This is a genomic window from Halalkalibacter sp. APA_J-10(15) (assembly GCF_023017105.1).
Classification (GTDB): Bacteria; Bacillota; Bacilli; order Bacillales; family Bacillaceae_D; genus Halalkalibacter.
Map to the genome: position 1 here is coordinate 57672 of NZ_JALKEV010000009.1, position 57671 is coordinate 115342.

Below are 57671 nucleotides of genomic sequence, written 5' to 3' on the forward strand. Positions count from 1 at the left end.
TTCTGTATGAGAAGCTATTTTTTGGATAAACTATGGAACGATTTCAATGAAAAGGAGGTCTTTAGATGACAAAGAACAATAAAGAAACGAAACAACAGGAAAAGCAACGTAAGGAATTAAACAAAGGCGATAAAAAGCTAGGTGGACCAAACCGTCCGGCAGAATAATTAAACAATACTTTGTAAGTTTTGATATGTAAAACTAACAGAAAGAGGCTGGGACATAACTAAAGTGTCTATCTGGAAACCCGAACAAAAGATGAACGTAGCGGATGAAATATACGTAGACTCCTGCGGGATGAAAAGCCAAGGGTGAGACCCCGCAGTGCGAAGCACGAGGAGGCTCACCGGCTTCCCGCGGAAAGCGAAGTATATTTCAGGAGCGGTTTACGTCCACCATCTATCATTGTTCGGCTTTTCTTTTAGTTAAACCACTTTTGTCCCAGCCTCTTTCTATGTAGGGACTTAGGATAAACATTCTTTATCCATACTAGTAATGATCTGTTCAAATCTTATCTATTTTTGGGACAACTTCTTATCCTTTCACTTTATAACCACTTACGAGTAAAGAAGCCTTTACTACTAGCCCTAATTCTAGCTCTTTTCTCTGTACCCACTTATTAATTTCTTTAGGTACAGCTATCTTTCCTTTTTTCATAAATCGGTGTCCATTCATTTGCAAGCTCCAATCTTTTTTGCATTTCCAATGATGATGAACGATCGGAAATGCTACTCGTAAATAAGGACTAGTATTCGATGTAGACCAATTTAAATGACTCCTATATTCTTTTCGAGATCCGGTTGGTTCAATAGTAGAAGCAAAATGATAAAAGTCGCCTCTCAGTTCAGGATGAAAAAGAAGGTTCATTAAATGTTTGCCTAATGTAATTCGTTTCTCTATTTTTGTAAACTTTCTTATATAATAACCGTACAGGCGCCCATCAGTAGTAGGAAATAACACATAGCTGAAATGACCATGTTCTTCTATCCAATATAAAGCCGTTGAGAAGACCTTTTTTCGGTATAGCTCTTGTTCAATAACAGTTTGTTGAAGAATGAATTGTTCATTAATAATGAGGGCGATACATAACTGTTCTTCATCACGTTTTTCTAAGAAATACAACCATTCTTTTTGCATAAATTGGGATACGTTTAAATTTTTCAAAATAGCTAGATCGGATTTCTTCGTTTTTTTTATATATTCATACCAGAGAAGTTGAGGATACGCATCAGCAAAGATTGTCCAATTCGCTCTTTCATAAGTTTTAAACAAAATTGCGCGATGCTCTTTAGAAATGAGTTGTTGAAACCATTTGCTTGATAAGTCCGTTATATTCCAGCCGGCGTTTCTTGAAACCATACTTGCTAGTAATGCCCACCTTATTTCAGGATGTTTTTTATAAAAATTGAAATAAAATCTAGTGCGTGAAATATTATCTACGTTCCCTTTATGAGTTTCGTTTAAAATAGATTGAACTACATGATTTTTCATCATTTTTCACCTGATCTCCTTGAAAGTTCTACAACATTGCTTTGCAACTTATGGTAATATAATGTGATGAAGATTATTCATCCATTTTAGTTCTGTCTACTTTCAAGAATGCATATCAGTTTGGAAGGGCTGTGATTTCGCGTGGCAATTCATTATCCAAACGGGAAAAGATTCAATCAAGGAAATGTCGTAAATAACGCTTCAAAAAAAAGAAGTAAACCCACTACTTTGTATAGTAATCGAGGAATGACACTTGAAGACGATTTAAACATGGCGAATCAATATTATTTAGCGGATGGACGTGCTATTATTCATAAAAAGCCAACTCCAGTTCAAATTGTTCATGTTGATTACCCAAAGCGAAGTGCTGCGGTTATTAAAGAAGCTTATTTTAAACAAGCGTCGACCACAGATTATAATGGCGTATATCGTGGACGTTATATCGATTTCGAGGCTAAAGAAACAAAAAATAAATCCTCCTTTCCGTTAAGTAATTTTCATGAACATCAAGTCGATCATATGGAACAAGTTATTCAACATGACGGCATTGCATTTGTTATACTTCGCTTCTCTTTTGCTGAGGAAATTTATTTGCTAGAAGCTAAGCATCTTATTACGTTTTATCGAAAAAAAGAAACCGATCGTAAATCTATTCGTAAAAAAGATATTGAAATTTATGGTCATTTGATTAAAATAGGATATCATCCACGTATTGATTATTTAGAGGTGATTGATTCGATCTACTTCATGGACGAGTCATAATGAATGAATAAGAAAGGGAGAATGAACGATGTCAGATCAACTGAACACAAGGCAAGCGCGTCGTCAAGCCCAAAAGAAAAAACAAAATAGTAATAATAATAAGGGGAAATCAAAAAAACAGCTTATAAAGAAAATTGCTATCGCTACTGCAATTGCCATCGCAGTAGCAATCATTGCAACGGGAATTACTGTTTTTGCAATCATTAGTAATGCGCCTGAATTGGATGAAGAAAAAATAATGCTAACTCAAGGGGCTCTCATGTACGACCAAAATGATGAATTTATCTCTCAGCTTGAATCGTCTGAGAGACGGATGAATGTATCAATAAGTGACGTCCCTCCTGTCGTCCAAGATGCATTTATCGCTGTAGAAGATATCCGTTTTAGAGATCATTTTGGTATCGATATTCGCCGTCTGTTTGGTGCTGTTGCAGCAAATATTACAGATGGATTTGGAGCGGAAGGTGCGAGCACGATTACACAGCAGCTCGTCAAAAATTTATTTTTAGAAAATGACAAATTAATGACTCGAAAAATTCAAGAGCAGTATTTAGCGATTAAATTAGAACAGCAATTTTCAAAAGACCAAATACTTGAAATGTATTTAAATCAAATTTACTTAGGATCAGGTGTTTATGGAATTGAGCTAGCATCACAACGATATTTCAACAAGACCGTTGAAGAGCTTTCTTTGGCTGATGCTGCGCTACTAGCAGGAATTCCAAGACGTCCAAGCTTCTACGATCCAACTGTAAATCCAGAGGCTGCTGAGAGTAGACGTAATTTAGTCTTATCATTAATGGTCCAGCACGGTAAGATTACGGAGGAAGAAGCTGCTGAGGCTGAGGCGATTTCAATTGAAGACCAACTAGATGTAACAGAACGCGAGGCATACGCCTACGAAGCATTTTATAATCTTGTTTTGAATGAATTAGAAGAAATTGATGGCATTACAAGCAGTGATATTTACAATTCTGGCTTGAAGGTGTACACAACGTTAGATACACATGCACAGGAGCATGTTGAAGAGGTATTACAAACGAGTGATTATATTCAAAATTATCCTGATAACGAAGATTTCCAAGCTGCTATTACACTGTTAGATACTGAAACTGGTCAAATTAAAGCAGTTGGAAGTGGTCGTGAGGATTCCGGTCAGCAAAGAGGGTTTAATTATGCGACTGAAGCAAAACGTCAAATTGGTTCAACTGCTAAACCACTACTTGACTATGGACCAGCCATTGAATATTTACAATGGTCCACTGGTCATATGATTACAGATGAACCACATTCGTATTCGGATGGTACTGAAATTAATAACTTTGACGGTACATTCCAAGGTCGAATGTCTATGAGAAGAGCTTTAGCCGCTTCGCGAAATGTTCCCGCCGTTAAAGCATTACAAGAGGTTGGAACGGATAGAGCAAAAGAATTTGGGGAGCAACTCGGGATGTCTATTGACACGATGCATGAATCGTACGGGTTAGGTGCTATTCCGCTTTCAACGAAAGATTTAGCAGGTGCTTATGCGGCCTTTGGAAATAATGGAACATATACACAACCATACTCTGTTAGAAAAGTCGAATTTCCAGATGGTCGCGTGTTAGAATTTGAACCGGAATCGCAAATGGCAATGAGTGATTATACGGCTTATATGGTTACTGACATGTTGAAAACAGCCGTTACAGATGGAACTGGTGGGACGGCTAATATTTCAGGTTTACCTATGGCTGGTAAGACAGGTACAACAAACTTTGATCAAGACACTCGGGATCAATATAATATTCCAGCAAATGCTGCTCCAGATATTTGGTTTGCTGGTTATACGACTAGATATACAGCAGCTGTTTGGACAGGATTTAACCAGCATTCGGAGGACAATTACTTCCCTAGTCAAGATTCATCTAGACAAATTGCTCAGCAAATATTTAAGGCAGTTGTTGAGGAAGTATCATCTAATATTGAAACACCAGATTTCACAATGCCGAACTCCGTTGTCCGTGTTGGCGTAGAACGTTCCACAGGTTTACTACCAAGTGATTTCACGCCAAGCAGTGAAATTGTTTATGAATTATTTGTACGTGGTAATGAGCCGACTAGAGTATCTGAAGAATTTATCGACATTGAATCACCAAGTGATCTTATGGCGAACTATGAAGAAAGCTCGAATCAAATTATAATGAGCTGGAATTATCCAGATGAATTTAGAGAGCAAGTCACATTTGAAATTCAAGTTTCTGTTGATGGTGGTGACCTACAAACATTAGACCGAAAGAAAGATATGCAATATATTTACGGTTCTCCTGATGAAGGTGCTACGTATCAATTTTATGTTACTGCCCTTTCCGATGACCATTCGAACTTAAAAAGTGATCCTGTGTCCGTTACGATAGAAATTCCAGAAGCAGTGATTGATGATCCAGATGATGATGAACCTGATGTACCGGATAATGAAGATCCTGTAGGAGATCCTGATGTTGAAGACCCTAACGATGATATACCTGATCCTACTAATAATGTTGGCAATGGTAATGGATCGAATGGGGACGGAGATGATGATACGAATAATGATGATTCCCCTCCTTCTAGTGATGGCGACGACGGCGATAATGATAATGATACGAACGAAGAAGAAGACACAACTGAATAATATAGCAGTAACTAAATGTAAATAAAAGCAGTCCTAAAGGATACAGTATGTAACCTTTAGGACTGCTTTACAATTTTTATTCAATCATTTTCAAGTTGTGAGACACCATCTTTAATGAATTGATTTACTTTCTTTTTTTCCATAAACAATATATCCAATTGTGTATCATTCATTAATGAATAGAATCGGTCAGACTGACGTTGTAATTTATCATAAAATTGTTCTTTTATATTTGCTACATATTGATCAATAAATGAATGCAAATGGATAATGGTTTCATCTTCACAAGCTTTTAATTGCTCCTGAACATGCTCTGTCCCTTTAGTAACCAACTCTTCCTTCCAACGTCTATTTTCACCCTCTTCAAGAAATCGACGTAGTGAATGAAATTGTTGGATATATCGATCTATTTCAATTTGTAAAAAACGTCTTGACCTAATGTCTATTTGAAAATGGTGCATGTCTTCGACCGGACGGTTCAATGATTGAAAATCTTTTTGTATTCTCGCCATTAGCAAGTCTACCCACTCATTTACAGAAAGCTGAACCTTCGCATCAATACGAACAAATGTCGCCTGTAGCTCTTGTTTAATAAAATGATCTCCTTCATTTAGCCATTCTACTAAAGCAGAACGTAACGTTAGTTTTTGTGTTCGTTTGTTATCACCTGTAACCGTTGTTACATTGACGATATCTTGATAGTTATCATTAAGTTGAAAACGGATCCGTTCTCTTAAATAAACGAATAACTGTTGTAGTTCTTGCTTACTAAGCTGTGAAATGACATCATAGGAGGTATTCGATACCTCTTCTTTCCAAAGCTTTAGCTTTGCATGTAACTCTTTTTCTTTCTCTTCCTTCTTATCATTTTCAGATTGAATTAAGTCAATACTTTCTATTAATATTTCTTTGTATTTCTTTATTTCATCAACGATTAACATATAACTAAGCTTAAGAATATCATTAATGGTTGAAGCATAGAATGTACGTTCAAAGTTTTGAAAAGCATCATCAGGTTCATTTGATTGTTTTCCACTTAATCCTTTTTTACTCGATAAAGCAAATAAACGCGGCTCAGATATGCCATTATTTTTTAACTGCTGTATAACATGATTTCTTACGCCATTTAATTCTGATTCACTACTAGCCAAATCAGACGCGTTTAATATGAAGTATAGCTTATCTTCTCTAAAACCATCATTGACCTTAGCCATTTGTTGTAGAAACAATTGATCAGCTTTTGAGAACGAATGATTGTAATAACTCACATAGAAAATGGCATCTGATTGTTGTACTTGTTTAAATGCTACTTGAGTATGTCGACCATGTATTGAATTGACTCCAGGAGTATCTACTAAGACAACACCATTTTTTGTCAACTCACAATCATAAAAAATTGTCACCTTCTGCACAAGACATGCGCGTTCTTCTTTTGCAATAAATGGACTCACATCATTTAACGGGACAGAATACGATTCATCTAACAAAAAGTCCTCTTGCTCATTCAAGCCTGTTTTCACCATTGCTAAATAAGCATGATACGTTTTTTGCCATTTTGACGTTGCTGTATATTTAGTGTGATCCCACTTCTGAATCGTCTCATACGACACGTCTACTTCCAATTGCTTAGAAACTAATTCTATTTCTTTCCTAATCGTTTGTTCGGATTTCATTTCAATAAGAGCTGTACCACTTTCATGCTCGTGATTCGATTGTTTTACGACATTGACCGTTGCCGTTGTTGGGTTCGGTGAAACAGGTAACACATGGTCGCCAAGTAATGCATTAGCAAAGCTAGATTTTCCTGCACTGAACGCACCGAACAAAGAAATCGTAAACGTACGATTTTCAAATCGCTTAATTCGTTTCAAAATTTCTTTTCTTTCCTCAGTGACTGCAGGGTGTCCAGCATTTTGAAAATGACTTTTTAGTTCTTTTAGCCACTTCACCGCTTCTTTCTCATCAAAGTGATCGTTTAATTCATCGTTTCCTTCTTGTTCGACGACTCCGATCACACTCTCATTTGGAAGAGTCATTTCGCCCCACTCATGTTGGTCGAAAGTAGGAAGTGATCGTTCCATAGTTCTTGTCAACGTCGACTCATATTTATTCTCATCTTTGTATTGCGAAGCTTCGTGAGCATATTCTGCAATGACATCATCATACCGTTTCTTTCGTTCATTCATTTCGTCTACATATTGTTCGACAACACGGAGTTCATTCATTCTTTCTGACACTCTATTTCTTTCATGATCCCAATAATTCACCATTCCAATTTGGATGAGTTCTAATACATGAATAGCCTGGCGTTTTATTCTAGATACAATTTCTTTCGCTCTTTCCTTTGTGTACGTAAAAACATAATCACGATTTTTCGGACCTTGTTGTACTGAATGAGTAAAAAAGTCAAAATCTAAAGAAATGGTTAGCTTTTCAATCGCAGTCTCAACTTCTTGACGGTTCGTCAAATGATTAAGATCATACGAACGAAAAAGAGCCTGAAGATGAAAGACGATTAAACTTTGAATTTTATCTTCTAGTTCATTTTTTAATCGTTGCAACCGTTCCTGTCGAGCTTGGTTGGTTTTTTTCTTTGAAAATAACCAACCAACTCGATAGCTTGGCTCCATAGCTTCAAGCCACTGTCTTGTTAATTCCGTTGTCGTATAAGGGAAAAGGGTAACATTCTTAACTAAATCATTCCACTGTTTTGTGAAACTTTGTTCAAGACGTGCTTTTGCCTCATCCAAATCAGAAAGCTTATTCAATAGTTCTTCTCGTTCACGTATATCATTAGGATTCAATCCTGAATCAAGCATTTTATCCTTTATCTCTTGAATGGCTTCATTCCGATCATCCTCTAATCGTAGCATGAGACGTAAATAAAAGGCTTGTAATAAACGTTTATTCGCTAATGGTACTAAATCCTTAGAGAAATATAACAACGTTTTTATATCCTTGTCTACTTCTGACCACTCATTTAATGGGTGGTCATGCGCTTTCATACTTGTATACGCTAACTTTAAATAATGAATCCCCCAGTTTTTTAACGTTTCTCGCGCTGAATGATCAAAATGTTTAAACGATAATTCATGCTCATCATGCTTATCAATTTGATTAATGATGATATAAATAGGTTTATTTTCTTCTGTTAATTGCTTCAAGAAATTTAAGTTTGTTTCAGATTGTACATGATTATATTCCATTACATAAACGATAAGATCAGTTTCTTGAAGAGCCTCCATTGTTACTTCTTGGTGGGTCGGATCAGTCGAATCAACACCAGGGGTGTCGAATATCATGCTTCTTTCGTTCAAAAATGGCAATGGTGCAGAAATGGTAATCGAATGAATATCTATTCCATTCATTCCGAAATTCCTCACCTGTTCCCATGGAATTTCACCATCCCATTTTTGTTCAACCCCCTCTTTATTTTGAACGGTTAGTCCTAATGAGCTATTTTGAATACGAATAATATTCGCGCTTGTTGGAATGGGGCTAGTTGGGAGTAATTCATTTTCCATTAATTGGTTAAGCACAGTCGATTTTCCAGCAGAAAAATGTCCACAAAAGGCAACCTGAAACGATTGTTCTTGAACTTTATTTTGAATTTTCACTTTTTTTAATTTTTCTTGTTCGGTTTCTCGAATAACACGTTCTAACGTTTCAATCATCCACTCCACCTACTTTTTTCTAGTACTTTCTTTTACTATTTTCATTTTAGCATTTTTCTTACGCTGTTCGGAAAATAAATGTTCTAATTGTACAATCGCTTGAAAATGAATGATATTTTCTAGAACAAACGTTAAGCGTTCGCCACAGTTATACGGTTTATAAGTGAGCTGTCCGACATCAGTGAACAATCCATTCCCTAGTTGGCAAACCTTCTGTCCATTCGCCCAAAACATGAAATCAATGTATAAAGCAATGAGAAGAGTCATTTTAAGGTGTAGCTGAGCTTGATCATTTCTTTTTCTTAATAGTTTGACTTCTTCTAATTGTAATTCTGATAAACGAATTAAGTCGTTTTCAACTATTTCAAATTGAAGCCAAGGTGCTTGATATTCTGTTAAATCAAAATAAAAAGGGAATGAGCTTATCACTGTAGATAGCTCCCCTTTTTCTAATTTCCACGTATATGTCCCAAAAAAGGGTTCATAGTTAAATTCTTTGGTAATCATGATACGTTTCTCTTTATTCGTTTCGTTCCTTCTCGACACATATCCACTAACGGGCATTGAATACATTTAGGAGATTGCGCTTTACAATGATACCGTCCGAAAAAAATTAATTGATGGTGTGAATCTGACCAACGTTCTTGAGGGATTTTCTTCATTAATGTTTCTTCTACTTCTCGAACAGAATCTTTCCAGCGGCAAATTCCTAAACGTTTTGATACTCGTTCAACATGTGTATCAACAGCTATTGCAGGGACACCGAAAGCAACCGACGTGACAACATTGGCTGTTTTACGACCGACTCCTGCTAATTTAATGAGTTCATCGCGAGCTTTAGGAACTTCACCGTTATATGATTCTAACAAAGATTGTGATAGTTTTTTTATATGTTTTGCCTTGCTTCGAAATAAACCGATAGAACGAATATCTTGTTCAAGCTCTTCTAATGGAACTTGAATATAATCTTCGGGTTTTTGATATTTTTTAAATAATTGAGGGGTTACTTTATTGACTAAGGCATCCGTACATTGCGCTGACAGTACGACAGCAATGAGAAGCTCAAATGGATTTGAATGGACTAGTTCACATTCAGCTTCTGGAAATAATTCAGCAATAACATCTATTGCCTCCATCGTCTTCTTTTTAGACTTTAAACTCATCGTTAACTCCTTTATGATTGCTCTAGCCATTGAAAACCAGGGGCAGAATCTAATTGAGTTCTTACCTGCTCCTGCTTTAATGGTTGTTTATATTTTCTGAATTTCTCACCTTGTTCTTTAGCTTGTTCGATTGTCTTTATTCCATTTTTCTTCCATTCGAATAAAATACGGTCAATATATCGAAAATTTAATTTTCCTGAAACAACTGCTTCTCTAAGTGCTGCAACAATCATTTTCGGTGAATGACCATCTTGGTCGATCCACATTGATAAAGTTTCCACTTCAATAGGCGAAAGCGGACGCGAAAATTCTTCTTCAAATCGCTTAAATAATTGTCCTTCTTCCTGTTGCTTGGACATTTCTGAATGTTGGATTTGTTCGCCTTTTAATACATCAATTAACTTTATCCATAAAGGCTCCAAAGTTAGCATCTCATAAATAATGCCATTGTCATCACATTGCTTCTCAATGGATACGAATTGATATTTTAATAACCTTCCTACCATATTTGAACACAATGACGACGATATATTCATTCGTTCACTAATTAAATCTGCAGTTGGAAATAGTTCCCCTTCATCAAGAAACGACTGAATATGCAGCAAAATGACTAATTCATCTTCTTTTAAATGAAGGTCTTTATAATGCTTTAATAATAGACTAGGCATTGTTATATAACGTTGAGTCGTCCACTTTTGTAATACTTTTTCGTTCATTAGCAAAACACCTCTTCACGTTATTATAACATGAGATTGAAGATCATTGACCCCCGAACTTTTTCAAGGTTATAAAAGAACTTTGAAAAAGGCTGACACTCTTTTGTTCAAGCCTCGAAAAACGCAGAAATGATTAAGGGTAAAGTCGATTTAGTAAACGTGGGAAAGGGATAGTTTCGCGCACGTGCTCTACACCAGCAATCCAAGCAACCGTTCTCTCCAGCCCTAATCCAAAACCAGAATGCGGAACAGAACCATACTGCCGTAGTTGTAAATACCAATGATAAGCCTCATTTGATAATTGATGTTTCTCGATATTTTTTCTTAATAATTCATATTGATGAATACGTTCAGACCCACCAATAATTTCCCCATATCCTTCTGGAGCAATTAAATCCGCACATAGTACAACCTCTTCACGGTTTGCGTCTGGCTGCATATAAAAAGGTTTTAATTGTGTTGGGTAATGTGTAATGAAAACAGGTTGATCATAATGTTTGGCAATGGCTGTTTCATGAGGAGCACCAAAGTCATCTCCCCATTTAATATCATTAAATCCGTTATCCGTTAAAAATAAAATGGCTTCATCGTACGTTATACGAGGAAAAGGTGCTTGGACTTTGGCAAGCTTATCTAAATCACGACCTAATACATGTAACTCTAACTGGCAATTCGCTAAAACAGATTTAACAATTATCGATACAAACTGTTCTTGTATTTCTAAATTTTCTTCAAACTGAACAAAAGCCATTTCAGGTTCAATCATCCAAAATTCGATTAAATGTCTTCGAGTTTTAGACTTTTCGGCACGAAAAGTCGGCCCAAACGAAAATACGCGACCCAACGCCATCGCGGCTGCCTCCATATACAATTGACCGCTTTGCGACAAGTAAGCTTCTTCATCAAAATAATTAGTCGCAAATAGCTCTGAAGTTCCTTCTGGTGCACTTCCAGTTAATATTGGAGGATCAACTTTAACAAAACCATTGTCATTAAAAAATTCATACGTAGCTCGAATGATTTCATTACGTATTTTCATAACCGCATGCTGGCGTTTCGAACGTAGCCATAAATGGCGATGGTCCATTAAAAATTCTGTACCATGCTCTTTCGGAGTAATCGGATAGCCCTCTGATTGATGAATAACATCGATAGACGTTACGGTTAATTCAAACCCAGACGGTGCTCGGTCATCCTCTCGAACGATTCCAGAAACATATAAAGAACTTTCTTGTGTGAGAGATTTCGCTTTTTGGAATAATTCTTCACCAACTTCAGCTTTAACTACTACACCTTGAATAAATCCAGTTCCATCACGTAATTGCAAAAATGCTATTTTACCACTTGAACGTTTATTAGCTAACCAAACGCCAATTGTCACTTCTTCATTAGAAAATTTCCCTATTTTTTTTATCGTTGTTTTCAATGTATACCCTCCAATTATAATCATCTACATTTATTATAACCATTCCCGTTCTCCTTCGAAAAGAAAAGTGAAAACAAAAAAAGAAAAGGTTTGATTCAACAGGTTCTTCTTACCCTTCTGAATCAAACCAAAAGCAAATACCATTAACTTAGACACACATTTATTTCGTATGATTGTTGATGAATCGTTCAAGTCGATTTAACGCTTCTTCTAATGCTTCAAATGATGTTGCATAAGATAAGCGAACATTATTTGGAGCACCAAACCCTGACCCAGGGACTAGCGCTACTTTCTCTTCTTCAAGAATAGCCGCTACCCATTCATCAACTGAATTAAATCCATTCATCTTAGCTGCTTCGCTAACATTTGGGAATAAATAAAAGGCTCCCTTTGGCTTTACACATGAGACACCAGGTATTTTCGTTAGCTTGTCATAAACGCCGTTAAGTCGTTCTTCAAAAGCAGCACGCATCGTTTCAACTGAGCCATCATCTTCTGTATAAGCAGCAATTGTTCCATACTGCGCATTTGTTGTTGGATTTGATGTACTATGACTTGCTAAATTGGTCATTGCTTTAATAACAGTCGTATCACCTGCCGCATAGCCAATTCGCCAGCCTGTCATAGAGTGTGATTTAGATACACCATTAATAACAATCGTTTGCTCTTGTAATTCAGTAGATAACTGAGCAATCGACGTATGCGTCGCACCGTCATATACTAACTTTTCATAAATCTCATCAGATACAATGAGGATGTTATGCTTCAAGCAAACTTCACCAATTGTTTTTAACTCTTCTTCATCATACATCGAGCCTGTCGGATTGCTAGGTGAGTTTAAAATAAACGCTTTTGTTTTATTTGTAATAGCTTTTTCAATTTGGTCAGCGGTTACTTTAAATTCATTGTCTTCATGACCTTCAATATAAACTGGCTTCCCTCCAGCAAGCTTCACTTGTTCTGGATAACTTACCCAATATGGAGTTGGTATGATGACTTCATCTCCCTCATCTAAAATCGCTTGAAATAAAGTGTAAAGTACATGTTTAGCACCAGAACCAACTAAAATATTACCAGCAGAATATTCCAAATGCTGATCTTTTTTAAATTTTCCGATTATTGCATTCTTAAGTGCTGGTAAACCTGCTGAAGGTGTATATTTCGTATGTCCTTCTTCCATCGATCGGACCGCTGCATTAATTATGTATTGTGGTGTGTTAAAATCTGGCTCACCTGCACCTAATCCGATTACATCATGACCTTGTTCTCGTAATTCTTTTGCCTTTGCTGTAATCGCTAATGTTGAAGATGGTGTTAACGTTGAAACTCTTTTTGCTAATTTCATGTTCTCGTCCCTCCCATTATATACTATACACTATAGAAGCTGATTCGCAATAATTCAAGTATGAATTCATTACAAGTCTGCCCTTAAAGAATATCGTTTCAATAATGAACCGTCGGCAAAATCCAAATAATAATAAGCTTGTCGTCCATTTTCATCCATAAAGGTAATTTCATACAAAGGTCGATTTCTTTCATATCCTAAGCGAATAGCCTGTAGCTGATTGATTGGTTCATGCTGCTCAACAATGGCAATGGCTTCGTCTTGTGTGATACCATCCTCTTCATTTGATTCATGGACAGACATGAAATCTTCTGAAACCCATACATATTTTAACTCGTCTTCATACAATCCTTTTGCAACATACACGACCTCTTGTCCATGGAAATAAGTCACTTCTTCAACCGAGTTAAGAAGTTGCTGATTGAGTACATATCTTTCTACCTGATTTAATTGATTCATTAAAGGTTCACGAATGGTGGTGTATGCATATATGCTACCCGATATTAAAAGGATTATTACGATTAAAAGAATAGTTATGACCCACTTTTTCATGGTCACACCTATGTTCGATAAATGGTAAAAACCATTTTATCATCATTTTTTTGATCAAGCGCTAAACCAAACATTAAATCCTGTTCCTTTAATGTACGATTTAATGAATCAACAATTTTGTATAAATCCGAAGTCCGTTTAACGGTTACCTTAGATAATACTTCCATTTTTTGTTCCATTCTCTTACCTCCATTGGTTAAAATTCAGCACGATATTTTTACCTTATCCGGTTATATTATTAGTAAGCAAAAGGGAGGTTAAAACATGTTTCAGAAACTCCATCACCCTTTAGCTAAGCAATATCAAGCAGAAAAACATCATATAGCATTAATTTGTCGTGAAGGTCGTAAGTGGGAAATGGCTTACCCAATTTCATTTAAACAACCACAATTACCTTCACATTTCACAAATAATAACCATTAAATGAAGCTTTGCCCACACCTTAAGCAGAGGTCAGATTCAGTTAGAGTCTGATCTTTTTTAGCTATGATGAATTCTATGATAGGCCATATTTGCATTATACATGATTTGTTCTTGATCAAGAGTGGTCAATTGACGATTTTTCACGAGTTGTTTTCCTTGCACGAAAACATCAGTTACATCAGAACCATTAGCCGCATAAATCAAATGAGAATAAACATGCTCGTTCGGCTGCAAGTGTGGTTCTTCATTCGTAAGTAAAATAAAATCAGCCTTGTAGCCTATCTGTATTTTACCCACCTTGTTTAAGGAAAGAGCTGTAGCACCATTCACAGTGGCGATTTTAAATGCCTCAAACGCCTTTAAAACGGTTGGGTCTTGATGAAGTCCTTTTTGTAGTAATACACCAATACGCAATTCTTCAAATAAATTCAATGTGTTATTAGATGCGACACTATCTGTTCCTAGCGCAACATTAACACCCTTTTTCATCATTTCGGCAATTTGAGCAAAGCCAGAGCCTAATTTTAAGTTGCTTTTAGGATTATAACTGACAGATACATCATACTCTGGCATTTGTTCAATTTGTTCTTCATTCATATGAACACAATGAGCAAATAACCACGGGACTTTATCCAATACACCCAATTGTTTTAAATGATCAAATGGGTGAACACCATATGATTCGATGTGATCATGGACTTCTTTACTAGTCTCTGCAAGATGCATATGTACAGGCAGTTGTAATAAACTTGCTTCTTCTACAATTCGTTCAATAAATAGCGGTGGACACGTATAAGGTGCATGAGGAGCCAGCATCATTTGCAAACGGCCGTCTGCATGATTGTGCCATTTTTTTGCTAATGATACGGCCTCAGTCAATTTTTCCTCTTGTTCTTCTCTTGAACAGAGACCAATCATTGACCTCATTAATGTAGCTCGAACGCCAATTTCTGAAAGCTGTTCTGCAAATTCGTCAATAAACAAGTGATACATTTCTAAAAATGTTGTCGTTCCTGACAGAAGCATTTCGGCAATAGCCATTTCGCGACCCGCTTTTATCGCCTCGAAATCTTGCTTTGCTTCAAATGGCCACATTTTCTCTTTCAACCATCTATGCAACGGTAAGTCATCCGAATGTCCACGAAGTAAAGCCATTCCGGTATGTCCATGTGTGTTAATAAGTCCTGGTGTCATCCATTTTCCATTAGCATCAATCACTTCATTTGCTGTTGCTTCTAGCTGTTTAGGAGGTATACCTTCTTTTATTTCGACGAACTGTCCTTCCTTAATAAAAGCATAACCATTGACAATCCCTAAATCTGCCATTGTTATGATTTTGGCATTTTTGATTAATTTAGTCATCATTATACGATTCCCCTTTTTACTTTAGGTCAGCAACGACTATAAATATGAGTCATGACTATGTAACAACCGATTAAATTCATCCTCATAAACAGGTACATTCGGTAATGACAGAATAAATTTCTTGCCATATCGAGTCGTCGTAATACGGCGATCAAACACAAACACAGCTCCTCTATCTGAAGTGGAACGAATTAAACGACCAAATCCTTGCTTGAAGCGAATGATTGCCTGAGGTAAGGAAATATCCATAAATGGATTTCCTCCTTCCTCCTTTACTTGATCGAATTGTGCTTGAATGAGTGGGTCATCTGGTGGAGAAAATGGCAGCCTAACAATGACTACGGTTGTAAGTTCGTCTCCGGGCAAATCAATGCCTTCCCAAAAGCTACTCGTTCCAAATAACATCGCATGATCACTTTGTTTAAACATTTTCATTAATTTTGCTCGACTTCCTGAAGTGACTCCTTGACCGATAATATGTAATAAATGGTCATTGTTCCATTTTCGAATATGGTCATATACAATTCGAAGCATTTCATAGGATGTAAATAGTACGAGAGTTTTTCCTTTCGTCTTCTCAGATAATTGCCACAGCTTTTTGGCAATTTCATATGAGAATTGGTCAGTTGTCACTTCTTTAATTGAAGGGATATCAGTCGGTATTAATAGTCGCGCCTGTTGATTATAATCAAAGGGAGATGGTATCACACACGTTTCTGGGGCGAAGTCCTCTAGTCCTAATCGTTTAATTTGATAAGAAAATGATCCATTAACTGCTAATGTAGCTGATGTTAAAATAACACTTTTTTTCTTTGCAAAAAAAAGATCTGCTAATGCAACGGATACATCTAGAGGTTTGCTGTAAAGATAAGTTGCATTCCTAGCTCCTCGTGGTTCAATTTCTGCCCAATAAACAACCGTAGGATCAAATTCAAGTAACAACTGATAAAGAGTGTCTTCTTCCTTTAGTAAGACTTCAAACCATTTTTCTAGCTCAGTAATAAAAGATTGATCGGAGTAATGTAAATGTTCATGATCATTATTTTCTAAAGGTTGTATCAGTTGCTTAAAAGCGATAGCTATTTCCTTTGCTACCATATGAACACGCATTGAACATTCTAACAGAGCTTGCCATTGTACTCCTGCCTCTTTAAAGCTAAAGTAACGATAACGATTTCGACCGACATCTGTAGCTGAGAGATGATTTTTCTTCTGTATGTATGAATATAAAATTCTAAATAACTCATCCACATCCTCTTTCATGTTCGTTAACAGAGTCAGAATTCGCTCAGTTGAACGAAAAGGTAGCTCGTTTCGCTTGAAGATTGCGCGTAAATGTTCAACCCAATTATGTTCTTGATCTGTCGACAATCGCTGAAAAATATGAGCGAATGCTACATAATCTGTTCGCTGTCCAAGGTGATTACTTGCAACTTCTTCCAAGTGGTGTGCCTCGTCTAATATGACGTGAGTATGCTGTGGCAAGATTCGTTGCTCATGCATTAAATCGGTACACAATAACGCATGATTTGTGACAACGATTTGTGCCTCCTGAGCAAGTCTTCGTGCACGATGGTAGAAGCACCTTGAAAACCAAGGGTTCGCTTTACCAATATCGCTACTGGCATCACTTTGAATCTCATACCATAACGATTTAGCACCGGTTGGAATCATAATCTCCTCAATATCACCTGTTGTTGTCTCTGTTAACCATACAAGTATCATACATTTCGTTAAGTTAATTTCATAGTTTGAATGCTCGACGGACAAACTATGTTCAAATTTGCGTAAACATAAGTAATGACTACGACCTTTCAGAAGAGCAATATGAATAGGAAATGGAACTAATCTTTTTAATATTGGTAAGTCACGCTGAAATAATTGCTCCTGAAGCGGAATCGTCTGTGTACTTACGATCACCGGTTGGTTGTGCTGTTTCGCATAGAAAAGTGCAGGTAGTAAGTAAGCTAATGACTTTCCAGTTCCAGTTCCTGCTTCAATTAGTTTATATTCATTTTGATTAAATGATTCATATACTTCCTGCATCATTAATTCTTGTCCTACACGGCGTTCAAATTGGCTCAAAGCCGTTTTCATTAACTCTGTATAATCAGAAACCATGTAGTCTTCATACGTCTTAAATGTATCATTATTTGATGCAGGTTGTTTTTCAACTTTTTTAATGGCTAACTGGCGGAAACAATCATATTCTGTTTCATTACGTTTAGTGAATTTTCTCTGATTGATACATTCCAATAAAATGGGTTCAACGTCACTTTTAAGCTTTCGTATCAATGGAATTAATTGTTGCAATGTTAAAATTGGAAGCTTTTTGCATCTTTTTATTATTTTTTGAAAGAGAGCAGCCGTTACACTAGCATCGCTGTCAGCCTGGTGAGGCCGATCATGAGAATAGCCGAGTTCTTCTGCCAATTCGCTTAGTTTATAGCTATTTTGCTGTGGTAAAAAGATCCGTGCTAACTCTACTGTATCTATGACTGGTATATTCGGAAAACAATAGCCTTCTAATTCTATTTGTTTCTTCAAAAAGCTTCGATCAAAATCAGCGTTATGCGCCACTAAGCAACAATCTTCAAGTAATTCTAAAATGGTTGGAATAACAGTACGAAATGATGGCGCATCTTGAATGTCATCTTCTGTTATTCCCGTTAATTCTTCAATAAAAGGTGGTATTTCTAATCCAGGTTGAACAAATGTTGAAAAAGTTTTGATGATTTCATCATTTGAACAAACAACAGCACCAATTTGAATAATGCGATCACCTTTTTCGACTGAATGACCTGTTGTTTCAAGGTCAATCACTACATAACGATCATACATACGTACACCTCAATTTCATCGATTCAACCATTGTACGTTGAATTCAGGAAAAGCTTTTGAAAGCCAATTAATTGATCTTCGTATTTCTTTGTCATCATCTTCCTTTTTAAGTAAATAGTGAAAGAATTTCCGAGACTGTTGAATGTCTCCGATAAGGGCATAATTCCAAGCAAGTCCATGATACACTTGAAACGTATACTCTTCTCTTTTCTGTGCTAATTCTAAGCAATGAATCGCAGCATAATGTAATCCATGCCACTCATACACAATGGAAAGGGCAATAAGCATCTGAAGTGATGGATTAATTTGTAGACATTCTGACCAATAAGATAGTGAGCGTTCATAATTGCCTAGCAATGAATCACAGCAGCCAAGTACAAAGTACATACCTTCTTCATTGTTATTCATTTCAATATAACTTAACGCATACTCTTTAGCTAGCGTATATTGTTTCATATAAAAATAACAGAGACTTAAATTATACACAACATCTAACGAAGAAATAAGTGAGTTTGCTCGTTCAAATTTCCCGATAGCTTCATCGAATTTTTTCATAGTTAAAGCGATATGTGCCTGACCCAAATAAGAAAAATGCTTAATGTGTGTGTGGTCACTAGACTGTACTAAATAAATAAAGACTTCTTGTGCTTGATCAATCAAGCCAATAAAATAATACGAATAGCCTAAATAAAGCCTACGTATATCATCTTCGTAGCCGTTAGCCTCTTCATTAGCTAATTGTTCAGCAGCCTCGATAAACATATTAAGAGAATAATAAGTTGTCCCTTTTGAGGAGTAAGCAGGTAACTCTTCTGCTAATTTCAGTTTTTCATTTAAATGATGTATTTTCTCATCAAGCTCAACCCACTGATCTAACAAATGAGCTGCTGTCTCCTCTAACAACTGTACGTATTTCAATTGCTTTTCCTTTGGGAGTAAATCCCATTTTATGTCTGAATGAACCATTCCATTGACTAATTGTTCTTTATCCATAAAAATCCCCCTCTTCATGCGAAACATCTATTTTAAGTGTTTATCGAAGAAGAAGGGAATATGCGCTATTATCGTATTGTTGATGCTAATTCAGTTCCTAACATTTCAACGATCTCATTGTTTTCATTCATAATGGCCACTTTAGGTTCATGACTTTGTGCCTGTTCATCGGACATAAGAGCATATGACAAGACAATAATAATGTCTCCTTCTTGAACAAGTCGAGCAGCGGCTCCATTTAAACACATCACTTTACTGCCACGCTCTCCCTTTATGACATATGTTTCGAACCTGGCACCGTTATTATTATTCACAATTTGCACCTTTTCATTTTCTAAAATGTTAACAGCATCCATAATATCTTCATCAATGGTAATACTACCAACATAGTTTAAATTAGCTTCTGTCACACGCGCGCGATGTATTTTTGATTTCATCATCGTTCTAAACATGTCGATTCTCCTCCTCAATATCAAAGATGTTATTGTCAATTAACCGTGCATTTTCATAACGATAAGCGACAGCTACAATGACTTTCCCTGACAACTTTTCCTGAATTTCAAGCTCTGGATAGGTCAGTATATCAACATAATCGATTTCACCCGTCCCATTTTCAAGGTGTTCTTTCACTCGTTTTATAACTTCTTTTCGGTTGAGAACCCCGTTTTTTATGGCGTTACAAGCCTGCTTGAGTGAATCATATATCATTGAAGCTTCTGCTCGCTCATTTTCTGAAAGATAAACATTTCTTGAGCTTTGAGCTAACCCATCACTTTCGCGTATCGTCGGACATTGAACAATTTCAACAGGAACATTAAAAGCTTGAACCATGTTCATGATAATCGCTACTTGCTGAGCATCTTTTTGTCCGAAATACGCTTTTGATGGCTGAACGAGATTAAATAATTTCATGACAACTGTGGCTACTCCATCAAAGTGGCCCGGTCTACTTTGACCACAAAGAACATCGGTCCCTTTGTGTACTTGGATCGACATAGGCATTTCATATGGATACATTTCAGAAACTTCTGGACAAAAAAGAATATCAACCCCAGCTTCTTTCGCGAGTAGCTCATCTCGCTCAAAGTTCCTTGGATATTGATCTAAATCCTCATTTGCTCCAAATTGAAGGGGGTTGACAAATATGCTAGCAATAACGTGATCGGTTTGCTTTCGAGCTTCCTTCATTAATGATAAATGACCACCATGTAAATAGCCCATTGTCGGAACGAGCCCAATTGTTTGATTAGATTTCTTTATATTTTCTATTTCACTTTTAAGTGAATCAATCGTCTTTAGAACTTTCATTTACTCCTCCATATAAGGCCTGTACTTGATCTTCTTCCATACTGAAGCTCTGAAGTTTATTAGGAAATTGACCAGCTTTCACCTCTTGTCGATAATGTACTAAAGCTTTATTTATAGGTGATGCTATATCCGTATATTGTTTGACAAATTTAGGCACATGTCCATAACCATAGCCAACTAAGTCATGATAAACCAGTACTTGCCCGTCAGTTTCTGCTCCAGCTCCGATACCAATAATCGGTATTTGGCATCTGTTCGCAAGTGCTTTACCTACTTCTTCAGGTACGCACTCAACGACAATGGCAAAAGCTCCTGCTTCTTCTAGCTGTGTTGCATCAGATATCAGCTTCTCTGCTTCTAATGCACTTTTCCCTTGAACACGATACCCACCGAGAACGCCAACAGACTGTGGAGTTAATCCTAAATGCCCAACAATAGGAATACCGGCATTTGTTAGCTTTCGAACTGTTTCGACAATTTCTCCAGCTCCTTCTAGCTTTAATGCATCACAACCACCTTGTTGCATAATTGTTCTAGCTAATTCTAACGTTTGCTGGAATTCTCCATGGTAGGATAAATATGGCATATCCGTAACAATAAATGTTTGAGTGGCACCTCTTTTAACGGCTTTTGTATGATGTAACATATCAGTGACTGTAACAGGAATCGTTGAATCGTATCCTAAGACGACCATTCCTAGAGAATCTCCAACGAGAATCATGTCCATTTCCGCTTCCTCCACTAGGTGAGCCGTTGGTGCATCATACGCTGTCATCATCGTTATTTTTTCATGCTTTTGTTTCATTTTCATAAACGTACTTGTCGTTTTCTTCATTATTATCCTCCTTCTAATCGTTAGAGGAGTTGTCATTAACACGAAAAATCCACTTCCAAATAAAGAAAGAGGACAAATACATGCTTAAATAAGCTATTTCGCGAAAATAGTCTTATCCATTACTCCTCTGTCCCAGTCAATCTTGATCAAGGCAGATTGATTTTTACTTTTTTATATCTCGAATAGGTGCAGTTTATGACTAATACCGCCCTTAGAGAATAGTATAACAAAAATTCTTTAAAATTCGATATCTGCAGAATAAATTTGATGCGTGACACCTGATTCATCTTCAATTAATAAAAAGCCTTCACTTGTAATGCCTTGTGCAAAGCCGTAGATAACTTCATTTGGTGTTCTAGCATAAAGGTGAGTACCGATGCTAATGGAATGAGTCTCCCACATTAATTTTATTTGCTCAAATCCATCCATAATATAGATTTTATACAATGACTCCAATTCGTTCAATACATATGCAATTAACTTGGCACGATGAACCTTATTTTCTGTTTCAATGAATAACGATGTCGTTTTATCTTTTAAATCTAAACGTAATTCGTCTTTCGTTTGATTAACATTTATACCGATTCCGATAACAACTGAGTGAACAAGATCAGGTTCTGATTGGATCTCAGTTAATATTCCGACTAATTTCTTTCCATTTACTAACACGTCATTAGGCCATTTAATGTCTGCTGAAAGACCTGTTAACTGTTTAATCGCCCTCACGATGGCTACAGCTGTTAGCAATGTAAGCTGTGGCGTTCTTTGTGGTGGTAGGTTAGGTTTCAAGATAAGACTCATTGAAACGCTTGTACCTGCAGGAGAGTGCCATGCGCGTGACATTCTCCCCTTCCCGTTTGTTTGCTCATTGGCAACAACAAGATGCCCTTCTTTTACTCCTTTTTGCAAAAGCTCATGAGCCACTTTCTGTGTGGATACAGTTGTAGAGAGATAGGTTTGTTCTTTAGCAAATGTATCTGTCGTTAAATTCAGCTTTATATCATGAGGCTGGATTTGTTCCCCTCTTTGGACTAAACGATATCCTTTTCTTGGAGCCGATTCAACTTCATATCCGCTTTTTCGCAAACTATCTATATGTTTCCAAATAGCGGTTCTAGAACAACCTAATAAGCGACTAATAAGTTCACCTGAGACGAACTGACCTTGTTTTTCTTCTAATAATTTTATAAGCGCTTCCTTCAAATGAACATTCTCCCTTCTAGCCACTTTAATAGTTGGCTCTTTTCATTTATACACTTTCTATTTATAACAGCTAACTCTGCTTGTCGTAAAGCGTCATTGATCCATCTTCCTGGACTTCTACCATTTTCCATCAAATCATGCCCGTTTATTGCTAGTTCACTTCGTCTATGGATCGGTAATGATTCCCATGTCTTTTCTAAACCCTCCCCACTCATAGTAGGCAATTGCATTTTTTTTCTTAATGTTTCAACATCAAGAACTACGGAAAGCGTTGCATCAAAAAGTGAGGTAGGATTCCACCTTTCTGTTTTTCTTTTTTCATACCACTCTAACCGTACCTTTACTTGCCGTCTCACTTCAGATGAAACGGCTAGTTTTCGTAAATACGAAGAAGAAGGTGGGTGATGCACTAATGAAAATGTCGACCATGTTAAGATGTCAGATTCCTTTTGACTTAGTGGTAGTGACATTAGGTGTTCAAGTTGATCTTTTGTTAAATGAAAGCCCGTCATATACCGATATAATTTGGATGATTGAATCAACTGTAATGCAACGAGCACATGTGGCCCTTGCAGCGTTTTTAACCATTCTTTCGCAAAACGTTCTGTAGCAACAAAACGAAGCATCGGAGCATGTGCATACACAGCCTGCTCCAATGCTTGATCAATTTGATAGCCTAGTTGACTCATAAAACGAGCTATTCTTAATAACCTAAGCGGGTCTTCCTCGATTCGTATTTCTGGATAGTATGAACGTAGCAGTTGATTCTTTAAATCAACCTGACCTTTGCATGGATCAATAATCTTTCCAGTAGCATCCATGGCCATACTATTGATTGTTAAGTCTCTTTTACTTAAATCTTCTTCAATTGAACAACCACGCATTGTCGTCATTTCATAATTTAGAGAGTCTACTCGAACAATAACCGTTTGATGAGCCGTATTCATCTGAAATGATTGTGGGTATAATTGTTGTATTTGTTCAGGTGTTGCACTAGTAACAATGTCGATATCAGAACAATTTTTCTTTAATAAATAATCACGGACAGCTCCACCGACAATATATGCTTCGAAGCCATTATGACTTAAGCGTTGTAATAGCTGTTTCGCCTTTCTAAAGAATGGATTGTCCATCATAACCTAATCACTCATTTCAATTTTTTAACATTTCATTGTATAATTGCTCATAATGACTAACGACTCTTTCAGAATGAAAAACTTGATGAACTCGTTTCACACTATTGCTTGAAAAGCGGTTATATTGATTATCATTTGTCAATAACGAAACGGCTTTCTCTACAACACAATCTATTTCACCAACTGGACAAACATAACCAGTTTCGCCATCAACAATGACTTCTGGTATGCCTCCAGCGTCACTTCCAATAACGGGAACTCCACAGGCCATAGCTTCCAATGCTACTAAGCCAAAACTTTCTTTTTCACTCAATAATAACATTAAATCACTCATTGATAGTAATTCAGCAATATGCTTTTGATTACCAAGAAATTGAACTCGATCTTCAATCCCTAATTGTTTTACAAGCTGCCTCACAACTGGTAAATCAGGACCGTTTCCAATTAAAAGAAGGGTTGATTTTACTTTAGCTTGAATTCCAGCAAAGCTTTTAACAACATCACATACACGTTTGACAGGTCTGAAGTTAGAAATATGAATAAGAACTTTTTCATCGTGACTTAACTCGTAATGTTTTCTTAAATGCTCAACCTCTTTTTTCGTATAAACTCGCTCATCGATAAAATTATAAACGGTTTCAATTTCCTTATTTGTTCGAACTAAGTCTTTCGTTTGTTCAACTAAATTGTTCGACACAGCTGTTACGCAATCAGACTTATCTATCGCAAATCTAATAATTTCTCTTAAAGATGGGTCATAGCCTAATACGGTAATATCTGTACCGTGTAAGGTCGTCATAATTTTTAACTTATTATCGATCATTTGCTTAGCTAGTATCGCGCAAATAGCATGAGGTACGGCATAATGTACATGGATGAGGTCTAATTGATTTCGTTTTGCAACTTCGGCCATTTTACTTGCTAATGTTAAATCATAAGGTGGATATTGAAACACAGAATATTGATTTACATCAACTTCATGGTAATAAATATTAGGGTACACACGATCAAGGCGAAAGGGGACACTTGATGTGATAAAATGAACCTCATGACCTCTTTCAGCTAATAGTTTACCTAGCTCAGTAGCTAATACGCCAGAACCTCCTACAGTTGGATAGCAACTGATTCCGATACGTAATTTCATTAATTCGCTCCCCTTTCAACGAGCAATTGATCTATGATAAGGGGCTTAGGTGTCATAAAGCCTTCTGCTGCATGAACACCGACTTCCTTTCCAAATAATTGATCTCTTGCTTCAACCGCAGTAATATAATCATTTGTAAGCGGTGTTTGAATTGAATTATTTTTAGTTGTAAATTGACTTTCATATGAAAGAAGTGCCTGCCTTTTTAACTTCTTTTCATTTGTAATATCAATGACAAAGTTTGGACGTTCATAGCCATTTATAAAATAATAAAATAGATCATCAGGTCGATAAGCCTCTCTGTTTTCATAGCAATGGTATTGTCGAATACCCGCATTAAAATAAGCTTCATTAATAATTCGACTACACTCACCGTGATCTGGATGGCGATCGATTTCAAATGGAGCAAATATCACTTTCGGTTGAAATTGACGTATGAGTGAAACAACTTTACCTAAATCCTCCTCGTTTATATATTTCAATCCACGATCGCGAAAAGAAAGCTGTATTCGCTTACATACCCCTAATTGTCTACTTGCTCTTTCTGCTTCATCTTGTCTTATTTGAACGGTTCCATTTGAAGATAGCTCCGCATATGTTAAGTTACAAATTCCAACTTTATATCCAGCCTTCGCATATTTAGCTAACGTCCCTCCCATCCCAATTTCAATATCATCAGGATGGGCTCCGAACGCTAATAAATCTAATTGAGTCATAATCGTTTGCCTATTCCTCTCTCCAAAGGAGATCGCCCCGTTCAAGGCCTTTAATTAGTACTTCAGCTGTCCCCAGATTTGTGGCAAGCGGGACATTTTGCAAATCACAGAGCCTTACTAAAGCAGTCACGTCAGGCTCATGTGGTTGAGCTGTTAGTGGATCACGGAAGAATAAAATAAGATCAAATTTATTTTCAGCCACTAGCGCGCCAATTTGCTGGTCTCCACCTAGTGGGCCTGATTTAAAACGAGTAACAGGCAATCCAGTGGCTTCCATGATTCTTGTTCCTGTTGTACCAGTAGCAAAAAGATCATGTTCTGAAAGAATTAATTTATAAGCAACTGCAAATTGAACCATATCATCTTTCTTCTTGTCGTGAGCAATCAAAGCAATTCTCATCCGGTTTCTCTCCCCTTTATTCAATGATCTGTTCTAAACCATATACAAGCGTATCAATCTTTAGTACAGTTTCAACCGCTAATTTCACACCAGGCATGAAAGATGCACGGTTAATAGAATCATGTCGTATCGTTAACGTTTGTCCTTCTCCTCCAAATATCACTTCTTGATGTGCAACTAACCCTGGCAGACGTACACTATGTATTCTCATCCCTTCAATGTCTCCACCTCTTGCACCAGTTAATTCTTCTGTTTCGTCTTCATGACCTTGCTTCTTTTCATCTCTCACCTCTGAAATAAGCTGAGCCGTTTTCAACGCTGTACCAGACGGTGCATCTAGCTTACGATCATGATGTCGTTCGATAATCTCGACATCCGCCATATATTTAGCTGCTAGCTGTGAGAACTTCATCATTAGTATAGCACCAATTGCAAAGTTTGGAGCTATTATTGCACCTATTCCTTTTGTTTCAGCTAATTGACGAAGTTCAACGATATCTTCTTCTGTGAATCCAGTTGTACCAACTACAGGACTTACTCCATATTGAAAAGCAATCTCCATATGCTTCTTACCAAATTGTGGTGCGGTTAAATCGATTAGCACATCGACATCATGCTCTTGAAAACATGTTTCCATATTTATAAAAATTGGGACATGGACAGTGGGAAAGTTGTCTAAATCAGATAGTTTTTTCCCTTCATGCTTCGAGTCAACTACTGCAACAAGATTAAATGTTGCCGTATTTTCTACAAGCTTGACGGCCTCTCTTCCCATATTACCTCTTGGTCCTGCAATAACAATATTAACGGTCTTCTCCATCTAAAGCACCCTCTTCATCAAATCTTGTCCAGCGATTTTGATCTCGTTCTTGAAATTTTTTCATCACAAGATCAAACGCTTCATCTAAATCAATATGTAAGGAATTGGCGAAACAAATAAGAACAAACAATAGATCACCCAATTCTTGTTCTAATGATTTTTCATCTTCTGTTTCTTTTTTTTGCTTTTCACCATAGTAGTGATTAACCTCACGAGCAAGCTCACCTACTTCTTCTGTCATACGTGCGAGCATCGCTAATGGTGAGAAATAGCCTTCTTTGAACTGTCCAATAAATTGATCAACTTCTTTTTGCATTTGCTTCATTGATTTATCCATACTCTCACATTCCTCCTTTCTACATGTTAGCGAATTGTTCTTAATTTGACAAATAGAAATTAGAAATTTGATATGACGTTATTGCTTTTCTATATCATACTGTAACAAATCTACATCAATAGTTAGGCTAGGAAGAACAAAAGAATGAAGGTATAGTACATATATAAAATGAAACATCTATATGATTCTTGGTTCAGCTGTTTATCTTTCAGTCTTGTATATTTTAACATGGAAAACTAATTAGTAGATGATGGATTTAAAGGTATTGCTTGTATCGTGGGCATAATGAGCTCATTCGTTTGAAAACATTAGTCGAAAAAATTAACTCACATGCCTTTGTAACAGTCAACGATGTTCAAGATATAATTGGCGCGGGGGGTACGCTGGATGAACAAAAACGCCCTCTCATACGTCAAACAACTTATTTCCTGTAAAACAAAAAAAAGGACGATAGTTTGAAGGGCACTGAAAAAGTTAAAAACAAAACTTTTTCAGTGCCCTTCCGTCTTTTTTAATTAATCGTCACCATTCATTCCTAAATACATTAAAACAAACCGTACCAACTCTAGTAAAGCAACGACCGCTGCAGCTACATATGTGAGAGCAGCAGCATTTAACACTTTCTTCGTTTCACGTTCTTCATCATTACGAATGACACCAGCTGAAACAATTTGTTCCATTGCGCGATTGCTCGCATTAAACTCTACTGGAAGGGTAACAAGCTGGAATAAAACCGCCGCAGCCATCGCGATAATTCCAAACAATATTAATCCTTGGGTTTGTAGCAAAATACCACCTAAAATGAAAAAAAACGCAGCATTAGAGCCAAAGCTTGCAACAGGTACTAATGCATGTCTAAATCGTAAGAAAGCATATTCCTCTTGGTCTTGAATAGCGTGTCCTACTTCATGAGCAGCAACCGCAGCTCCGGCTACCGAATGCCCGTGAAAATTATTTGTAGACAAACGCACAGCTTTTGAACGCGGATCATAGTGATCCGTTAATGTTCCTTTTACTTCTTCTACACTTACATTATACAAACCATTATCATCTAAAATTTTTCGTGCTACTTGCGCTCCTGTTAACCCTGATGATGAGGGCACTTGTGAATATTTCCTGTAAGTACTTTTCACTCTTGATTGTGCCCAAAGTGGAATAATTAAGAGGAGTGCAAAATAAATGATAAAAGTTGTTAAACCCATGTATAGTCACCTCTTATGTTGATTATTTTCTTATAGTTTAATGAGAACATCAAATAAAGTCAAACATTTGCTCTCGTTTTCGAAAATGGTCATGAATTTGTCACTTTATTGAATATATTATAAATACTCCTTCAAGATCATTATTCTTTTAAACGAACTTTACGTTTTTCCGCTCGATACTTTTTCCAACCTACATACGTTAATGAACCAGTAATCATACTTCCAATTGTAAAGATAACCCACCAAAATGAAGGGTCCGTATTATCCTCCTTCATTCTTTTATATAATTGCTCCCACTCTTCTTTCATCAACTCCATATGGTCTGCGAGCTGATCATTATTTGTGCTTTCTATCCTCATTCGATCTAAATAAGCTATTTGAGCATCTATACGTTGCAACTGTTGTGGTTCTGTGTCTATATATAAAGCTGGGCGTATCATCTCATATTGATTTAATAGTTGATTTAAACGGACTTGGAAAGCTTGTTCATCGTTTTCGACTATTGATGCTTCCATTTCCGTTAATGCTTGCATAACAACCTCTTCCGTCTGTAGCCATAGGGGGTGAAATTCACTTGTTAAAGCATCTACAGCTAATCGAAAGGATGTCACTGCCCTAATTCGATCTTCCAATAATAGATCAGTCGCTGTTAATGATTGCTCGGCTTTTTCAAATGCTAAAATTACAGCTCGTAAAGAACTCATTGTAATACCTTCTTCACGAAAATCAATTTCCAGAAATGAATTAGAAAAATGGTTCATTAATTGCTTTGATTCAGCGAATTTTTCTTGTTTCGTTAATTGAAGAATTTGATCGGACATATGATTTAATTGCTTCCAAGTATGTTGTGATGGAGAGTCATCAGCATAAGCCGTTACTGGAATGATTAAAGAAATCGTTATGATAGCGATGAGTATTTGTCGCATCCTTGTCCCTCCTTTTTCTACTCTCATCCTATGAATTTGTGGACAAGAGTAGACCAAAAAAAGAAGGTTATTATCGAGTAAGCATAAAACGGTTCTTTCTAACAGCTAATAAGTAAACAGCTAGAATGGAGAATAGGCTAAGTCCTAACGTAAAAAAACCTATCTGTCCAATATAAGGATTTAAGCCTCTTGATACCCAAGGGTGCATCATAAATACATAATCGATGTAATCATTCATCAAAGTCCAAATCGCAACGATTAATAAATGCCACGTTTTAATGCGGAAATATGGGGAGTAAAGAATTGCTTGTAAGGCCATTCCAGCATGAGAAGCAATCAGCATATAATTTTTCCAATTTAAAGGATCACCAACTAAACCAGCGCCGATGTTCATGGCCACCGCCCATATCCCGTACTTAATTAATGTAACAGCTGCAAATGCCTCAATAAGTGGTATTTGTTTTTTATAAATGAGTGCCACTAATACAAAGACAAAAAATAAACTCGCAGTTGGACTGTCTGGTACAAACAATATAAAATGAGTTGGTGTTTGAGCTAATTGATCACCATACCAAATGTAACCATAAATCGTCCCTAAAACATTAATCATTAATAAAAGAAAAAGAATTCTCACGTCCCCAAAAAGGGGAAGTATTCTTTCTTTTAACATATACTTTCCCTACCTTTATGTATGATTCACACAAATAGTCATTGTTATTTATGAAGAAAGTGCCCTAAAAGATAAAATCCTACCTTTTAGGGCACTTGTTACACGAGTAATGTCTATTCTTCTGGTTGACCGTCAGCAACGATATATTCAGCAAGGATTTCTAGTTCTTCGTCTGTCCCTTCGAATGCTCCACCTGGCATTGCTGTACCGTCAATACCATTGATAATGACTTCAATCGTTTCTTCAACAGTTAATTCGGAGTCAATCAATGAAGGCCCAACACCTGGAACACCAGCTAAATTGTCACCATGACAACCGATACAGCTCGTCTGGACTGAATAAATTTCATAACCTTGTGCTTCCATATTAATTTCTACCTCTTCTACAATCATACCTTGCTCAGCAGCAGCTTCCCAATCATGTTGAGCAACAGATTCCCAAGTTAAATAAGCAACTGCAATAAATGAAAGAATCATCATAGAAGTAGCAATTGGACGTTTAATTGGACGTCTTTCTTTGCCTGTATCTAGCCAAGGAGCAAGTAGTAACGCTCCAAAAGCTAAACCTGGAATAACGATTACACCGATCACATTATAGTCACCAGATGCAAATTGATATTTTAATAATTGATACAAGAATAAGAAATACCAGTCAGGTAACGGTATGTAGCCTGTATCATTCGGGTCTGCCATTCGCTCTAACGGAGCAGGATGTGCAACCGTTAAACAAAGGAAGCCCATTAAGAAAACGGCACCTACGAGCCATTCCTTTAAAAGGAAGTTAGGCCAGAACGCTTCTGTCTTCCCTGGATACTCTGAATAATCTTTTGGTATGTTAGGTTTACGGTTATTTGCCTTTACGCGTGAATCACCGACAAACTGTAATCCTTTCCCACGTTCCATCTTTATTCCCTCCTTTACTAAGTTCGCATCACTTTAGTTTTACAATGGTCCTGAAATACCTTGTTTTCGAATCATGTAGAAGTGAGCTGCAAGTAGGCCTAACAACGCACCAGGTAAGAAGAATACATGAATCGCAAAGAATCGCGTTAATGTTGCTGCACCAATAATATCTCCACCTGCCAGCAACGCTCTTGCAAATCCACCAATAACCGGCACACTTTCAGCGATCTCAAGTACAACCGCTGTTGCAAAATACGCTTTCATATCCCAAGGTAATAAGTAACCTGTTACACCTAAAGCAAGCATAACAAAGAAAATGAGGACACCGACAACCCAGTTCAATTCACGCGGCTTCTTATATGAACCTGTAAAGAAGACACGTAACGTGTGTAAAAACATCATAACAATAACTAAGCTTGCGCCCCAGTGGTGCATCCCACGAACGATCACACCGAAGGCTACTTCATTTTGTAGAAAAGCTACAGATTGATAAGCGTTAATAATATCTGGTGCGTAGTACATCGTTAGAAACATACCAGATAAGATTTGAATAACTGTAATAAAGAACGTTAGTCCGCCAAAACAGTATACGAACGCAGAGAAGTGGTGAGCAGGGTTAACATGCTCAGGAACTTCATGGTCAGCAATATCACGCCACATCGGCGTAATATCTAGACGCTCATCAACGTAGTCATAAATTTTTTGAAGCATTGATTACGCCCCTCCCTATGTTCGTTGATAAATTGAACCTAAATAAACTTTTCCATCCTCTACCTTGACTTCATAAGCGTCAAGTGGTCGTCTTGGCGGAGTACCAGGAATATTATGCCCATCCTTATCAAATCGCCCGAAGTGACATGGACAGAAGAATTGCTCTGGAAAGTCATCATTCCCGTCATAAGCAACGGTACAGCCTAGATGAGTACAAATGGCAGACAATGCTGTTACTTCATTATCACGTATATAAACGTAAACGTCTCGTGATACCTCAGATTCATACCATGCATCAACTTGATCGAAACTGAATGGAAATACTTGTGGATCTTCGGTCAGTTGATCTACATCGCATACGTATAAAAATTCAGATTCCGCTCCGGCTCTCAAAGCTGGGTCTAGGGCAAAGCGTGCCATTGGCATTAGCATACCAGCAGCCATGAATCCGCCAACACCCGTAAGTGTATACGTAAGAAATTGTCTCCGTGATACTTTGTGGTCTTTTTCGCTCACTCATTTTCCCCCCTTGCACAAGTAAAGTCAACCCAAAAACGGGCGTAAATAAGCACATATTATACTAGGACATACTCATGATAATACAACAGACATGAATGTGCAACAACTTCTAGCTTTCGGCACAAATTCGGCAAACTTTTTTCACGTCCTTGATTGCCATCTGTTTGTCACAATTGGGATCAATTGTTTCATCTGATCGTGAATGACACGTTTGCGATTTTCGCTATCAAGATGCTCCAAAGGAATAGACGGTAACCAAATATGCAGACCTTGTAAACCTCCTTCCACTTGACGCCACTGTCCATCTGAAGTTAAGTAGACAACATGTTTAAAGCCTTCTTTGAGAAGTTTGTCTTCCCAATGTTGCAATCGATGTAAACATTGTTCATTGGGTTCAGTTGTTAAGTATGTAAATGCTGGAAATAATACAACCCTCCCATGGAACTGCTTTTCTAGCTCGTGAGATATAATCGAAATGAATTCTCCCATAGAAACCGTTCCTTTTACTTCAGTTCCCCAAGAAATTGGGACTAAGGAAATAATAGCTGTATCTATATATTCCCTCGCTTGTAAATAAGTATCCATATCATTTGCATTCCATTTCATTTCATCACCTCATTTACATTTGATACTAGATCTAGAGAATAGGCGCTTAAGTGAATTCTACAATAAAAAAGCACAGCAATTTGCTATGCAAAAAACATAAGCGTTTACTTTTTTTCCTTTTCTTCATCAAGCTTTTTTAATTCCATTAATAACATTTTGAATCGATCTTGATCTTTTTTATCCAGTGCGTGATCTATCTCTCTTGTTAATCGCTCTCTTCGATATGAGATTAATGATCGCTGCAAAATAAACGTTGCCGCCTTATCATACGCTTTTGTTAATTCTACATCGTCAGGAACATATGGATTTTCTTCAAGCACAGTTAAAAAAGGTGAGTATCGATTTGCTCCTCGAAAGTGAAGTTCAATATATACATCTTCGGATTGGTTTAAGCGAATATCATGAAAGGCCTTTTCAGTATCAGTTGTCACATGATGTTGCTTGTGAAAAGAAAAAGGTAGGTGATCCACTCCTTTTGCAGATATAATAAGCCCTTTTGGAGTGTGGGCAGCTTTTTCAACAAAATGAACATACTTCATTAAATCATCATCAGACATTAAAAAATTTAATAACCATGTACATTCCCGACGCTTCAATTCGAATTCCGCTAAGAATTGTTTAAGAAACTCCTTCTTCTCACTAATTGATATCATATGACCCATTTCGTCCTCCTTGCGAAGTAATGATGTATGATATGAGTATTCATTTACTCAATCGTTATTCTTCACTTAAAAGATTTTCTAGTAACTCCACAATATCATATCGTTCTGGTTTCAGTGCTAAAAGACGTTCAAAAATCTCCCTCGCTTTTACTCTCCTACCGTACTCGAGTAAAAATCGGCCATATTCTTCGAGGAAATCAATATCTTGGACATAGTATTCCGCTATTTCTTTGTATAATATTTCTGCCTTTTCATATTCATCTAATTCACGTAAAGCAGATGCCTCATACCATTTGTACATCACATCATCTTCGCCATAATCTTTCATATGATTCATTAAATCCAGTAGCTCATCATGTAAATCTTGATGTTTATAGTATGCAGACAATGTATGTACGGCTTCAACATTTGAAGGGTTCAAAGCAATCACTTTTTGTAAATAGTACTCTCCGTCCACTTCAACATTTTTCTTGAAGGAAAGCTTCGCAGCTTGAATATATAAGGATTCATGATATTGGTCTACACTCATTCCTGCTTTTAACGTATCTAATGCTTCATCAATTCTTTCTTCTGATTCGTAAGCCTTTGCTAAATAAGCATAAACGGAAGAGTAGTCAGGATCTAACGTCTTAAGTGTTTCGAACTGTTCAATAGCAAGTACCATATCCCCCATTTGATAAGCTGTGAAACCATATCCAAATAAAGCATCTGCGTTCATATTCTTTTTTATACCAATTTGATAATAATGAATGGCATCTTCAAATTGCCCAGTAGCACTGTAGGCTTCAGCTAACATCAACTCTAAATACACATCAGGTATTGCCTCGTTAGCATGAACGGCTTTTTTTAAATGAGGAATGCTTTTAAAATAATCACCTCGTGATAAGTAAAATTCTCCTAAGCCATATGAGATGATCGGTTCATCAGGAGCTTTTTTCATCGCATTTAACAGCTTTTGTTCAGCGACCTCATCTAATGATTGTAACTGGTACAAATCAGCTAAAAGTAATTGTGCTTGTAGATAGGCAGGGTCACTCTCTTTAATTTCATTTAACATTTCAATGGCTTCATCTTCTTGATCAAGATCAATTAATAATTCTGCAGCAAATGTATACAGTTCACCTTCATCAGGATACAGCATTAACAATTCATCAATTACTTCTTTTGACTTTTGGACGTGACCTAATTCTTGATAAACTTGAGCAATTTCGTATTTTGTTTGGTGATCTGCTCCTTTAAGTAATAATTCTATTTCATTTAAACCTTCATCGACCTTGCCCGATTCTATTTTTTGAATAATAACGTCTAATGCTTCGAACACTTTTGTAAGCCTCCTTCTCTCACAAGGATAACGATATCGTATCATTTTTTGTGCAAAGAAGAAAGAATGTCCTCTTCTATAGGAGAATCCGCGCTACAGAAGAGCACTGGAAAAGTTGACTTTTACATTTTTTGTTACCAAACGTAGCAGCCTTTTCTTATAAGAGTAGCTGACGACTCTGCGAATCCACTTAAAGGTATCTTGATTAAAAGATTAAGAATTTTATAAATTTTCACCTTTTAAAAAAGGAACCTATTATGCTAAACCTTTTAACAAAATAGGTTCCCCTTATTATGACCAACGATATACTTGATTATCTTGCTCCATTAAATCATTCATTGACAAAAATCGTCCAGGACGAATAATTTGAATAGGTCGACCATAACCGGGCTTCAGATCAAATTCATTTAATACCTTTAGAATTCGACCTCTTAATACAACTAAATCTGGTTCCTCGTGCTTATAACGTTCTATATCCTCACCTGTATGCTTTCTTTGTTCATAACGTTTTTTTCTTTTTCGATCAACGTATGCTATATAATCAAGATCACTCCCTGCAATAAGAGTTCCTTTTTGTGGAAACAAACCGATCTTTTGTAACAATGGCTTATTTATTCTCTGACTATACTGGGCTTCTAGGTCAGTATGAATACCATAATTTAAACAATATTTCCTCCAAATAACCTCAAGTGACTTTGCACGTTTAGTTGAAGCTTTAAAGATAGGAATGACCGTCAAAGGGTAATGTAATAGTGTATGAGAAATATGTGTCCATTTAATAGAGTGAATATCCTCTTCTTTCTCTAGCTCCACTTTTAAAAAAGGAATGAACATGTTTTGACACTTACGAATAAAGCTCATTCTAACTAAATACGCAGGAATCGTAAGTCCAATAACATAATCCATTATGCTTTTTTTAAAATAGACATTCCATATGTGATAGACATTTGAAAGCTCGCTTTCGTATTTTACATGTGGAGCTATTGCGACTGTCGTACAGCCATCCTTTATAAGTAGCTTTTGTCGTTCGTAGAGTGTATCGTCTCCTCCTTCTTGTAATAATGAATCATCAAAGCAAACACGTCCATTACATAGAACGGTCCCGTTCATACTAACTCTTTTCTTATTCCATTGCTTAAAAGTAGTAGTGGCATAGCGTACGCGACCTTCTTCAACAATAAAACAGCGATCTTTAACTCTCTTTTCATCAACCTTTATCACTTTGTCTAGTAAGTACATCCTTATACCTCCTTACAGTTTCTTCTACTAGACAAGCTATGAATGTACATGAAAAATAAGAACGTTGAAACATAAATGAATACACTATGAGGACAAAAAGATAATTAATTTTTTTCTAATTATGGTTGACTTTTTATAAAAAAGAAGTATACTTTAATTAAGCGTATGGTTTCTCTCCACTCCTATCCATACAACTTAGCTTATTTTCCTCGTATTTGTAAACGCTTACTAGCTTGCGAATACGAGGGCTTTTTTTTTGCAAATTAAAACGGCTCCCCTGCTTTTACAGAGGTAGCCGTTTTTTTCTTAGGAGATAAAGATTATCTTTAAGTAACCATCCAAATAAATGCATCTTATTCTATTATCCTTGTAATAGCTGAATATGTTCAAAAAAAGTAGGATAAGAAACAGCAATCGCCTCACTTCTTTCAATTACCATCGTTCCTTGTGCAATAAGTCCGGCGACAGCCATTGCCATCCCGATTCGATGATCACCATAACTATTAACATTAGCGCCATGAAGTCCTTCTTGTCCTTCTATCACCATTCCATCTTCGGTTGCGGTAATTTTAGCTCCTGCTTTCGTTAACTCACTAACCACTGTATCAATACGGTTTGTTTCCTTTACTTTTAATTCCTCTGCATCACGAATAATCGTCTTTCCTTGTGCCTGAGTAGCTAATACAGCAATGATAGGGATCTCATCAATTAATCGTGGAATTAGTGGACCTCCGATATCAATTCCTTTTAATTTAGAGGTTGAAATGGTTAAATCAGCAACAGGTTCTCCACCCGCGTTTCGCTCATTTTCAATAGTTAATTCAGCACCCATTTGCTGTAGAACATCAATAATTCCTGAACGAGTTGGATTCATGCCAACTCCTTGTAACGTAATTTGACTATTAGGAACAATCGCCCCTGCAACAAGGAAAAATGCCGCGGAAGAAATATCTCCTGGAACGATAATATGTTGAGCTTGTAATGATTGTCCTCCTTCAACGGAAACGGTTAGACCATCTCTCTGAACTTCAACACCAAATGCCTCTAACATTCGCTCTGTATGATCACGGGATAATGCAGGCTCGTTAACAGAGGTTACCCCATCACTTTGTAGACCAGCTAATAGAATGGCTGATTTCACTTGAGCACTGGCAACTTTAGATTGAAATTGAATAGCCGTTGTAGCTCCACCTCGAATCGATAATGGTGTGAAGTTCCCTTCATCTCTTCCATCAATCGTTGAACCCATTTCTCGTAATGGATTAGTCACTCTTGCCATTGGTCTTTTCGCAATAGAATCATCGCCAATGACAACAGAATGGAAAGGGCGTGTTGCTAGAATTCCTAACATAAGACGAGTCGTTGTACCTGAATTACCTACATCTAAAATTTCACTAGGCTCTTCTAAGCCTTCCCACCCGGTTCCTTCGATCGTCACTCGTTCATTTTCTTGTTCAATAGTTACCCCTAATTTACGAAAGCAGCTAATTGTACTTAAACAATCTTCTCCTGGCAAAAATCCTTCCACCGTTGTCTTCCCATTTGCAATAGCCCCAAACATGACGGCTCGATGAGAGATTGATTTATCTCCTGGAACATGAATGGTACCATTTAATCCATTCCTCACTTGATTCACACTTACTTTAGCCATGTATGTCCCTCCTTATAATATATATGTTTCATACATTTCATTCTCTAAATGTATTTTCGCACGTTGTCTATCTTCTTCTGATCTAAAACTAATGCTTAACACACCCATTATATCTTCTCGAGTTTCTAAAATACGAATATTTGTTAAACTAATATCGTGCTCAGCAAGAATACCTGTGACATCTGATATCACACCTGGGTGATCAGGAATATCGACAAATAAATCATAAAACGATGGAATGGCTCCTTTTTCACGAGGAGGTAGTCCTTCACGAAATGCTTTAGCAGTTTGAAAGTAATGGAAAATCGCTTCTGCATTTTCATGTTCTAGCATATTTCGAACTTCTTCCATTTCTACTAACCATTCATCTAATAATGTTAAAAGGCTTTCCTTATTATGTAATAAAATGTCTCTCCACATTGTCGGGCTTGAAGATGCGATTCTTGTTATATCTCGAAATCCCCCTGCTGCCAATTGTGAAACGAGTCGATCATCACCATCTAAATTGGCCAATTGGTGAACTAGTGAGGCTGCAACAATATGCGGAAAGTGACTAATTGCTCCAGCAAACCGATCATGATCGTCAGGAGTTAACTCTAAGAATGTAGCTTTTGTTCCTTTAAGCCAATTTTGTAATTGAATAATGTGCCTAGTATCTGATTTATTAACAGGAGTAAAAATATAAAAAGCATTTTCAAACAAGTGCACTCGAGCTGCTTCTACTCCACTTTTATGCGAACCTGCCATAGGGTGACCACCGATAAAGACGACATCCTTTTCTCCTAAACAAGATGCTGTTTCAACAATTTTCTTTTTCGTGCTTCCAACATCAGTAATCAATGCGCCCGGCTTAAGGTCTAAATGACATAGCTTTTTAATTAATTCTTCTGTTTTTAATACGGGGGTAGCTAGCACTATTAAGTCAGCATTCTTCACCCCTTCTTCAATAGATGGTGCTACTTCATCAATTACTTTTAAAGATAGTGCCATTTTCTGTTGTTCATCTGAAATATCGTATCCTGTTATTCGAACATGGTGCTCTGAGCGAATGGCTAACGCTATGGAGCCACCTATTAATCCTAATCCAATGATAAAAGCTGTTCGCTCCATCCCTTTCTCCTTTCTAATCAAAATGCTAAACATGCTTTCATGCCACTAAGAAGACTGTGTAGCAGTTTTCTTAATGCCGACGTGCGTAGCGTTTCAGGAATTTCGTGTAATGTACGAAGCCTATGTCACCTGAGAACCTACTTACATTTTCCTTGATAAAAGCCTTTTTTAGTTTTATTTCTTCAAAAAGCCGCCTCTCATCCATGTGAAAGACGGATTCCTTAAGCATCTTTTATTGAACGGTTGTATGGTTTACTAATTCTTCTAAATACGTAAACAACTCTTCGTTGTCTTCTTTTTTGCCAATAGTTATGCGAACGCATGTCGGAAATCCTAATGCCTTACCTGAGCGAACAATAAACCCTTTTCTTAGTAGAAAATCAAATACATGATTTCCAGGTTGTTTAAAATCAATTAAAATGAAGTTCGTTTGTGAAGGGTAATAATAAAGCTCATGCTTCTGACAAAATTGTTCAAACTGCTTCATTCCTTCTGTATTCTTTTCCACGCATTCATCGATAAATGCTTGATCCTCAAGAGCAGCGATAGCCGCACAATGAGCAAAAGAATTGTTATTAAAAGGAGGGCGAACAGGATCAATGCTTGATACAAACTCCGCATTCCCAACACCATAACCGATACGTAAAGCTGCTAAACCATAAGCTTTTGAAAATGTACGTAATACCATTAAATTAGGATACTTTTTGATTAAAGGCACAGTATTCGGGTAATCTTTCGCTGTTACATATTCATAATAAGCTTCATCAGAAACGACTAATACGTGTGGAGGTACTTGATCTAAGAAGCGTTTAAAAGTCTCTTCATTAACATAAGTACCTGACGGATTATTCGGATTACAAACCCAAACAATTCGTGTCTTTTCGTCTATAGCTTGGAGCATCGCCTCTAAATTATGCACGCCATCCACCGATGGAACTTCACGAACCTCTGCCCCTTCAATTGTTGCGTTCAATTTGTATTGTGAAAAGGTGGGATCAGCTGTGATAGTATTTGTCCCTGGTGATAAAAGCGCCCGACATAAAAACTGAATCACTTCATCTGATCCATTACCAAAAATTAATTGTTCTGGAGTAACACCCAATTTAAAAGCAACTTTTTCTCGCATTTTTGCTGAATAACCATCTGGATAAATCGTTGTACTTGTTGCTGCTTCGCTAATGGCGGAAGCTACTCGTTTTGAAGCACCATATGGGTTTTCATTTGAAGCTAGTTTAACGACTCGTGATAATCCAAGCTCTTCTTTAACTTCTTCAATTGGTTTACCTGGTTGATATGAAGGTAAGCCAATAATTTGCTGTTTGATATTCATCGAAAGCACATCCTATCTTGTCATTATTGATCTTCACTTTCAGCTAACGAGCTGACAAGTCGTTCAATTTCTAGTAATGCTTCAGATCGTTTATTTTCGTCTAGCAATCGTTGTTCCAGTTCGCCAATCTTGCTAACTAATGCACTTCCAACGACGACTCCATCAGAGTGCTGGCGCATTTTGCTCGCTTGTTCGGGTGTTGAAATCCCAAAGCCAACTGCGGTTGGAATTGTACTTGACTCACGAACGGTCTGTAAAAATTCATATACTCTAGGGTCAAATTGTGCTCGTGCACCTGTAACACCTAAAGAAGATACGCAGTATAGAAAACCTTGTGATCTTTCGGCAATTTTGACTATACGCTCCTTAGATGTAGGGGCGACTAGCAAGACAAGCGAAAGATCAAATTGATTACATCGTTCTGCAAAATCTCCACTTTCTTCATAAGGTAAATCAGGAACGATAAAGCCGTCTATTCCGTAACTAGCTGCCTCTTCGACAATCCGCCCTTCGCCATATTGCATTAATGGATTGACATATGTGAAAATGATAACAGGAATCGTTAATCCACGCTCCCTCATTTGTGGTACTAACTTCAGTGCTTTTTCTAAACTCATTCCATGCTTCAAAGCTCTTTTCGATGCTGCCTGGATTGTTGGTCCATCAGCAAGTGGATCTGAGTAGGGGATACCAAGCTCTAATATAGAAGCGCCCGCCTTTTGAAGCGTTAATGCAATGTCAATTGTCGCTTCACTCGATGGATCTCCCGCTGTAATAAAAGGGATAAACAGTGGCTTATCTCCGCCTGTGACAGCTTCCATTCGTTTAGTTGCCATTTTCATCCCCCCTAAAGTGCTTCATCAAAGTGTGAACATCCTTATCTCCTCGACCTGACAAACAGACTAGTATCGTCTCGTTTGGCGTTAATTCTTTCGCACGTTCAAACGCTTTGGCTAGCGCATGAGCAGATTCAATAGCAGGAATGATACCTTCTGTTTCAGACAAAAGCTTTAATGCGTCTAATGCTTGCTGATCTGTAACAGCTTCATAGTTCACACGGTTCGTACTAGCCAAATAGGCATGCTCGGGTCCTATTCCAGGATAATCGAGACCAGCAGAAATCGAATATGGTTCAATAATTTGGCCAGCCTCATCTTGAAGAAGATAGGTTAATGAGCCGTGAATCACGCCTTTTGTCCCTTTTGTGATCGTAGCTGCATGCTGATTCGTATCAACACCTTTTCCAGCAGCTTCAACACCAATGAGCGTAACATCATCGTCTAAAAAAGGATAGAACATACCAATTGCGTTACTTCCTCCTCCGACACAAGCAATAATTTCTGTAGGGAGCGCGCCTACACGCTTTAAAAATTGCTCTTTTGATTCATCTCCAATAATACGTTGAAAATCTCGAACCATTTTCGGATACGGATGCGGTCCAACAACTGAGCCAATTAAATAGAACGTATCTTCTGCATTTGTGACCCAATATCGAATCGCTTCATTCGTAGCATCCTTTAACGTTTGACTTCCTGAAGTAGCTGGAACAACTTCAGCCCCTAGCAGCTCCATTCGAAAAACATTCAAAGCTTGCCTTTCCATATCTTCAGCACCCATAAACACTTTACATTGAAGACCAAACCTTGCTGCAATCGTTGCTGTGGCCACACCATGCTGACCTGCACCCGTTTCAGCGACTATTTTCTTTTTGCCCATTCGCTTTGCAAGTAACGCCTGCCCCATCGCATTGTTTAATTTGTGAGCACCTGTATGCAAAAGATCTTCTCTTTTCAAATATATATTGGCTCCACCTAATACCTTGGAGATATTTTCAGCATAAGATAATGCTGTTGGTCTTCCTGCGTACTCTTGTAAATGCTCAAAGTATTCAGTGTGAAAGGATTTATCTAATAGAGCTTTATCTAATTCATTTTCCAATTCTTCTAACGCATTCATTAATGTTTCAGGAACATATTTTCCGCCGAAGTCACCGAAACGTCCACGTTTATTTGGTACCATTTCTATTCATCCTTTCCTCTAACTGCCGCACAAGTTCATATGATTTCCGACCATTCTCTTCTATTCCACTAGACAAATCAACGCCATCAGGTTCATAGCGTAATAAATTTTCTATATTATTAGGGTTTATTCCACCAGCGATCCATACTGGAACTTGTTGTCTATGGCCTTCCTCAATATATTGAGGGACAAAACGCCAATCAAATGAGACACCAGTTCCGCCCCATTGTTGTCCTACCTTACAATCTATGACATACCCATCGACTAAACCTTCATATGTCTTCATCGTTTCTAGAGCGTTATCGTGATGATGGATCACCTTCCATATTGATTGCTTGACTAATGACTTTAGCTGTCTAATATACTCAGCTGGCTCATTTCCATGACATTGAATAATATCTACATTTAAGCCAACTAATTGTCTTTGAATCTCTTCTATCGGTTCATTCACAAAAAGGGCAACGACTTTCTTTTGCTTATCATGATCATTATCAAGCAATCGTTCCAACTGCTCTCGAGAAACACGCCTTTTACTTTCTGCAAACACAAAGCCGATGTATTCGGCAGTACTTGAAAAAGCAACGCTCACATCATGCTCAGAATGATTTCCACACAACTTAAGTAGAGGACGTGGCATGAAATTCTCCTCCAAACAAAGCTTTTATACCTTCTTTAGGAGATGATGCGCGCATTAATGATTCCCCGACTAACACACCAGCTGCCCCTGCCTGCTTGACACGCTTAATATCATCCTCTGTATGAATCCCACTCTCACTAATAAACAAGCTACCTTCGGGAATTAATGGTGCCATTTCATCTGTTTGTGATAGTGATGTTTCAAATGTTTTTAAATTTCGATTGTTCACACCAATCACTTTCGGTGTGAAGCAATTTAATAATTCAATTAATTCATTCTTTGCATGAACTTCAACAAGGCATTCGAGTCCAACAGAATAGGCGTAATCATATAATACCTTTAACTCTTCTATCGGAACGGTCCCCACAATGAGAAGCATCGCATCAGCGCCGATTTTGACTGTTTCGTCCACTTGTCTCTTGTCAATAATAAAATCTTTTCGCATTACCGGGATTGAACAGACTTCTTTAACAGCAGATAAATAATCACGATGACCTTGGAAATAATCTATATCTGTTAAGACCGAAATCGCATCAGCACCACCTGCTTCATACCCTTTTGCAATGTCTTGTGGGTGAAAATTAGGACAAATAAGCCCCTTTGATGGAGAAGCTTTTTTTACTTCAGCTATTAAACCAATAGAATGCGTAGAATGGCTTAAAGCATCATAAAGGGAGTAATGCTGAACTTTTTTTTGTGATGGCATAATTAAATGAGCAATTTCCTTTTGCTTTGTTTTTAAAATTTGATCAAGCACTTTCGGTCGCCCCCTTCTGTAACGCTTTGTAATGCTCATCTATTTGTCCAGAGCTTAATGCAGCCTGTGCTTGGTGAACTCCTTCTTTAATTGTACTGACTTTTCCGTATACATAAAGAGCTGCTCCGGCATTTAATGCAACGATACTAGTTGCTGATTCGTTCGCTTCTCCTTTTAATAAAGCTCGAATTAATTCGGCGCTTTCGAGTGGAGTATCAACTTGAATATCATGCAAACTGCCACGTTTTAGTCCCATTTCCTCTGGTGAGATCGTATATTCTTTTTTCGTATTACCAGCTACTTCAATTAAGTCTGATTCCGTCGTAATTGATAATTCATCTAATCCATCCCTTCCAGTAACAAAAAGGGTGCGTTCTGTTCCAATCGTTAGCAGAGTATTAGCCATTTTTTTAGCATATTCAAAATCAGATACTCCGATTAGTTGTCTTTTCGCATTTGCTGGATTAGTCATCGGTCCTAAAAAATTGAAAATCGTTCGGAAACCAATTTCTTTTCGTGGCGTGACCGCATGCTTCATTGATTGATGATATAGCGGTGCAAACAAAAAGCAAAGGTTATAATCTTGAAGAGATCGGCTTGCTTGTTCAACTGAATGTTGGATAGGTATCGATAGTTCCTCAAGTACATCAGCACTACCACTTCTAGATGAGACAGCTCGATTTCCATGTTTTGCGACAGGAACACTTAGTCCTGATAAAACAATAGCAGTTGCTGTTGAGATATTAAATGTTCCTAAATTATCTCCACCTGTCCCGCACGTATCTATGACATTCACCCCTTGTGTGTTAATAGAAACAGAATGTGAACGCATCGCTCGAACAAATCCAATCATTTCTTCAACTGTTTCACCACGGAATCGCAAAATAGTTAGAAGACTTGCGATTTGGCTTGGTGTTGCATGACCTGACATGATCTCATTCATAACCTGTTCAGCTTGTTCAGTTGATAATGTTTCATGGTTCATACAGTGGCGTAAGACGTCTTTAAGCATAGTGCGCTCCCCCTTCATCTCCAAACATTCTCTCAGCTAATTGTACGGCTCTTATTAATGCTTTTGCTTTGTTTTGCGTTTCTTCATATTCTCGTTCAGGGACTGAATCAGCAACCACGCCTGCACCAGCTTGAATATACGCTGTTTGATTCTTAATAACCATCGTTCGAATGGCAATACACGAGTCAATATTTCCATCAAAGCCAAGGTAGCCAATTGCTCCTGCATACACACCACGTTCTGTTTGTTCTAACTCATGTAAAATTTCCATCGCTCTTATTTTAGGCGCTCCTGATACAGTGCCAGCTGGAAAAGAGGCCATTAATGCTTCTAACGGTTTTGTGCTCTTTTGTAATTGACCTGTCACTTTTGAAATGATGTGCATGACATGTGAGAATTTTCCGATTTCAAGCAATGTAGGTGTTTCAACAGATCCGTATTCAGCAATACGTCCGACATCATTTCTAGCAAGATCAACTAACATATAATGCTCAGCTCGTTCTTTTTCATCTGCTAATAGGTCAGTCGCGAGTGCTTGATCCTCTTCTTCCGTCTTCCCACGCTTCCTAGTACCTGCAATCGGATGAATTTCTACATGACCATCTTGAACTTGAACGAGGCGCTCAGGAGAGCTACCAACTACTTCCATAGTGTTAAACTTTAAATAAAATAAATATGGAGATGGATTAATCATTCGTAACACTCGATAAATATTTAAAGCAGAGGACGTAACATTCATTTCAAATCGTTGTGATAATACAGCTTGAAAGACGTCTCCAGCTCGAATGTATTCTTTAATTTGCTCGACATCTCTTAAAAAATCAGTTCGTTTATAATTTGAAATGACCCCATCAAAGGTCACTTCATCGTCTGTTTCAGGAAGGTGTTTCAACAGCAATGGAGCTTGAGGTTGTTCTAATAGTTGTGAAACACGATCAATTTCAGCTTTCGCTCTACTATAAGCAAGTTCTTCTTCACCTTCGTCTGGCCTTGCATGTACTAAAATCGTTAATTCCTTCTTAATATGATCATAGGCAATTAATGTTTCACACACTAAAAAGTGATAATGAGCAATTCGATCATCGACATGACGAGTCAGTGTCGGTTCTATCGTCTCAATTGCATCATAGCTCATATAACCAACAGCTCCACCTCGGAAAGGAATGGCAATGTCAATTGGTTGCACTTTTAAATAGGCCATCATTGAATCAAAGGCTTCTTGGAATGTGTGTAGCTCTGTTAGAATCTTCCCTTTCTCTAAATTCATAAAAGAATATACACCATTATCTTCAATTAACTCAAATATCGGATTAATTCCAATGAAAGAATACCTAGACCAAGGTGAATGTTCATCTTTACTTTCAAGTAAAAATGAAACTTGATCTCCTAATTGATGTACAATTTGCACAGGGGTTAGTCCATCAGCAAATAGCTTTTCCACAACAGGAATGGTCTTATAGTCGCGGGAAAACTGTTGAAATTCAGTAAACGTTGGGGTAATCATATCCTTCACTCCTTTAGGAATGAATGAAATGAGTGGGAGGTGAACAAATATATACCTGAACAAGCCTCCTAAATACATTTAAGGGCACTGAAAAAGTTTTTGTTTTTAACTTTTTGGTGTCCTTACATTTGATTAGGAGGCATTTCGACTAATCCTCAACTAAACTCAGCTCTCCTCAACTCAATCTCATTCTTATACTAAGCTAATCTGTTCTCACTAGTTGATTACATTTAAATGGTACATAGTAATCAGTTTCTCAACTCGCCTTTAGTCTACTCCGAACTCACTTATTCGTCAAGGATAAGTCAGGTCTCAGCTTAACAGCATCATTCAAATAAATATGTTCAATATCGCTTTGTGATTGGTCAGTATTTACCGTCATCAATACTCGAACACAAAGGGGCAAGCTCTCAGGTACAGGGATTTCTTGAGCACATACGACAGGCACATATTCCCAGCCGTGTAGCTCGCGTAATACTTTTGCTGGAAACGCTTCATTTAAATCTTCTGTAACCGTAAATAATACATGTGCTACCATTTCCGGCTCTAGTTTGTTTTTTGCAATCATTTCATTCACTAACACAAAAGTCTCTTTTGTAATATCTTCAACTGTATTGGCTTGAACAGTTGTAGCGCCTCTAACACCTCTAACCATGTGAACCCTCCATCCGTTCATCAAGAAGTACCCGAATCCTTTCAGGTGGGATATTCACAATTGTAGCTTCTCCCAATTTCTTTAATAGAACCATTCGTATCGTACCAGCTTCTACCTTTTTATCCTTACTCATTGTTTGTAACAAGCGCTCTCGATTTAATGAAGCAGGTATTTTCGTTCGATAACCTAATTGTAAAAACCAATTTTCGTATTGTTCAATATGAAAATTTACATCCAGCATTTCTTCTGATAAGCGCAAAGCAAAAAGCATACCAATCGCAACAGCTTCTCCATGTGTGATCTTCCCATAACCAAGCTGTGCCTCAATTGCATGTCCAAGCGTATGACCAAAATTAAGGTGAGCGCGAATTCCATGCTCCTGCTCATCCTCACTCACTACGTCTGCTTTAACAGAAATAGAGCGGGCAAGCATGTCATTAAGGCGTTCGACTGAAATCGTCTTAAATGATGTCCATTCTCTCTCTAACTGTTTCAGAAATGCCTCATCGCGAATAAATCCATGCTTAATGACTTCGGCAAACCCCGATTTCCATTCTTCTTCTGGTAATGACATTAAACAATCCGTATCATATAAAACAGCTTCAGGTTGATGAAAGCTCCCTACCATATTTTTTCCTAGTCGATGGTTAATCGCTACCTTTCCACCCACACTACTATCGTGAGCTAATAGTGTAGTAGGCATTTGTACGAATCGTATTCCTCGCATATAAGTCGCAGCTACAAATCCAGCTAAATCTCCAACGACTCCTCCTCCAAGCGCAATGACAGCAGACTTTCGGTCAAGGCCTACCTCTAATGCTTTTGATAACACCTGCTCATATACGGAAAATGATTTAGAGGCTTCTCCACTTTCAATGACGTAATCATATACGACTGAAGACTCATCAAAGCTTTGAATAACGTCTTTTAAATAGTATGGACCCACATTAGAGTCAGTCACAATTAATATAGACGAAACCGGTTGTAGTAATTCCTTTAATAATGCACCCACCTGATGTCTTAAACCTGAATCTATTCTCACTTCATATTGTTTAGACACTGTTTGAACTTGAACACTCCCCATTTAAAACGTCCTCGCGTCTTCATTATGACGATTAACATTTTCTTGAATAGTCGGTATTTGATCATGTCCAAACGTCTCTAGTAGTGCATTGGCTACTTCCCATGCAACGACCGCCTCTGCTACTACAGCAGCGGCAGGAACTGCACAACTATCAGAACGTTCGATACTCGCTGCAAATGGTTCTTTGGAGTCGATATCCACGCTTTGTAATGGCTTATAAAGCGTTGGAATTGGCTTCATAACTCCGCGAACAACAATTGGCATCCCATTTGTCATCCCACCTTCAAATCCACCAAGCCGGTTTGTTCTTCGAGAATAACCGTTGTCTTCATCCCACAAAATTTCATCATGCACTTGACTTCCTGGGAGACGTGCAGCTTCAAATCCGATTCCGATCTCGACTCCTTTAAATGCATTAATACTCATAACAGCTGCCGCAATTTTAGCATCTAATTTACGATCGTATTGAACATGACTTCCCAATCCAATTGGAACATTTTCTATGACTACTTCCACGATTCCGCCAATTGAATCGCCATCTTTTTTTGCTTGGTCAATCGCTTCAATCATTCTCAAGCTTGCATCCTCATCTAAGCAACGCACTTGAGAAGCCTCTGAGCGTTCCTTAAGATCTGCAACAGATTCATATGCTGTTTTTTCTGCTTTTACACCACCGATTTCTAATACGTGTCCACCAACTTGGATGTTAAAGGTAGATAATAGCTTCTTAGCTACTGCACCAGCAGCAACTCGTACGGTCGTTTCTCGCGCTGATGAACGCTCTAGTACATTGCGCATATCGCGATGACCATATTTTATTGCACCATTTAAATCTGCATGTCCTGGACGTGGTCTAGTTAATTTTCTTTTAACTTCTTTTTCTGCATCCTCATCAATTGGTTCAGCACCCATTATTTTAGTCCAATGAGCCCAGTCTTTATTTTCTACTACTAATGCGATCGGGGCACCCGTTGTTTTACCATGACGTACACCGCTTAAAATTTGTACTTGATCTTTCTCAATTTGCATACGTCTACCACGGCCATAGCCACCTTGTCTTCGTGCTAATTCGCCATTAATATCCGCTGCTATTAACTCTAACTGCGCTGGAATTCCTTCAATAATTGTCGTCAATTGTGGTCCGTGTGATTCTCCAGCTGTTAAATATCTCATTTTCCTGCCTCCAATGTCATTTCCATTTCTCTTTATCGCTTTTATGCGTTAAATTATAACATGATCTAGACTAACTGTCTCGCACAATTTAAAAGAAAAGTTAAACTTTTCTCATTATTAGAATAAGTAGATCCTTCATACATATGTAGCTGAAGTCATTCTGACTTCAGCACTTTTTTATAAAAAAACGTATCCTCAGTTTCAAGTTGATAGGTGCTAGGATTAAAAATTTGCTCCGTACTGCCAACAAAAAGAACTCCACCCGGTCTTAATGCCTGGCTAAATTTATGGTATAGTTCATTTTTCGCTTCTTCAGTAAAATAAATCATGACATTACGACATACGATTAAATCGAATTGCTGCTGGAATCGATCAGCTAATAAATTTTGTTTTTGAAATGTGACAGTCTTCTTAATATCATCATTTACCTTATAGCCCATTGGCTCTCTAGTAAAATATCGTTCTAAGTAGCTTTTCGGTACTTCTTTTATCGATCGCTCAGGGTAAAATCCCATCTTAGCACGTGTAATAATTTCTGTATCGAGATCTGTTGCAAATACATTCACTTTTGAGATAGGCATAAACTGAGCTAAAATCATGGATAGCGTATACGGTTCTTCACCTGTTGAACACGCGGCGCTCCAAACTTTCAAATTTTTATTTTCATTGTATAGGCGTGGTAAGATCTTTTTTTCTAGCACATTCCACCTGCTTACATTGCGGAAAAATTCTGACACATTTATTGTCATTCGTTCTAGAAATTCATTAAAAAGTTCTTCATTTTTGGTCATTGCTTGATAATATGTTTGAAAAGATGAAAAGCCGCGCTTTTCATATAAAGATGTCAAACGACGTTTCATTTGCGCTTCTTTATACAAAGCTAAATCAATCGCGGTTTTTTTCTTAATGTTTGCTATAAATGTTTCATAATCAGTACCCATTTGTTCTCTCCAGTCTCACGATGTATCAAATAAATTACGTCCAATCAGCAGTCGCCTTTTTATAATCAATTAATTCTGAATCTTGAAAAAAGATGGCTATTTCTCTTTCTGCACTTTCTGTGGAATCAGATCCATGTATAATATTATTAGGCATTTGCGCGGCTAGATCTCCACGAATCGTACCAGGTAACGCTTCTTGCGGATTTGTCTTACCAATCATTAATCTCGCTGTCTTGATCACTTCTGGCCCTTCCCAAACCATTGCAAATACAGGTCCTGATGTAATGAAACGAACAAGCTTTTCAAAGAAAGGTTTTCCTGTATGTTCTTCATAATGTCTCTGTGCCATTGCCTCTGTGATGACCATTAATTTTGCTGCAACTAGAGTAAATCCCTTTTTTTCAAAGCGAGATATAATTTCTCCAATCACATTTCGTTGAACCCCATCTGGCTTAACCATTATGTATGTACGCTCCATAACCTTCTCCCTTTTCCTTATAGATTCTCTCAACAGTATAGCAAATGAAGCTACATGCGACAATATGCCAACCAAGAAGTGTAGCGAATCACTACAGTTCATTCAAAAAGGGTTTACTCTAAAAAGTAAAAGACCTTTTAGGGTAAACCCTTCGTAACTAAAACTTTCTTTTGCCAATGTAAGAGGCAATTTCATATAAATACCTTTTTTCTTTTTGGTTTGGTAATGTCTCTAACGTATCAAAAGCCTTTTGCAAATACTGATCACTTATTTTAATAGAATAAGAAATAGCATCAGTATCCTTAATCATGGCTAGAATATCATTAATTTGATCAGCGTTTCCTTCAATGTCTTGAAAGAATAAATCAATTTTTCTTCGAATATCGGTATGATGGTACATAGCATATAGAGCAGGAAGGGTTACATTTCCTTGTAATAAATCTCCTCCTGCAGGTTTTCCAAGTTGTTTCTCTGTTCCGACAAAATCAAGAATGTCATCTGTTATTTGAAAAGACATTCCAACGTAGTAACCAAATTGATAGAGCTGGTTTTGTATATATGTATTAGCATTTGCAGCGATCGCACCAAGTTGACAACTTACAGCGATGAGAAGTGCTGTCTTACGTTTAATCCTTCTTAAATAAACTCGAAAATTTTGGTTTAAATTATATTGATCTCTAATTTGCTCAATTTCACCTAAACACATTTCCATCATAGCGTTTGAAAGAATTTGATGTATTTTAGGATTATCAAAATAGGTTGAAGTCTCAAGTGCCTTCCCGAAAATAAAATCCCCTGTGTACATGGCAACTCGATTATCCCATTGTGACTTAATGGTTTTCTTTCCCCTTCTTAAATCAGCATCATCAATAACGTCATCATGTACTAATGAGCCCATATGAATCAGTTCTAAAGGCGCAGCAATATGCTTTAGTGATTCAATATCATATAAGCCGAATCGCGCTGCTAATAATACAAATACAGGGCGAATTCTTTTTCCTCCAGCTTTAAGCAATTGAATGGATGCATCTGTTAATACATCATGCTCTGCTTGTACATTTTCTTCAAGTTCATTTTCAATCATTTCAATATCTGCTTGAAATTGCATATAAATTTCTGCTAGCTTCATGTCGTCCACCTTATTTATCTAAACGAATTCATTACGCTTTTCCTTTAATTAGAACATTGAATCACGTTTCATGCAAGTCCCTTTATAATTGAAGTACCGGTTTCCACACATGTAAGTGATCTACAGGTTCACGTATATAGCCTAATTTGTATAATAAATGATAATAGAATCGCAATCCTTCTTGCTCTTTTTGTCCAAAGTCATTACAGAGCTGATCAAAATATTGCTCCCAAAAAGCTTCTGTCCCACCATGTGTTAATAAAATATCTTTTATCATCGGTTTGTATTGATCGTTTTCACTTCTTTTCTTACTAGCTAAAAGAGCTTTATAAAAGCTTATCACTTCATTAGGCTTAGCTTCGATACATTTATTTCGAACGGCAAATACAGCATAAGTCATTGGTAATCCTGTCTGTTCATACCAAATTTCCCCTAAGTCATATACGTACAAGTCCTTTGCTAGTCGACGATTCGCAACAATCGCATCATCACCAATTAACAAACAACCATCATACCATTCTATCATATCGTGAAAATGAGGTCGTACAATTTCGTATGTAACATTTTTATTATAAAAATAACCTAAAATGATTTTTAATAAATGAACAGACGTCTCTGAACTTGAAGTTAGAGCAATCTTTTTGTTGTCTAATTGATCGATTTGATATTTTGAAAATAAAAAGATTGATCGTACTTTCCCATATGTCGTTACAGATAAGTCAGGTAACAGTGAGAAAGTATGTTGATTATTTGCATAAGCAAAAGATGAAATACCTCCAATATCAACCTTTCCATTAGCCATTGCGTCGTTTAATTGTGAGGGTACTTGAGGAACAAATTGATAAGAGTTTCGTTCAAATTGGTTTCGATCTAAATAATAAAAAAATGGCAAAATATTCGTGTAAGAGATTTCTCCAATTGTTAAACTCATAGCTGTTCCCCCCAACGGGTAAATAATGAATGATCCACATCTAAATTATCCAAAACTTTCCCAACGACAAAATCAATTAAATCCTCCAAATTTTTTGGTTGTTGATAAAAACCAGGCATTGCAGGAAGGATTGTTACACCCATTTTTGCTAGTCTTAACATATTCTCAAGATGAAGCTCATTTAGAGGGGTTTCCCTAGGTACGATAATTAATTTTCTTTTTTCCTTTAACATGACATCAGCAGTCCGTTCAAGTAAATTATTCGATGAAGCATGTGCAATGCTTGACAATGTCCCCATTGAGCACGGAATAATAACCATACCATCATTTTTGTATGATCCACTAGCAATCGGTGCAGAGTAATCACGTAAGGAATGATAACATAATAAATGTCGATTTTTGCTGAATATATCATCGATCAACTGTTCTCTATTCCTCACATCGAATTGTAACTCTAAATCGAACACTTGCCATGCAGCTTCGGTTATAACTAAATGTACCTTGTATGATTCGTGCAGCAGCTGTTTAACGAGTTTAATCCCATATTGTGCACCACTAGCACCAGTAATACCGACCGTATACGTTCCTTTTATAAATGGGTCCATATAAGGACATCTCCAATCGCAAATACAAATAAAACAACACTTAATATGCCATTCATTGGAAAGAAAGCTACTTGTACTTTCGATAAATCATTCTCTGAAACAAGTGAGTGTTCATAGACAAGAATGGCACCAGAAATGATCACTCCAGCAAAATAAACCCATCCTAAAGGTGTAATAAAAAACAAGCTTAGGAAGCTTAGAAAACTAACAGTGTGAGACACTCTTGCTAGTAGCAATGATTTTTTTATACCAAATCGACTTGGAATAGAGTATAATCCATGTTCTTTGTCATAATCGGCGTCTTGAGTTGCATAAATGACATCAAAGCCAGCTATCCATAATGCTACAGCCGCGAATAAAAAGTATGCCTCAAAGGGCAATGTCCCAGTTGCTCCTACCCATCCACCTAAAGGCGCAATTCCAATCGTTATCCCTAAAATGAGGTGACAAGCCCAAGTAAATCGTTTCGTATATGAATAAATAACAAGAAAGAAAACAGCAATTGGTAACAAATAAACAGCAAGCATATTTAATTGAAAGGCAGAGAAGAACAGCACAACAAACGAAATAACGATAAATAACCAAACTTCGATTTTTGAAACTAATCCGGCTGGAATAGCTCGTTCTGCAGTTCTTGGATTATGCTTATCTATTTGGGCATCAATTACGCGGTTAAGTGACATTGCTGCACTTCTAGCCCCTATCATAGCAAGAGTAATCCATATCCATTCTGATAATTGTGGGAAATCTCCCCTCATAATAAAACTACCTAGAATTGCTCCTAAAAAAGCAAACGGTAGCGCAAATATAGTGTGTTCAAACTTAATCATTTCTAAGACGATTTTTATTTTTCTTACCAACGTAATCGGCTCCTATCTCTATTCATCCCTCGTCTTTATTCCCATATGCATGGCAGCTACTCCTCCAGAATAAGCCTTCACTTCGACATGTTCAAATCCTGCTTCTTTAAACATTTCCGCAAGTTTAGCGCGATCTGGAAAGGCCATCGTAGACTCTTGAAGCCACGAATACTCTTCGTAGCTTTTTGCAAACATCTTACCAAAAAGGGGCATAATTCTTTTAAAATAAAAAAAGTATAATTGCTTAAATACGGGTATTGTTGGCTGAGACGTTTCTAGGCAGACGGCTTTCCCTCCTGGTTTAACAACTCGGTGCATCTCTGCTAATACTTGCATATAATCAGGGACATTTCGAAGACCAAAACCAATTGTAACAAAATCAAATGAAGCATCGTCATACGGAAGCTCCATTGCATTGCCCAGCACTAGATTAGCTTGATTCAATTGTAGCTGTTGAATTTTTTCTTGACCAATCTTTAACATATTCTCACTGAAGTCTAATCCAATAACTTGTCCATTCTCCCCGACAGCTTCAGCTAATGCAATCGTCCAATCAGCTGTACCACAACAAATATCGAGAGCTCTATTCCCTTTTTGTACTTGCATGATTTTCATCGTATCTTTACGCCAAGCTTTATGGCGTTGAAAGCTAATGACGGAATTCATAAGGTCATATTTTTTATAAATAGATTGGAACACTTGATGTACACGTTCCTCTTTTGTTTGAGACATCTTATTCACCCTCTGCGATATTCTCTAATGTGTCATAACTACTATATTGATCAATATGCCAAATGATAAAAGGCTTCATTGTAGCCGAAGATTCAGTAAGTTGTAACAAACGATCTTTTGACTCTTCTATGAACTTGTCTAAAAATGAGTCACTATGAATAAGAGGTTTAGTTTTATGAAGTCCCCGTAATAAAGCGGTTTGTTCACCATTAAGTGTTAGGTTCTTTTCAATTGTAAGCATTTTGTAGTAGAAGAACTCTTTAATAAGAAGCCTCCATAGTTCAAGGTCGAAATGAGAAGCTACTTGTTGCATGAGCCCAGTTTCGATCATTACGAAAATCTTTTTATACTCATCGATAGATACTTCTTCCTGCTCATAATGGTTCATTTTCTTTTCATTTATTTGTTGAATCGTGTGACTAATCTTTTGAATGAGGGGAACATTCCCATTTTTAGCAAGCAAATGATAGTACATCGCTACATAATAATCACCTGCTAATACGGTTAATTGTCTCTTCTTTTTTAGCACATCCGTATCTACATTTTTTAACGTCACCTCATCATGTATATCCAGACCTGCTTGAACAAGAAGTGTTGATAAGATTAATAAATGCAAATCTTCTTTAGTCATTTTTTTATGTAACATCGCATACATAAAACGGATTTTATCATCATCTACTTCTATGTTTGGTACATAGGATTGTAAATAATGATGCTTAATCGCTTGATTAAACTCTCCTTTAACCTCTTCAACATTTTCTTGAAATAAATATAAACTTCTCATCAACATGTCCCCCAAATTCTGTGTAAAAAATACTCATCTATTTCTCTTAATCGTTCGTATTAATCGTCCCATAACTAGTTTGGATAATAGCATGCCCACGTACTTTCACAGCAGATGTATGTTCAGTGAATTGCGCAATCATTACTTCACCTTTATCAAGTTTCTCCGAATGATGAAAACGCGTGTCAGAGCCTCTCGTTAATCCAATTACGTTAACGCCATTTTCTTTTGCTTTAATAACAAAGAAATCATTTTGGTTACTCATTCTCAACTCTCCTGTCTATCACTTTTCTCAACTATGCTTCTACACAATAGTATCACAAAATTGTTATTTTCGCTGTCATTAGAGCACATGTAAAAATCTTAGCATATTCTCAATTGAAAAAGCAAAAAAGAAAGTAGTAAACATCAAGATGTGTAATGACCTTTAGATCATTATACATACAAATGATTACTACCTTCCATCATCTTCAATATAAAATTTTTTTATAAAATAATCGCAATTAAACCACCTGAACCCTCATTAATAATTCTTTCTAGTGTTTCTTTTAATTTATAACGAGCATTCTCTGGCATGAGTGATAATTTTGCTGAGATCCCCTCTCGTACGATTGAGTTTAACGAACGACCGAAAATATCTGAGTTCCAAATCGAAAGTGGATTCTCTTCAAAATCTTGCATCAAATAACGAACAAGTTCTTCACTTTGTTTTTCTGTTCCAATAATAGGAGCAAATTCAGATTCAACATCGACTTTAATCATATGAATCGAAGGAGCTACTGCTTTTAAACGTACACCGAATCGCGAACCCTGTCTAATGATTTCCGGTTCATCTAGGCTCATGTCTGATAAGGCAGGTGCTGCAATTCCATAACCCGTTTGCTTTACCATCCTTAGTGCATCAGCAACTTGATCATATTCCTGTTTAGCATGAGCAAAATCTTGCATAAGTTGTAATAAATGATCCTTGCCGCGAATTTCTACTCCGACAACTTCTTTCAATACTTGATCATATAAATCATCTGGAGCATATAAATCAATTTCAGCGACTCCCTGCCCCATTTCAATCCCCGCTAATCTTGCTTGATCAATAAATTCATACTCTGTAAAATGGCCTACTACTCGGTCAACATCGCGTAAACGTTTTATATCTTGCACGGTTTCTCTTACTGACTCTTCATAACTTTGACGTAACCAATGATCCTCACGAAGAACCATTACCCAACTCGGTAAGTTCACATTTACCTCGTGAACCGGAAATTCATATAATACTTCTCTTAAAACATTATTAATATCATGGTCAGTCATCCCCTCAATGCTCATTGATAATACGGGGATATCATACTCATCACTTAAGCTTTGACGTAATTGTTCTGTTTCCGGATGATGAGGGCGTACACTATTGACAACCATAATAAACGGTTTGCCGACTTCTTTCAACTCTTCTACTACCCTATGTTCAGATTCCTTATAATCTTGGCGGGGAATATCGCCAATTGTTCCGTCTGTCGTAACAATAATCCCTAGAGTGGAATGTTCCTGAATAACTTTTCTCGTACCAATTTCTGCCGCCTCTTGAAATGGGATAGGCTCTTCATACCACGGCGTATTTATCATTCGTGGTCCGTGCTCATCTTCATAGCCCTTTGCCCCAGGAACCGCATATCCAACACAATCAACTAAACGTATATTAACATCTAATCCATCATCAACATGTACCGATACTGCTTGATTAGGAACAAACTTCGGTTCAGTTGTCATAATGGTTTTGCCAGCAGCGCTTTGTGGCAACTCATCTTGTGCTCTTGCTTTCTCAGATTCATTTTCAATATTCGGGAGTACGACTAGCTCCATAAATTTTTTAATGAATGTCGATTTCCCTGTTCGAACTGCACCTACAACTCCAAGATAAATATCGCCGCCTGTTCGTTCGGCTATATCCTTGAAAATATCAACCTTTTCCACTTGATCCCCTCCCGATCAGTAAAGATTTGAGATTCATCTTCCTACTTCCGTAAACCTTGGACATTACCATTACTATGATGGTGTACAAGGTTTATGACAACAATTTGTATGTAGTAGGTGATCTCACTAAATACCGAGAAGGGGATTCATCACAAAAAGCCCCTTCCTTTGATTATGTATATCAATGAAAAGGACTTAGTAGACCAACTTTTATTATAATTGAATCATTTTTTTCTTAACGACATTTCATAGGTCG

The 57671-nt window shown here is 37.2% G+C and carries 60 protein-coding genes (1 of these 60 only partly in view); 5 read left to right on the forward strand and 55 right to left on the reverse strand.

What is annotated here, in order from left to right:
• Positions 1 to 65 precede the first annotated feature (65 nt).
• Entirely contained in the window at positions 66 to 167 is a 102-nt protein-coding gene (locus MW695_RS11920) for a spore protein (protein ID WP_148296413.1), read from the forward strand.
• Positions 168 to 534: 367 nt separating this feature from the next.
• Here the strand turns inward: MW695_RS11920 and MW695_RS11925 are convergent, their stop codons facing one another.
• Positions 535 to 1491 carry a DUF2515 family protein gene (locus MW695_RS11925; protein ID WP_247105550.1) on the reverse strand — a complete coding sequence of 319 codons (957 nt, stop codon included), beginning with the start codon at positions 1489 to 1491 and terminating at the stop codon, positions 535 to 537.
• 141 nt (positions 1492 to 1632) lie between these two features.
• Here MW695_RS11925 and recU point away from each other — a divergent pair, with 141 nt between their 5' ends.
• Both recU and MW695_RS11935 read left to right on the forward strand, forming a co-directional pair.
• On the forward strand, positions 1633 to 2253 hold the full coding sequence (recU, locus tag MW695_RS11930; protein WP_247105551.1) for a Holliday junction resolvase RecU: 621 nt from the start codon (positions 1633 to 1635) through the stop codon (positions 2251 to 2253).
• A gap of 28 nt (positions 2254 to 2281) precedes the next feature.
• Positions 2282 to 4903 (forward strand): transglycosylase domain-containing protein, encoded by a 2622-nt coding sequence (locus MW695_RS11935; RefSeq protein ID WP_247105552.1) that lies wholly within the window; start codon positions 2282 to 2284, stop codon positions 4901 to 4903.
• A gap of 80 nt (positions 4904 to 4983) precedes the next feature.
• Here MW695_RS11935 and MW695_RS11940 read toward each other — a convergent pair whose 3' ends face one another.
• The 8 genes from MW695_RS11940 to MW695_RS11975 form a co-directional block, all read right to left on the reverse strand.
• A complete protein-coding gene (locus MW695_RS11940) occupies positions 4984 to 8577 on the reverse strand; it encodes a dynamin family protein (RefSeq protein ID WP_247105553.1) in 3594 nt (1197 codons plus the stop codon).
• Between the two features lie 9 nt (positions 8578 to 8586).
• A complete protein-coding gene (locus MW695_RS11945) occupies positions 8587 to 9084 on the reverse strand; it encodes a YpoC family protein (RefSeq protein ID WP_247105554.1) in 498 nt (165 codons plus the stop codon).
• Positions 9081 to 9740: an endonuclease III gene (gene nth / locus MW695_RS11950; RefSeq protein WP_247105555.1), complete on the reverse strand. Its 660-nt coding sequence runs from the start codon at positions 9738 to 9740 to the stop codon at positions 9081 to 9083. The genes MW695_RS11945 and nth overlap by 4 nt, the downstream gene beginning before the upstream one ends.
• Before the next feature lie 11 nt (positions 9741 to 9751).
• On the reverse strand, positions 9752 to 10456 hold the full coding sequence (locus tag MW695_RS11955; protein WP_247105556.1) for a DnaD domain-containing protein: 705 nt from the start codon (positions 10454 to 10456) through the stop codon (positions 9752 to 9754).
• Positions 10457 to 10589: 133 nt separating this feature from the next.
• Positions 10590 to 11882 (reverse strand): asparagine--tRNA ligase, encoded by a 1293-nt coding sequence (gene asnS, locus MW695_RS11960; RefSeq protein ID WP_247105557.1) that lies wholly within the window; start codon positions 11880 to 11882, stop codon positions 10590 to 10592.
• 160 nt (positions 11883 to 12042) lie between these two features.
• A complete protein-coding gene (locus tag MW695_RS11965; RefSeq protein ID WP_247105559.1) occupies positions 12043 to 13227 on the reverse strand; it encodes a pyridoxal phosphate-dependent aminotransferase in 1185 nt (394 codons plus the stop codon).
• Between the two features lie 69 nt (positions 13228 to 13296).
• Positions 13297 to 13686 carry a PepSY domain-containing protein gene (locus MW695_RS11970; RefSeq protein WP_247105560.1) on the reverse strand — a complete coding sequence of 130 codons (390 nt, stop codon included), beginning with the start codon at positions 13684 to 13686 and terminating at the stop codon, positions 13297 to 13299.
• 101 nt (positions 13687 to 13787) lie between these two features.
• Positions 13788 to 13958 carry a YpmA family protein gene (locus tag MW695_RS11975; protein ID WP_247105562.1) on the reverse strand — a complete coding sequence of 57 codons (171 nt, stop codon included), beginning with the start codon at positions 13956 to 13958 and terminating at the stop codon, positions 13788 to 13790.
• A gap of 85 nt (positions 13959 to 14043) precedes the next feature.
• Between MW695_RS11975 and MW695_RS11980 the strand changes: the two genes are divergently transcribed.
• Positions 14044 to 14202 (forward strand): hypothetical protein, encoded by a 159-nt coding sequence (locus tag MW695_RS11980; RefSeq protein ID WP_247105563.1) that lies wholly within the window; start codon positions 14044 to 14046, stop codon positions 14200 to 14202.
• A 57-nt stretch (positions 14203 to 14259) separates the two neighbouring features.
• On the opposite strand, the gene MW695_RS11985 is transcribed toward MW695_RS11980, so the two are convergent.
• The 13 genes from MW695_RS11985 to MW695_RS12045 all read right to left on the reverse strand — a co-directional run bounded on the left by MW695_RS11985 (position 14260) and on the right by MW695_RS12045 (position 27300).
• The gene (locus MW695_RS11985; RefSeq protein WP_306421154.1) at positions 14260 to 15567 is read right to left on the reverse strand and encodes an amidohydrolase; all 1308 of its coding nucleotides are present in this window, start codon (positions 15565 to 15567) and stop codon (positions 14260 to 14262) included.
• Positions 15568 to 15603: 36 nt separating this feature from the next.
• The gene (gene dinG, locus MW695_RS11990; protein WP_247105565.1) at positions 15604 to 18408 is read right to left on the reverse strand and encodes an ATP-dependent DNA helicase DinG; all 2805 of its coding nucleotides are present in this window, start codon (positions 18406 to 18408) and stop codon (positions 15604 to 15606) included.
• Between the two features lie 15 nt (positions 18409 to 18423).
• Complete coding sequence (locus MW695_RS11995; RefSeq protein WP_247105566.1) at positions 18424 to 19401, reverse strand: tetratricopeptide repeat protein; 978 nt, start codon at positions 19399 to 19401, stop codon at positions 18424 to 18426.
• A gap of 68 nt (positions 19402 to 19469) precedes the next feature.
• Positions 19470 to 19853 carry an aspartate 1-decarboxylase gene (gene panD, locus MW695_RS12000; RefSeq protein ID WP_247105567.1) on the reverse strand — a complete coding sequence of 128 codons (384 nt, stop codon included), beginning with the start codon at positions 19851 to 19853 and terminating at the stop codon, positions 19470 to 19472.
• Positions 19846 to 20709 (reverse strand): pantoate--beta-alanine ligase, encoded by an 864-nt coding sequence (gene panC / locus MW695_RS12005; protein WP_247105569.1) that lies wholly within the window; start codon positions 20707 to 20709, stop codon positions 19846 to 19848. Before panC ends, panD begins: the two co-directional genes overlap by 8 nt.
• Positions 20687 to 21544, reverse strand: a complete 858-nt coding sequence (gene panB, locus MW695_RS12010) for a 3-methyl-2-oxobutanoate hydroxymethyltransferase (protein ID WP_247105570.1) — start codon at positions 21542 to 21544, stop codon at positions 20687 to 20689. The genes panC and panB overlap by 23 nt, the downstream gene beginning before the upstream one ends.
• Before the next feature lie 237 nt (positions 21545 to 21781).
• Complete coding sequence (locus MW695_RS12015) at positions 21782 to 22747, reverse strand: biotin--[acetyl-CoA-carboxylase] ligase (protein ID WP_247105572.1); 966 nt, start codon at positions 22745 to 22747, stop codon at positions 21782 to 21784.
• Positions 22744 to 23883 carry a CCA tRNA nucleotidyltransferase gene (locus MW695_RS12020; protein ID WP_247105573.1) on the reverse strand — a complete coding sequence of 380 codons (1140 nt, stop codon included), beginning with the start codon at positions 23881 to 23883 and terminating at the stop codon, positions 22744 to 22746. The genes MW695_RS12015 and MW695_RS12020 overlap by 4 nt, the downstream gene beginning before the upstream one ends.
• A gap of 16 nt (positions 23884 to 23899) precedes the next feature.
• Entirely contained in the window at positions 23900 to 25027 is a 1128-nt protein-coding gene (gene bshA, locus MW695_RS12025) for an N-acetyl-alpha-D-glucosaminyl L-malate synthase BshA (protein WP_247105575.1), read from the reverse strand.
• Positions 25027 to 25743: a bacillithiol biosynthesis deacetylase BshB1 gene (gene bshB1, locus MW695_RS12030; protein WP_247105577.1), complete on the reverse strand. Its 717-nt coding sequence runs from the start codon at positions 25741 to 25743 to the stop codon at positions 25027 to 25029. Before bshB1 ends, bshA begins: the two co-directional genes overlap by 1 nt.
• 10 nt (positions 25744 to 25753) lie before the next feature.
• Positions 25754 to 26143 carry a methylglyoxal synthase gene (mgsA, locus tag MW695_RS12035; RefSeq protein WP_247105578.1) on the reverse strand — a complete coding sequence of 130 codons (390 nt, stop codon included), beginning with the start codon at positions 26141 to 26143 and terminating at the stop codon, positions 25754 to 25756.
• Positions 26144 to 26159: 16 nt separating this feature from the next.
• On the reverse strand, positions 26160 to 26963 hold the full coding sequence (gene dapB / locus MW695_RS12040; protein WP_247105580.1) for a 4-hydroxy-tetrahydrodipicolinate reductase: 804 nt from the start codon (positions 26961 to 26963) through the stop codon (positions 26160 to 26162).
• A complete protein-coding gene (locus MW695_RS12045; RefSeq protein ID WP_247105581.1) occupies positions 26947 to 27300 on the reverse strand; it encodes a nucleotide pyrophosphohydrolase in 354 nt (117 codons plus the stop codon). Before MW695_RS12045 ends, dapB begins: the two co-directional genes overlap by 17 nt.
• 269 nt (positions 27301 to 27569) lie before the next feature.
• Between MW695_RS12045 and MW695_RS12050 the strand changes: the two genes are divergently transcribed.
• On the forward strand, positions 27570 to 27734 hold the full coding sequence (locus MW695_RS12050; protein WP_260505911.1) for a DUF2179 domain-containing protein: 165 nt from the start codon (positions 27570 to 27572) through the stop codon (positions 27732 to 27734).
• Positions 27735 to 27815: 81 nt separating this feature from the next.
• On the opposite strand, the gene MW695_RS12055 is transcribed toward MW695_RS12050, so the two are convergent.
• From MW695_RS12055 to MW695_RS12215, 33 genes are all read right to left on the reverse strand, one after another.
• Positions 27816 to 28502, reverse strand: coding sequence for a zinc metallopeptidase (locus tag MW695_RS12055; protein WP_247105584.1), 687 nt, complete (start codon positions 28500 to 28502; stop codon positions 27816 to 27818).
• 140 nt (positions 28503 to 28642) lie between these two features.
• The gene (gene ypjB, locus MW695_RS12060) at positions 28643 to 29428 is read right to left on the reverse strand and encodes a sporulation protein YpjB (protein ID WP_247105585.1); all 786 of its coding nucleotides are present in this window, start codon (positions 29426 to 29428) and stop codon (positions 28643 to 28645) included.
• A gap of 70 nt (positions 29429 to 29498) precedes the next feature.
• The gene (locus MW695_RS12065) at positions 29499 to 30038 is read right to left on the reverse strand and encodes a DUF1405 domain-containing protein (protein ID WP_247105586.1); all 540 of its coding nucleotides are present in this window, start codon (positions 30036 to 30038) and stop codon (positions 29499 to 29501) included.
• Between the two features lie 173 nt (positions 30039 to 30211).
• Complete coding sequence (locus MW695_RS12070; protein WP_247105587.1) at positions 30212 to 31000, reverse strand: menaquinol-cytochrome c reductase cytochrome b/c subunit; 789 nt, start codon at positions 30998 to 31000, stop codon at positions 30212 to 30214.
• A 39-nt stretch (positions 31001 to 31039) separates the two neighbouring features.
• A complete protein-coding gene (qcrB, locus tag MW695_RS12075; protein ID WP_035340191.1) occupies positions 31040 to 31711 on the reverse strand; it encodes a menaquinol-cytochrome c reductase cytochrome b subunit in 672 nt (223 codons plus the stop codon).
• A 15-nt stretch (positions 31712 to 31726) separates the two neighbouring features.
• Positions 31727 to 32227 carry a Rieske (2Fe-2S) protein gene (locus MW695_RS12080; RefSeq protein ID WP_247105588.1) on the reverse strand — a complete coding sequence of 167 codons (501 nt, stop codon included), beginning with the start codon at positions 32225 to 32227 and terminating at the stop codon, positions 31727 to 31729.
• Between the two features lie 144 nt (positions 32228 to 32371).
• Positions 32372 to 32836, reverse strand: coding sequence for a YpiF family protein (locus tag MW695_RS12085; RefSeq protein ID WP_247105590.1), 465 nt, complete (start codon positions 32834 to 32836; stop codon positions 32372 to 32374).
• A 104-nt stretch (positions 32837 to 32940) separates the two neighbouring features.
• A complete protein-coding gene (locus MW695_RS12090) occupies positions 32941 to 33498 on the reverse strand; it encodes a ReoY family proteolytic degradation factor (RefSeq protein ID WP_247105591.1) in 558 nt (185 codons plus the stop codon).
• A 55-nt stretch (positions 33499 to 33553) separates the two neighbouring features.
• Positions 33554 to 34819, reverse strand: coding sequence for a tetratricopeptide repeat protein (locus MW695_RS22910; protein ID WP_247105593.1), 1266 nt, complete (start codon positions 34817 to 34819; stop codon positions 33554 to 33556).
• A 291-nt stretch (positions 34820 to 35110) separates the two neighbouring features.
• Positions 35111 to 36058 (reverse strand): hypothetical protein, encoded by a 948-nt coding sequence (locus tag MW695_RS12100; RefSeq protein WP_247105594.1) that lies wholly within the window; start codon positions 36056 to 36058, stop codon positions 35111 to 35113.
• A gap of 361 nt (positions 36059 to 36419) precedes the next feature.
• Positions 36420 to 37709 (reverse strand): 3-phosphoshikimate 1-carboxyvinyltransferase, encoded by a 1290-nt coding sequence (gene aroA, locus MW695_RS12105; protein WP_247105595.1) that lies wholly within the window; start codon positions 37707 to 37709, stop codon positions 36420 to 36422.
• Positions 37710 to 37721: 12 nt separating this feature from the next.
• Entirely contained in the window at positions 37722 to 38819 is a 1098-nt protein-coding gene (locus tag MW695_RS12110) for a prephenate dehydrogenase (protein WP_247105596.1), read from the reverse strand.
• A gap of 232 nt (positions 38820 to 39051) precedes the next feature.
• Positions 39052 to 40149, reverse strand: a complete 1098-nt coding sequence (gene hisC / locus MW695_RS12115; protein ID WP_247105597.1) for a histidinol-phosphate transaminase — start codon at positions 40147 to 40149, stop codon at positions 39052 to 39054.
• A gap of 23 nt (positions 40150 to 40172) precedes the next feature.
• Positions 40173 to 40985 carry a tryptophan synthase subunit alpha gene (gene trpA, locus MW695_RS12120; protein WP_247105599.1) on the reverse strand — a complete coding sequence of 271 codons (813 nt, stop codon included), beginning with the start codon at positions 40983 to 40985 and terminating at the stop codon, positions 40173 to 40175.
• Entirely contained in the window at positions 40975 to 42168 is a 1194-nt protein-coding gene (gene trpB / locus MW695_RS12125; RefSeq protein ID WP_247105600.1) for a tryptophan synthase subunit beta, read from the reverse strand. Before trpB ends, trpA begins: the two co-directional genes overlap by 11 nt.
• On the reverse strand, positions 42155 to 42805 hold the full coding sequence (locus tag MW695_RS12130) for a phosphoribosylanthranilate isomerase (protein WP_247105601.1): 651 nt from the start codon (positions 42803 to 42805) through the stop codon (positions 42155 to 42157). The genes trpB and MW695_RS12130 overlap by 14 nt, the downstream gene beginning before the upstream one ends.
• Positions 42786 to 43562 (reverse strand): indole-3-glycerol phosphate synthase TrpC, encoded by a 777-nt coding sequence (gene trpC / locus MW695_RS12135; RefSeq protein ID WP_247105603.1) that lies wholly within the window; start codon positions 43560 to 43562, stop codon positions 42786 to 42788. The genes MW695_RS12130 and trpC overlap by 20 nt, the downstream gene beginning before the upstream one ends.
• Positions 43555 to 44574, reverse strand: a complete 1020-nt coding sequence (trpD, locus tag MW695_RS12140) for an anthranilate phosphoribosyltransferase (protein WP_247105604.1) — start codon at positions 44572 to 44574, stop codon at positions 43555 to 43557. The genes trpC and trpD overlap by 8 nt, the downstream gene beginning before the upstream one ends.
• Positions 44567 to 46078: an anthranilate synthase component I gene (gene trpE, locus MW695_RS12145; RefSeq protein ID WP_247105605.1), complete on the reverse strand. Its 1512-nt coding sequence runs from the start codon at positions 46076 to 46078 to the stop codon at positions 44567 to 44569. Before trpE ends, trpD begins: the two co-directional genes overlap by 8 nt.
• A 283-nt stretch (positions 46079 to 46361) precedes the next feature.
• Positions 46362 to 46733 carry a chorismate mutase gene (aroH, locus tag MW695_RS12150; RefSeq protein ID WP_247105607.1) on the reverse strand — a complete coding sequence of 124 codons (372 nt, stop codon included), beginning with the start codon at positions 46731 to 46733 and terminating at the stop codon, positions 46362 to 46364.
• Positions 46726 to 47817 (reverse strand): 3-dehydroquinate synthase, encoded by a 1092-nt coding sequence (gene aroB / locus MW695_RS12155; protein ID WP_247105608.1) that lies wholly within the window; start codon positions 47815 to 47817, stop codon positions 46726 to 46728. The genes aroH and aroB overlap by 8 nt, the downstream gene beginning before the upstream one ends.
• Positions 47818 to 48990, reverse strand: a complete 1173-nt coding sequence (aroC, locus tag MW695_RS12160) for a chorismate synthase (protein WP_247105609.1) — start codon at positions 48988 to 48990, stop codon at positions 47818 to 47820.
• Positions 48991 to 49145: 155 nt separating this feature from the next.
• Positions 49146 to 49931, reverse strand: a complete 786-nt coding sequence (locus MW695_RS12165; RefSeq protein ID WP_247105611.1) for a CheR family methyltransferase — start codon at positions 49929 to 49931, stop codon at positions 49146 to 49148.
• 34 nt (positions 49932 to 49965) lie between these two features.
• Complete coding sequence (gene ndk, locus MW695_RS12170; RefSeq protein ID WP_247105612.1) at positions 49966 to 50409, reverse strand: nucleoside-diphosphate kinase; 444 nt, start codon at positions 50407 to 50409, stop codon at positions 49966 to 49968.
• A 157-nt stretch (positions 50410 to 50566) separates the two neighbouring features.
• Positions 50567 to 51538: a heptaprenyl diphosphate synthase component II gene (hepT, locus tag MW695_RS12175; RefSeq protein ID WP_247105613.1), complete on the reverse strand. Its 972-nt coding sequence runs from the start codon at positions 51536 to 51538 to the stop codon at positions 50567 to 50569.
• Between the two features lie 82 nt (positions 51539 to 51620).
• The gene (locus MW695_RS12180) at positions 51621 to 52469 is read right to left on the reverse strand and encodes a menaquinone biosynthesis protein (RefSeq protein ID WP_247105614.1); all 849 of its coding nucleotides are present in this window, start codon (positions 52467 to 52469) and stop codon (positions 51621 to 51623) included.
• Entirely contained in the window at positions 52466 to 53074 is a 609-nt protein-coding gene (locus MW695_RS12185; protein WP_247105615.1) for a UbiX family flavin prenyltransferase, read from the reverse strand. The genes MW695_RS12180 and MW695_RS12185 overlap by 4 nt, the downstream gene beginning before the upstream one ends.
• The gene (locus tag MW695_RS12190; protein WP_247105616.1) at positions 53059 to 53934 is read right to left on the reverse strand and encodes a UbiA-like polyprenyltransferase; all 876 of its coding nucleotides are present in this window, start codon (positions 53932 to 53934) and stop codon (positions 53059 to 53061) included. The genes MW695_RS12185 and MW695_RS12190 overlap by 16 nt, the downstream gene beginning before the upstream one ends.
• Positions 53935 to 53952: 18 nt before the next feature.
• The gene (locus MW695_RS12195; RefSeq protein WP_247105618.1) at positions 53953 to 54666 is read right to left on the reverse strand and encodes a demethylmenaquinone methyltransferase; all 714 of its coding nucleotides are present in this window, start codon (positions 54664 to 54666) and stop codon (positions 53953 to 53955) included.
• A gap of 1 nt (position 54667) precedes the next feature.
• Positions 54668 to 55450 carry a heptaprenyl diphosphate synthase component 1 gene (locus tag MW695_RS12200; RefSeq protein ID WP_247105620.1) on the reverse strand — a complete coding sequence of 261 codons (783 nt, stop codon included), beginning with the start codon at positions 55448 to 55450 and terminating at the stop codon, positions 54668 to 54670.
• Positions 55451 to 55496: 46 nt separating this feature from the next.
• The gene (gene mtrB / locus MW695_RS12205) at positions 55497 to 55715 is read right to left on the reverse strand and encodes a trp RNA-binding attenuation protein MtrB (protein ID WP_035340146.1); all 219 of its coding nucleotides are present in this window, start codon (positions 55713 to 55715) and stop codon (positions 55497 to 55499) included.
• A gap of 221 nt (positions 55716 to 55936) precedes the next feature.
• Positions 55937 to 57415 carry a stage IV sporulation protein A gene (gene spoIVA / locus MW695_RS12210; RefSeq protein WP_247105621.1) on the reverse strand — a complete coding sequence of 493 codons (1479 nt, stop codon included), beginning with the start codon at positions 57413 to 57415 and terminating at the stop codon, positions 55937 to 55939.
• A 224-nt stretch (positions 57416 to 57639) separates the two neighbouring features.
• Positions 57640 to 57671 carry the 3' portion of a hypothetical protein gene (locus tag MW695_RS12215; RefSeq protein WP_247105623.1) on the reverse strand. Its footprint extends 697 nt past the window's final position, so the window shows 32 of its 729 coding nt (coding positions 698-729); the start codon falls outside the window, past its right edge; its stop codon occupies positions 57640 to 57642.

Coding starts and splice junctions, on each gene's coding strand:
- MW695_RS11920 (WP_148296413.1), top strand. CDS start 66: ATGACAAAGAACAATAAAGAAACGAAACAACAGGAAAAGCAACGTAAG.
- MW695_RS11925 (WP_247105550.1), bottom strand. CDS start 1,491: ATGAAAAATCATGTAGTTCAATCTATTTTAAACGAAACTCATAAAGGG.
- MW695_RS11935 (WP_247105552.1), top strand. CDS start 2,282: ATGTCAGATCAACTGAACACAAGGCAAGCGCGTCGTCAAGCCCAAAAG.
- MW695_RS11940 (WP_247105553.1), bottom strand. CDS start 8,577: ATGATTGAAACGTTAGAACGTGTTATTCGAGAAACCGAACAAGAAAAA.
- MW695_RS11945 (WP_247105554.1), bottom strand. CDS start 9,084: ATGATTACCAAAGAATTTAACTATGAACCCTTTTTTGGGACATATACG.
- nth (WP_247105555.1), bottom strand. CDS start 9,740: ATGAGTTTAAAGTCTAAAAAGAAGACGATGGAGGCAATAGATGTTATT.
- MW695_RS11955 (WP_247105556.1), bottom strand. CDS start 10,456: ATGAACGAAAAAGTATTACAAAAGTGGACGACTCAACGTTATATAACA.
- MW695_RS11965 (WP_247105559.1), bottom strand. CDS start 13,227: ATGAAATTAGCAAAAAGAGTTTCAACGTTAACACCATCTTCAACATTA.
- MW695_RS11970 (WP_247105560.1), bottom strand. CDS start 13,686: ATGAATCAATTAAATCAGGTAGAAAGATATGTACTCAATCAGCAACTT.
- MW695_RS11975 (WP_247105562.1), bottom strand. CDS start 13,958: ATGGAACAAAAAATGGAAGTATTATCTAAGGTAACCGTTAAACGGACT.
- MW695_RS11980 (WP_247105563.1), top strand. CDS start 14,044: ATGTTTCAGAAACTCCATCACCCTTTAGCTAAGCAATATCAAGCAGAA.
- MW695_RS11985 (WP_306421154.1), bottom strand. CDS start 15,567: ATGATGACTAAATTAATCAAAAATGCCAAAATCATAACAATGGCAGAT.
- dinG (WP_247105565.1), bottom strand. CDS start 18,408: ATGTATGATCGTTATGTAGTGATTGACCTTGAAACAACAGGTCATTCA.
- MW695_RS11995 (WP_247105566.1), bottom strand. CDS start 19,401: ATGGATAAAGAACAATTAGTCAATGGAATGGTTCATTCAGACATAAAA.
- panD (WP_247105567.1), bottom strand. CDS start 19,853: ATGTTTAGAACGATGATGAAATCAAAAATACATCGCGCGCGTGTGACA.
- panC (WP_247105569.1), bottom strand. CDS start 20,709: ATGAAAGTTCTAAAGACGATTGATTCACTTAAAAGTGAAATAGAAAAT.
- panB (WP_247105570.1), bottom strand. CDS start 21,544: ATGAAGAAAACGACAAGTACGTTTATGAAAATGAAACAAAAGCATGAA.
- MW695_RS12020 (WP_247105573.1), bottom strand. CDS start 23,883: ATGATGGACAATCCATTCTTTAGAAAGGCGAAACAGCTATTACAACGC.
- bshA (WP_247105575.1), bottom strand. CDS start 25,027: ATGAAATTACGTATCGGAATCAGTTGCTATCCAACTGTAGGAGGTTCT.
- bshB1 (WP_247105577.1), bottom strand. CDS start 25,743: ATGACTCAATTAGATTTATTAGCGTTCGGAGCCCATCCTGATGATATT.
- mgsA (WP_247105578.1), bottom strand. CDS start 26,143: ATGAGAATTGCTTTGATTGCTCACGACAAGAAGAAAGATGATATGGTT.
- dapB (WP_247105580.1), bottom strand. CDS start 26,963: ATGGAGAAGACCGTTAATATTGTTATTGCAGGACCAAGAGGTAATATG.
- MW695_RS12045 (WP_247105581.1), bottom strand. CDS start 27,300: ATGGATAAATCAATGAAGCAAATGCAAAAAGAAGTTGATCAATTTATT.
- MW695_RS12055 (WP_247105584.1), bottom strand. CDS start 28,502: ATGGGTTTAACAACTTTTATCATTTATTTTGCACTCCTCTTAATTATT.
- ypjB (WP_247105585.1), bottom strand. CDS start 29,428: ATGCGACAAATACTCATCGCTATCATAACGATTTCTTTAATCATTCCA.
- MW695_RS12065 (WP_247105586.1), bottom strand. CDS start 30,038: ATGATTAATGTTTTAGGGACGATTTATGGTTACATTTGGTATGGTGAT.
- MW695_RS12070 (WP_247105587.1), bottom strand. CDS start 31,000: ATGGAACGTGGGAAAGGATTACAGTTTGTCGGTGATTCACGCGTAAAG.
- qcrB (WP_035340191.1), bottom strand. CDS start 31,711: ATGCTTCAAAAAATTTATGACTACGTTGATGAGCGTCTAGATATTACG.
- MW695_RS12085 (WP_247105590.1), bottom strand. CDS start 32,836: ATGAAATGGAATGCAAATGATATGGATACTTATTTACAAGCGAGGGAA.
- MW695_RS12090 (WP_247105591.1), bottom strand. CDS start 33,498: ATGGGTCATATGATATCAATTAGTGAGAAGAAGGAGTTTCTTAAACAA.
- MW695_RS12100 (WP_247105594.1), bottom strand. CDS start 36,058: ATGTACTTACTAGACAAAGTGATAAAGGTTGATGAAAAGAGAGTTAAA.
- aroA (WP_247105595.1), bottom strand. CDS start 37,709: ATGGCTAAAGTAAGTGTGAATCAAGTGAGGAATGGATTAAATGGTACC.
- MW695_RS12110 (WP_247105596.1), bottom strand. CDS start 38,819: ATGGAGCGAACAGCTTTTATCATTGGATTAGGATTAATAGGTGGCTCC.
- hisC (WP_247105597.1), bottom strand. CDS start 40,149: ATGAATATCAAACAGCAAATTATTGGCTTACCTTCATATCAACCAGGT.
- trpA (WP_247105599.1), bottom strand. CDS start 40,985: ATGGCAACTAAACGAATGGAAGCTGTCACAGGCGGAGATAAGCCACTG.
- trpB (WP_247105600.1), bottom strand. CDS start 42,168: ATGGTACCAAATAAACGTGGACGTTTCGGTGACTTCGGCGGAAAATAT.
- MW695_RS12130 (WP_247105601.1), bottom strand. CDS start 42,805: ATGCCACGTCCTCTACTTAAGTTGTGTGGAAATCATTCTGAGCATGAT.
- trpD (WP_247105604.1), bottom strand. CDS start 44,574: ATGCTTAAAGACGTCTTACGCCACTGTATGAACCATGAAACATTATCA.
- trpE (WP_247105605.1), bottom strand. CDS start 46,078: ATGATTACCCCAACGTTTACTGAATTTCAACAGTTTTCCCGCGACTAT.
- aroH (WP_247105607.1), bottom strand. CDS start 46,733: ATGGTTAGAGGTGTTAGAGGCGCTACAACTGTTCAAGCCAATACAGTT.
- aroB (WP_247105608.1), bottom strand. CDS start 47,817: ATGGGGAGTGTTCAAGTTCAAACAGTGTCTAAACAATATGAAGTGAGA.
- aroC (WP_247105609.1), bottom strand. CDS start 48,990: ATGAGATATTTAACAGCTGGAGAATCACACGGACCACAATTGACGACA.
- MW695_RS12165 (WP_247105611.1), bottom strand. CDS start 49,931: ATGGGTACTGATTATGAAACATTTATAGCAAACATTAAGAAAAAAACC.
- ndk (WP_247105612.1), bottom strand. CDS start 50,409: ATGGAGCGTACATACATAATGGTTAAGCCAGATGGGGTTCAACGAAAT.
- hepT (WP_247105613.1), bottom strand. CDS start 51,538: ATGAAGCTAGCAGAAATTTATATGCAATTTCAAGCAGATATTGAAATG.
- MW695_RS12180 (WP_247105614.1), bottom strand. CDS start 52,469: ATGAGTTTAACAATTGGAGAAATCTCTTACACGAATATTTTGCCATTT.
- MW695_RS12185 (WP_247105615.1), bottom strand. CDS start 53,074: ATGGACCCATTTATAAAAGGAACGTATACGGTCGGTATTACTGGTGCT.
- MW695_RS12195 (WP_247105618.1), bottom strand. CDS start 54,666: ATGTCTCAAACAAAAGAGGAACGTGTACATCAAGTGTTCCAATCTATT.
- MW695_RS12200 (WP_247105620.1), bottom strand. CDS start 55,450: ATGAGAAGTTTATATTTATTTCAAGAAAATGTTGAAGAGGTTAAAGGA.
- mtrB (WP_035340146.1), bottom strand. CDS start 55,715: ATGAGTAACCAAAATGATTTCTTTGTTATTAAAGCAAAAGAAAATGGC.